Source organism: Riemerella columbina DSM 16469 (assembly GCF_000374405.1).
In the GTDB taxonomy this organism is placed as follows: Bacteria; Bacteroidota; Bacteroidia; order Flavobacteriales; family Weeksellaceae; genus Riemerella; species Riemerella columbina.
Map to the genome: position 1 here is coordinate 1 of NZ_KB894281.1, position 57,671 is coordinate 57,671.

Below are 57,671 nucleotides of genomic sequence, written 5' to 3' on the forward strand. Positions count from 1 at the left end.
GCTATAAATATTTTGGATATTGGTTTCAATTGCCTTTAACTTTTTATTGATTTGTTTGGCTTCATTGGTTTTTCCGCACACTTGACTATTCTGCAAGTCCAACGAAGGAGATAAACTCAACTTGGTAGAAAAGGGTTCGTTCTTTCCGTTAATGGTAATTCTTGCCATAATAGGAATCGTTCCATCCGCTTTTGGATTTTTTCTTTTTAGGTAAAACAATACTGTGAANGTTGTTCTTTTTGTCTGTTTCATCACTCAATATTTTAGGTTACTAAATTAGTTTCTATTGAGTAACAATGAAAGATGAAATTTTACGCAAAGTNCTGAAATATAAACTCTTTTATAAAAAACTTCCAACACAAATCAAGTAACTAATAAGTAACTCAACTTTGTCTTTTTGGGTCTAANCTCAGTAAATCACAGTCTGCAAGTTAGAGGTAAATGAACAATTAATTTTCTATTTTATAGTTAGTTACGATTTTTTATGTAATTTTGCTTTTTGGCTAATTGTTTAATTTATAATATTCAATAAAAGATTTTAACTTTAATCCAGATTTTAAAATAAAAAATTTAATTGGGTTTTGTTTATAATACTTCTCTAAAAATAGATACATTGCCCCATAAAATCGGTCTAAATATTTTTTATCCTTCATGGTACTCTGCCCTTTGTGATGTAATATAGAATACGCACCATAATAATAGTTTTGATATCCTTTTTGGATTAAAGTATAGCATAAATCTATATCTTCTCCATACATAAAATACCGTTCATCTAAGCCTCCTACCTCATTATATACCGCTCTTTTCATTAGCAAAAAAGCTCCTGTTAAAACCTCTATTGGTGCAATTTTCCGTTCCGAAATATCATTTCTATAATAGTTTTTCCTTGAAGTTTGCGTTACAAAAAATGGTAAAAATAATTTTTCAAAAGCATTAGCATAATCTGGAATAGAGCGTTTACTTTCTGGTAAGAACGCTCCTTTTGCATCATGCATTCTCACACCTAAAGCTCCAAAATTTGGTGTGTTATCGGCAAAATCTAATATGGTTTTAATTCCATGTTCTTCAAAAGCCGTATCGGGATTTAAAAGTAAAATATATTCTCCATTTGCTTTTTCAATCGCTGTATTATTAGCCACAGCAAATCCAAAATTTTGAGGTAATTCTAAAAAATTCACCTCTGGAAATTCACACTTAAGCACCTTCCAACTGCTATCTGGTGAACAATTATCCGCCACAATGATTTCATAATCTACACCATCATGGTATTGCTGAATGGAGTTCAAACACTCTCTTAAAAAAGCTGTGACATTATAATTAACGATGATAATACTTAATTTCTTCATAGGCTCACTTAAGATTTTTCATCATAAGGAATACGATTAAGAATAGATTTACCTAATGAAATTTCGTCGGCATACTCTAATTCGTCCCCTACGGAAATTCCTCTGGCAATATTAGAGAATTTAATATCAAGCAATTTGAATTTTTTATAAATATAATATGCCGTAGTATCCCCTTCCATGGTGGCAGAAAGTGCGAAAATAACCTCCGCAATCCCATGGTGTCTCAGTTTATCCTCTAGACTTTCAATATTTAACTGACTGGGACCTATCCCCTCCATAGGTGAAATTTTGCCTCCTAAGACTAAATATTTCCCTTTGTATTTACCCGTATTTTCAATCGCCATTACATCTCTTACATCTTCTACAATACACAGTAACTCTTTGTAACGATGCTCATCGGCACAAATTTCACAAAGATCATCATCTGAGAAGTTGTGACAATCTTTACAGTAATGAATATCTGTTACCAAGTCTTTTATAGCCTCACTAAGGGCAATACCTTGAGATTTAGGCTGCTTTAAAAGGTGTAAAGCTAGTCTTAATGCTGATTTTCTACCAATACCTGGCAAACCCGATATCTCATCAACAGCTTTTTCTAAGATTTTACTTGGAAAATTCATAATAGCAAAGATACTTTTATTTTCATTGGTTTGCAACAAAAAAGCCGACGAGAATACCGCCGGCTCAAATCATAGTGAATAATTAAAATTATTTCACCATCAACTTAACATTGTGTTTAACACCTTTGTTATCAACAAGGTTAAGGATATATACACCTTTAGAGTATTGTGTAAGATTCAATTCAAACTTATTACCTTTAAATGTATTGTTTAAAATCTGCTTACCAGACATATCGTAAACACTTGCTTTAAGTGAACTTACTCCTGCTTCTGCTTCTACTACAAATTTACCAGTAGATGGATTAGGATATACTTTTAATCCAGAGTTGGCATCTACATCTTTAGTAGATAGATTCGTTATATTTACAACTACTGTTTTCTTTTCAGATTTAACTCCATCCGAATATACAGCATATACATCGTAAGTATAAGTACCATTGGCAGTCATGGTTTCATCATAGTAGCGTTTAGCCACATCATTGATATCTTTAACTACTGTACCATCTTTTACTACTTGATAACCTGTTAAGTAAGGTAGATTTGTAGCACCAAAAGTCACTTTGTTATTTGTAGTAACTGAAGGTTTTTCCAGATCATGTGATGAAACTAATTTTTCGGCATTAATATAATCAGCTTTAAAATCATTAACTTCATTACTAGTCACTTTAAGACCAACAGATGTTGCGGATTTACCTGCCGCAGAATTATCATACCCTACCTCTATATCATCTAAAGCAAGATAAAAACTGTTATCTGTTTTTTTTGTTCTGTGATGAAATGCTATAAAGAAATCTTTTTTAGCATACTCCTTGATATTCAATTTCATCTCAGTAAATTTAACTTTTCTATCTGAGGCTTCTAATGCATAAACTTTTTGACCAGCTTTTATTTCATCTACTGTAGGTACATTCCCAGAAGCAGGAGCTTCCACTACATACACATCATATCTTTCATCATAAGGATATTTTACAAAGTACTTCAAAACTTCTGCTCCTCCTCTTAATTTTGAAGTGACAAGATAGTCATCAGAATCGTATGATGTAAAATACCATGAATAATTCATTACGCCATAACTACCACTATTAGCATAGCTTTTAGTAATCGTCCAAGTTTTTTTATCATCATTAGTATCTAATATAGTTACAGTAGAAGGCATTTTACCATCTTCTTCAAAACTTTCTTTGTAAATTGCATTTAAATCTGGACGATCCCATTTCAATTTAAGCTTATCTACATTCAATTCATGTGTTAAATTATCCACACTATTGTAGATTTCAGATACTGTAATTAAATCCTGTTCTTCTTTGGTATCAGAATTATTAAGTGACGTCGCTTTCAACGATACAGTATATTTACCTTTATTATTAAATTTAACATTAGGATTCTCAGATGTATCATTAGTACCACCTACATACTCTACACCGTCAGTTGGAGTAATAGTCCACTTATAAGATTCCGGCTTAGGATTACCCGTAGAAGTATTGGTAAACACCACGGCTTCACCTTTAAATATCTCTTGTTTGTTTACAGAGAAATTAGCTTTTGTAGCTGTATTTTTAGTTGTAACATAATTGGTTTTCGTCGCAACATCTTCACCTTTATTATTAACAGCTTTTAAAGATACTGTGTATTTTCCTTCATTGTTAAATACCACTTTTGGATCTTTAGAGGTTGCATTTGTTCCATCCTGATAAGTTACTGTGGAAGGAGTAAAAGTCCATTCCCAAGAACTGATTGGTAAAGTAGAAGCCGTAACTGTAGTATTTTTAAACTCTACGGTTTCAAAAGTATTAGGAGTTGTTTTACTTGCTTTGAAATCAGCTTGAGGCTTAGATTCTGCATACTCAAACTTCACATTATCCATAGCAAATGCATAAGATTTATCCGTACCTTCTGTTTTATGGTTAAATCCTATAAATGCAACTTGATCCGTATCTACTTTAAATTCATAGAAAAACTTGTTGTATGAAATATCTTCAGTAGCTTCTACTCTAGGTGCTATTTCTTTAGTCATAGCTGTGCTTTTCGCTTCATTACCTAAAGATATACTGATAAACTCTTTTGGATCTTGGAATTTTCTTGCATAGAATACAACTCTATAAAGTACATCTTTTTTCAAGCTTAATGGATTAGAAAACAACCAATCGTTGACATCGGATTTATTACCCGGGAAATTTGTTACAAAACTACCTCCTTCATAAGCGTATTGAGGATCATCATATTTTCTCCATGTTTTACCATCGGCATCCGTATCTTCAGAAGTCCATCCATATTTATTCATATCATGTTCAAATCCAAATGAATGTGATGCATTGTCTGGTTTTAAATTCGCTAATGTTCCAAATAAACTAAGGCTAGTTTTATTATTTAACTCAACTTCATCTCCAGCATAAATAATTTCACTTTCCAGTGAAAAATTCACAAATGATTGTGATAAATCAACATTCACATTAATCTGTTGAGTAGAACCTGAAGATAAAGTTGGTATATCTACTTCTCCTTCAGAAACTAATTGATCAGCATTATCTTTGTTTATCAGTTTATATTTCAGTTTAGCTCCAGAAACATCGGCTAATCCTTTATTCTTAACTGTAAACTTAACTGGTGTACTAGCACTATAATCTTTAGCTTCAACCTCTACATTAGAACTTACTAATTCTAAATCTTTATTTACACCATTATTCACCCCAGTAACAACCAATGAATAATCTTGGGTATTTGTATTAACTAAAGTTACTTGTGATTTACCATTAGCATCAGTTGTAACAACATTGGTTTTTAATTGACCTTTATTTTTTACAATGATAGTATATGTGGCACCAGCTTCTGGGTTTTTAATCAAAACCTGCTCTACATTATCAACTGTGTTATCTCCTTTAGTTGCTGCATTATTTGGATTTTCAGGATCTAAGACCCATGGCTGTTCTTCACTTCCATTTTTAAGTACTCTTAAATCCAAATCGTTCACCAACATCTTTTTTCTGTCATTTATTACAGAGTCATCTGGCAACGAATCTGGGGCAGGATCTGTCCATGCAATAGTTACTTTAAGAGGCTCTGTTCCCGATGCTACTACATCAAGCCTAGAATCTTCACCATTTTTTAATTTTTTCTCTTTTATAAGAGTATATTTTTCATTTAGAGCAATAGCTTGTGCCGCTCCATAAGTATTTAGAAGCCCCCATCCTGAAGCATAATCAGGTCCATCATTAGCACCAGCTTCATGAGCTGTAGCAATGGCTAAAGCCTTTAAAGTGGCAGACTTCATAAAATTTCCATTATTTTTTTTGGAATATAATTCCTGTAATAAAATTAAAGAACCTGTAACATTAGGGGATGCCATTGAAGTTCCACTCATTGAAGTATATGCATCGTTTCCAGTAGAGTTTGATGAAAACAAGCCCACTCCTATACCGGATAAGTCTGGTTTAATTCTACCGTCGTTAACTGGACCAAAACCGCTAAAGGAGGCCATTTTAACATCAGAAGGACTTTTATAGTAACCATTCAATTTATGAGCAGCACCCACAACTAAAATATTTTTACCTACCGAGCCAGTATTGATGCAATCAAATCCATCTCCACCGCCATTTTTTTGTCTTACTTTTGTAGACTCTACCCAATCGCCATTACTATTTCTTACATAGTGTTTTTCTCCTGGATTTGGTCCATCTCCTCTAGGGTTCCCTGCAGCTTTTACAGGTAGGTAGTAAGGTGCATTATTAGCAATTAAATCCCAATCTTGATCCACTTCAGAATAAAATCCATATCCAAAATACTCTGTATCATCGTCAGTTCCAAACCAATGCCAACCTTCTCTACCAGACCAATCACCCCATTCAAAACCACCTAAATAACCATAAGAATGATTAGATACAAGGGCTCCCGCATCAGCAGCAGCTATCATTTCTTGCTCATCCGAATTCCAATCATAAGCATCTAATGTAGCTTTGGGAGCCATCCCTTTTGAATTTGGATTAACTCCGGACGCCACCATAGTTCCAGCAACATGCGTAGCGTGTGCACTAAAAGATAAAGGACTATCTTTTTGTACAACTCTATTATCAAATTCTTGATGTGTAGTTTTTACTTTTCCACCATCCCATTCATGAACTTTCATACCAGAACCTTCAAGGTTAAAATAAGTACCCACACCCACTTTATCCGTTTCAGTCCCTGCCGCAGCTCCTACATTGTTTGTTACATAGTACAGTGGTTTTCCCTTTTTATCAAAGCCTTGCAATTGGAATACTTTCCCTTTAGATGTTACTCCAGAAAAAGGAATATTATTTTGCTTTGCTTTTAATTGCAATTCAGATACAGTCATTGTTTTCTTATTAAACATATGCTGTAACTTTTGAAGCTGTTGTAGATTTGAGGCTTCCTTAATTTTTTTCACTTGCTCAGCATTTTGCGCATAAGCAAAACTTGGAAAAAGTAAAAAACCCGCTGCTATTGGCAACAAATTTTGTTTTTTTCCAAGTTTTTCCAAGATAGTTTTTCTCATAATGAAATTATTTTTTAATTACCCAGCAATATTAATAAATAAAAACTTATTATACAAAAATTTTTTATCCATTGATTAGTACATAAAATTAAATAAAATATAATTTAAATAATTTTTTATTAAAAATATTTAAATACAGATTTACAATTATTTAAAGTATAATCATTCAATAATAGTTTATAAAATTTATAAATACATAAATTTTATTTTATGCATAAAAATCTCCCTTTTCAATAGGGATTGCTAAACTTTAACACTTTATATTTAAATTGATATTTTGACATCATTTTACAAACAATTTTATATATCATCAAAATCACACGGATTCCAACCACTTATAACAAACTGATAATCAATATATAAAATTTTAAATGTAAATTATATAAAATTAAATTTTAAAATATGATTTTTATCAATATTTTTTTTGAAAAAATTTTTAATTGGAAATTATTCTCCAAAATTTCCTTATTTTTGTAACCTAAGTACTTTTAAATATACAAATACATTTAGTTTATGTCAATATCAAAAATTTATTACACCCTTACGGATGAAGCGCCAATGTTGGCTACACATTCTTTTTTACCAATGATTAAAGCCTTTACGAGGTCTGCCAATATCGAAATAGAAGTTCCCGATATTTCTTTATCTGGTAGAATTTTAGCAAATATGGCAGATTATCTAACAGACGACCAAAAAGTTCCCGATGCTTTGGGGCAACTTGGGGAGTTAGCAACTAAGCCAGAAGCAAATATCATTAAACTACCTAATATTTCGGCGTCTATTCCTCAACTGAATGAAGCCATTGAAGAACTTCAAGGTAAAGGATTTAATATTCCTAATTACCCTGCTGAGCCTAAAACAGACGAAGAAAAAGAAATAAAAGCGAAATATGCTAAAGTTTTAGGTAGTGCTGTAAATCCAGTTTTAAGAGAAGGCAACTCTGATAGAAGAGCCCCTAAAGCCGTTAAGAACTATGCTAAAGCCAACCCTCACAGAATGGGTGAATGGTCAGCAGATAGCAAAACTGATGTGGCTCATATGAACCACGGGGATTTCTATGGCACTGAAACTTCTACTACCGTAGATCACGATGGCAAATTTAAAATTGTCTTTATTGATAACCAAGGTACTGAAAAAACATTAAAAGATTACGCCCCACTTCAAGCAGGGGAAATTATAGATTCTTCTGTCATGAATCTTAATGCCTTAAAAGGTTTTGTAAAAGATGCCATTCAAGAAGCTAAAAGAAGAGATGTATTGCTTTCTGCTCACTTAAAGGCGACCATGATGAAAATCTCTGACCCTATCATCTTCGGAGCGATTGTGGAAACTTATTTCAAAGAAGTTTTTGAAAAATATGCTGATACTTTCAAATCTTTAGACATTAATCCAAATAATGGTTTAGCAAGTCTTTACGATAAAATAAAAGGCACACCTCAAGAAGCTGAAATTAAAAAAGATATTGAAGCAGTACTTGCCGATAGTGCACGCGTAGCTATGGTTAATTCTGATAAAGGGATTACTAATTTCCATGTACCAAGTGATGTCATTGTAGATGCTTCTATGGCGGCATTAATGAGAGGGGGCGGTAAAATGTGGAACAAAGAGGGTAAAGAGGAAGATACCCTTGCCATTATCCCAGACCGTTCTTATGCTGGTTTTTACCAAGCCGTAATTGATGATATGAAAGCCCACGGCAAACTAGACCCTACCACCATGGGTAGCGTACCTAATGTAGGGCTTATGGCTAAAAAAGCAGAAGAATATGGTTCTCACGATAAAACTTTCCAAGCTGAAAATGATGGTACCATTAAAGTTGTAAACGAAAATGGCAATACTCTATTAGAACAGAAAGTGGAAACGGGAGATATTTTTAGAATGTGCCAAACCAAAGACGCGCCTATCCAAGATTGGGTAAAACTTGCCGTTAATCGTTCTAGATTGTCTGAAACCCCTGCAATTTTCTGGCTAGACCAAGGTAGAGCTCACGATAGAGAAGTCATTAAAAAAGTTGAAAAATACCTTAAAAACCATGATACCAATGGACTAGATATCCAAATTATGGATGTAAAAGATGCAATGTCAGCTACGCTTAAAAGAGCGAGAGAAGGTAAAGACACCATTTCTGTATCTGGAAATGTATTGAGAGATTATTTAACCGACCTCTTCCCTATTCTGGAATTAGGAACTTCAGCAAAAATGCTTTCTATTGTTCCATTAATGAATGGTGGTGGTTTATTTGAAACAGGTGCTGGTGGTTCTGCACCTAAGCATATTGAACAATTTATAGAAGAGGGTTACTTGCGTTGGGATTCCCTAGGTGAGTTTTTAGCATTACAAGCGAGTTTAGAGCATGTATATCAAACTCAAAATAATTCTAAAGCCAAAGTGCTTGCCGATGCTTTAGATGAAGCCAATGCCAAATTCCTTGCGAATGATAAATCACCTGCGAGAAAATTAGGAAGTATTGACAATAGAGGTTCACATTTTTATCTTGCAATGTATTGGGCTGAAGCTTTAGCCAATCAAATAGATGACCAAGAGTTAGCAGAATACTTTAAGCCTGTGGCTAAGGCAATGAAAGATAATGAAACCAAAATCAATGAAGAACTCATAGGCGCTCAAGGTAAACCTCAGGATATTGGCGGATACTATCGTCCAAATGAAGACAAAACTTATAACGCGATGCGCCCATCTTCTACATTAAATCAGATTATTGATGGTTTAGCGTAAGATTGATGGATTAAAAAAAACTCGGTGTAGAAATTTCTACAACCGAGTTTTTTATTTGCTTATTTATGATAAATTTATTTCTTTGCTAAACGCGCTTTTATATTTTGAATATTTTGTTTAGCAGAATCTTCCAAAACAAGACTTGCACTCATCATAATTCGTTCTGGCATTACTTTATTAAAATGCTCTGTCCCTTCCCAAGTCACTTTTTTAATACAAGCTAAAGCCTCTTGACTTCTTTCTGAAAGTTGGTTAAGAAAAGTTTCGAGTTGAGTATCCATTTCTTCAATAGAATCGTATACTCGGTGGTAGATATGGTGCTTTTTTGCCCATTCTGCTGAGCGAAATTCAGCATCTATCGTCATTGCTGAAAACTCCGAAACGCCAATTTTTCGCTCTACATAAGGTCCAATCACAAAAGGTCCAATGCCTAGATTAATTTCCGTAAGTGCTATTGATGAATGCTGGGTTGCAAAACAATAATCTGCCGCACTAATAATGCCTACGCCACCACCAGTTACTTTACCTTGCACTCTTACAACGACAACTCTACCACAATTTTTCATTGCACTTAGCACTTTAGCAAAGCCACCAAAAAACTTTTTAGAGGTCTCTAAATCTTCAATTTCTAATAATTCATCAAAGCTTGCGCCTGCACAAAATGCTCTATCGCCATGAGATTTTAACAAAATAGCCTTCACTTCACTTTTAGAGCCTTCAGCAAGAATAGTTGATGCTAATTGTTCCAAGATATGTCCTGGCAAAGCATTACTTTTTGGCGTTCCAAAGGTGATTTCGGCAATATTATTTTTAATTTCTGATGTTACAAATGCTTCCATAATCATTTTGTGTTTGGTGATGTTAGTTAAAGTATTTAAACTTTAACACATAGAATTTTCTTTGAGTTTTACTTTAAGATTTTTCAACATATCTTTAGTCATTGCTGTAATATCAAAATCATAGGTTAAACCCCAATCTTTTTTGGATATGACATCGTCTATCGAAGAAGGCCAAGACTCCGCAATTTTTTGTCTAAAGTCAGGTTGATAATCAATTTTGAACTCTGGCATTTCTTTTTGAATTTCTGCCGCTAGCTCCGCAGGGGTAAAGGATAAACCGCCCAGATTATAAGAAGTCCATACCGAAAGATTTTCCGCAGGTGCTTGCATCAATTTAATAGTCGCATTAATCGCATCGTCCATATAGAGCATTGGCATGGCGGTATCGGCATCAATAAAACTTGTATAGCTGCCTTTTTTTACAGCATTATAAAAAATTTCTACGGCATAATCTGTGGTACCGCCTCCCGCAGGTGTTTTCCAAGAAATTAAACCTGGATAGCGGATACTTCTTACATCTACATTATATTTTTCGTGATAATATTCGCACCATTTTTCACCCGCCAATTTAGAAATACCATAAACGGTCGAAGGATTGAGTACTACCTCCTGCCCTACTTCTTTTTCAGGAATTCCTCTACCAAATACTGCAATAGAACTTGGCCAAAATATTTTTTTTAGATACCCTTCTTTAGCCAACTCACACAGATGTAATAAAGGCTCTAAATTGAGTTGCCAAGCATAAAGTGGATTTTTTTCTGATGTTCCAGAAAGCAAAGAAGCCAAATGATATACGGTGGTGATGCCATTCTCTTTTATAAAATTTTCTAAGTTTTCATATTGGGTTACATCTATTTTTTCATAATTTGCGACACTTACCCCTTCATTTATATCAGAAGCGATAACATTTTCTCTTCCATATATTGAAACCAATTTTGTAGTTAGCTCTGAACCAATTTGCCCTAGAGCTCCTGTAATCAATATTTTCTCACTCATAAGTCTACTCAATTTAGGTATGCAAATATAATCATTTCTACGAAAGCAATAAACATTTAAGTCTTAATATGATATACTAAAAATCAGTAATTTTCATAAAATTTTAGAATCCAATTTATTAGCAGAGGTCTAGTATTTTTATTTTAAGATTTCCTTAGGTTAAAATTTCAAATTTAGTATATTTGCTAAAAAAATTTTTAATGCGTTTATCCTTACTATTTTTAGTATCTTTATTCATCGTTAGTTCTTGCGGGAAAATAAAGCCTGAAGGACAGATTACTTCAAAAGATTTACCCATAGAAAACTTCAGCAAAATAAATCTAAAAGGGAAATACAGATTATTTTTTGTTCCTGGTGAGGAAAATTTTATCAATATAGAAACTTACCCCAACTTGACTGAGAATTTAGATATTAACATTAAAGATTCTACGCTTAATATTATTGAAGACCGTACAACGGGATTTGTAGATTTCTATACCGTAACGGTGTATTCTAAAACCCCTTTAAAACAAGTCTCAATATCCGATTCTGTGGAAATGAATGTCTCTGGAAAAATTAAAATTCCAGAATTTAAATTATCGCTTAAAGACCAAGCCAAATTCATTGGTGGACTAGAAGCCCAAAAAACCACAATTGATATGACTCAAAAATCTAGGGCCAATTTCTTGGGCAAATCTAGAGAGGCTATTTTAAATATAAAAGACACCGCCAGTATCATTTCGCCTTATTGGGATATTGATTATTTAACCATTAATTCTAAAAACGATTGCTACTCCGAATTAGTTGCCAAAGAGGAAATTAGTGGTAATATTGATGATACTTCAAAATTGCTATATTATGGCAATCCTTTGCGAAAATTAAAAATAGGACCTAAAACAAAAGTTGAAAATAAACAAAAACCTTAATAATAAATATATGAATACAATAGACAAAGCTAAAATTTGGCTTTCCGATACTTTTGACGAAGAAACAAGAAATACCGTAAAACATTTAATTGACACCAATGATGCTTCTCTCGATGATGCCTTTTACAAAAATCTAGAATTCGGTACTGGTGGTATGCGCGGTATTATGGGAGTAGGAACTAATAGACTCAATAAATACACTTTAGGACAGGCCACACAAGGTTTAGCCAATTACCTACACGAACAATTCCCAAATCAAGACATTAAAGTTGCTATTGCTTACGATGTAAGAAATAATTCTAAAGAGTTTGGAAAAATGGTAGCAGATGTTTTAACGGCTAATGGCATTAAAGTATTATTATTCAAAGAACACCGCCCAACACCAGAATTATCATTTACGGTAAGGGACAAAAAATGTCAGGCAGGTATTGTTTTAACGGCATCTCACAATCCACCAGAATATAATGGTTATAAAGTATATTGGAACGACGGCGCACAGGTTGTACCTCCAAATGATAAAGCCATTATTCAAGAGGTACTAAACACACCTTACGAGGCTATCAAATTTAATGGTAATGATGATTTAATTGAATGGATTGGTGCCGAGCAAGATAAGGTATATATCGATGCTTGTATGGAAAACTCTTTGTATCAAAAAGATAAAGTAGGCTACGATTTGCTAAATATTGTTTTTACCTCAATCCATGGCACTACTTATACCACAATTCCTAAAGCGTTGAAAAAGGCTGGATTTAAAAAAGTGGATTTGGTGGAGGAGCAAATGATTCCGAGTGGAAACTTCCCAACAGTAGAAAGTCCAAATCCTGAAGAGCCTAAAGCATTAACTATGGCAATGGATTTAGCCGAAATAACCAATGCGGATATTGTAATTGGAACTGATCCTGATGGCGACCGATTAGGTATTGCTGTGAGAAACCTTGAAGGTAAAATGCAACTTCTGAATGGTAACCAAACCAATATGATTCTTACCGATTATATTTTGAAGCAATGGAAAGCCTCAAGAAAAATTAAAGGCAACGAATTTATCGGTTCTACCATTGTAACTTCGGATGTGTTTTTTGATTTAGCTAAAAAATATGGCGTGGAGTGTAAAGCAGGACTTACGGGTTTTAAATGGATTGGAAAAATGATTCGCGAAGCCGAAGGCACTCAAAAATTCATTTGTGGTGGTGAGGAAAGTTTCGGATTTATGACAGGGGATTTTGTAAGAGATAAGGACTCTTGTGGCTCTATACTTTTAGCCTGCGAAATTGCTGCTTGGTGCAAAGCTAATGGCAGAACGATGTATCAATACATGATTGATATCTATAAAGATTTAGGACTTTATCAAGAAGGCTTAGTGAATGTTGTAAAAAAAGGAAAAGAAGGCGCGGAACAAATCAAACAAATGATGACTGATTTTAGAAATAACCCTGTAAAATCCTTGGCGGGTTCTAAAGTAGTTTTGGTGAAAGACTATCAAGAGCAAATGGCTTGGGACTTAAACAAAGATAAAAAATCGGTAATGGATGACATTCCAAAATCCAATGTATTGATTTATTATACAGAAAATGGAACTAAGGTCGCAATAAGACCTTCAGGAACAGAACCTAAAATTAAATTTTATTTCAGTCTAAAAGATACCATTACTTCTGAAGACGAATTTGAACCAAAAGTTGAACAATTAAATAAAACCATTGAAATCATTAAGCAAGATTTAGGCTTAGTTTAAAAATAAAATCAAATATTATGAAAGTATCAAAACTTGCCAATAACCTTATAGCATCAGAAATTATAAAAATTGGCAACCAAGTTAATGACTTAAAAGCAAAAGGCAGAAATATCGCTAATCTTACCATCGGGGATTTAAATGCACAAATCTACCCTATTCCTTCTAAACTCAAAGAAGAAATAAAAAAAGCATACGATGATAATCAAACCAACTACCCTCCTGCCAACGGTATTTTACAGCTAAGAGAGCAGGTTTCAAAAGATATTAAGGAACTGTACAACCTAGATTATTCTCCGGAGCAAATTCAAATTGGAGGTGGTTCTAGACCATTAATCTATGCCACTTATCTAAGTATTGTAGATGAAGGGGACAAAGTGGTATATCCCGTACCTTCTTGGAATAATAACCACTATTCATACCTTACCACCGCAAACAAGGTAGAAGTGGAAACTAAATTGAAAAACAACTTTTTACCTACTGCGGAAGATTTAAAACCTCATTTAGAGGGAGCGGTATTATTGGCTTTATGCTCACCATCTAACCCAACGGGAACTATGTTTACGGCTTCTCAGTTAAAGGAAATTTGTGAATTGGTTGTAGAAGAGAATAAGCGCAGGTCAGCAGATGAAAAACCATTGTATTTATTATATGACCAAATCTATGCAATGCTATCTTTTGGTGAAGCACATGTCAATCCAGTAAGTCTAGTTCCAGAGGTTAAAGACTATACTATTTTTATTGATGGTGGTTCAAAATGTTTTGCTGCTACTGGTGTAAGAGTTGGATGGGCATTTGGACCAACGCATTTGATGAGTAAACTTAAAGTTTTCTTAGCCCACATTGGTGCTTGGGCTCCAAAACCTGAACAACACGCGACGGCTAAATTTCTAGCAGATAAAACTGCGGTAAATACCTTCGTTAATGATTTTAAAGGTAAAATCCAACACAGTTTACAAACCCTTCACGACGGTATTACTGCAATGAAAAATAAAGGTTTTTCCGTAGATAGTATCGAGCCAATGGGAGCGTTATATCTTACTTTGAAAATCGATTATATTGGCAAATCTACCCCGAATGGTGATGTATTAAAAGACGGTATGGATTTAGTTATGTATTTGATTAATGAAGCCGATGTCGCTTTAGTCCCTTTTTCAGCTTTTGGAAATGCAAGCGATATGCCTTGGTTTAGATCCTCGGTAGGTGGATGTTCTTTAGAAGATATCAAAACAATGTTACCAAAATTAGAAGCCGCTTTAGCCCAACTAAAATAATTTTTTGTCTACCACAAATGTTAAAATTGAAAAAATTCAATGATAATATTGAAAAAATTCATATATTTGTGGTAGATAAAATTTTAAAAGATGAAAACCAAAGCCTATAAACCAAACAAAAATACTTCTGGTTCAGTAAAAGAGCCTATGGTAAGTTATGGTGCTACCGCCGTTCAGCAGTATGTAACTCAGGGAGATTATGCCTTAGTGAAAAAGGCAAGACAAGGGATGGATACGACTCTATTTTATACTTTATCACAATCTCTAAACATCCCCGAAAAAACTTTGGCATCAGTGATTAATCTTTCACCAAGAACCATTAGTAATTATCGTGAGCAGCAAAAGACTTTAGACCCAAATTACAGCGAGCATCTTTTAAAGATTGCCAACCTTTATAGTTTAGGTCAAGAAATTTTTGGTACTTTAGACGAGTTCAATCAGTGGATGGAACGCCCATTCTACAACTCTAAAGAATGCCCTAAAGATTTTCTTAATACTTATGCGGGTGTAGAGCTCATCATCCAAGAGATAGAAAAACTAGCCCAAGGTTACCCTGTATAGTATGTTGGCTTTTAGGATTGTACATCGAAAATATGCCAATACATTATTTGCCAGCGGTATGGAAGGCAGGTGGAATTTAGAAGGAAGAAAAGTACTCTATACGGCTGAAAGTGTAGCCCTTGCGTATTTGGAAACCATGTATTATCGACGAGGCTTGGGCTATGATAAAGATTTTAAAATCATGGTGATAGAAGTACCTAACAATGCCTCTATCTTACAAATTGAAGATAGTAAATTACCAAAAGATTGGCGAGATTTTAGAAACTATTCGGCATGTCAGGAGTTGGGAGAAGATTGGTTTTCAAAAGGTGAAAATTTAATCCTAAAAGTCCCTTCTGCGGTAGTCGTAAATAATTATAATTTAGTATTGAATACGCTACACCCAGATTATCAAAAAGTAAAATTGATAGACACATTAGACTTCAAACCTGATGCCCGTCTTGAAGAAATTTTAAAGAAATATGAAGCGAAATAAAACCATTGCGATAATTCCTGCCAGATATAAAGCCAGTCGATTTCCCGGTAAATTGATGCAGTTGTTAGGCGATAAAACTGTCATTACCACTACATATAATAATGTAAAAAACACCCAATTGTTTGATGAAGTGTTTGTAGCCACAGATTCTGAAATTATTTATCAAGAAATCATCAATAATGGTGGAAAAGTAGTGATGACTGGGCAACATGAAACTGGAAGTGACCGCATTGCCGAAGCCGTAGAAAATATAGATTGTGATATTGTAGTGAATGTTCAAGGCGATGAGCCTTTTCTAAAATTAGAACCTTTAGAACAATTGATTTCAGTGTTTGAAAAAGATACGGCACAAGAAATTTCTTTAGCTTCACTTAAAATTCAGCTTCATGATAAAGCAGAAATTGAAAGCCCACATAATGTAAAAGTCATTACCGATTTACAAGATTTTGCGTTATATTTCAGCCGTTCGGTTATTCCTTATCACAGAGAAAAAACGCTAGATGCAAAATATTTTAAACATATTGGCGTTTATGCATTTAGGAAATCGGCATTGTTGAAATTCGCCCAATTAGAAATGTCACCGCTAGAAAAAATAGAAAAAATAGAGTGCATTCGCTATTTGGAACACGGCATGAAAATAAAAATGATAGAAACCGATTTTGTAGGCGTAGGTATAGATGTTCCCGAAGACTTGGAACGCGCCAAGCAATTATTAAAACTTAAATAATCCACATGAAAAAGATATTTTTAATTTTGTTTTTTGGAGTTGCCACTATGGCGTATCCTCAAACAGCAAAAGATATAATCAACCAAAATATAGAAGCTACGGGCGGACTTACCAAATGGAAATTGCTCAACTCTATTCTGTTGCAAGGCAAGGTAACCCTAGGTATTTCCGAAGCTTATCCTATTAAAATTTATCAGCAACGCCCCAACCTTACAAAAACCACGATTTTTATTAATAATAAAGAAAATATTATCGAGGCATACGATGGCAAAAAAGGCTATGCGATGAACTATGCGAACAATAAACTTCAAGAGTTTGCAGACTATCAACCTCAAAGTTTTGATACCGACTTTATAGATTTTGAAGCTAAGGGCTTTTCCGCTACTATTCTAGGCAAAGATAAAATAGGAGACCAACTTTGTTATAAAGTAGAACTGACTAAAAATATAAACAAAACCCTATATTACTTCGATACCGACAGTTATATGTTACTTAAAGAAGTTAAAAATGGGGAAAGTCTAACTTATTCTGACTTTAGAAAAGTGGGAAATCTCGTGATGCCTTTTAGAATTGAATCTTCAAATCCTAAAAATGAAGGCAATTATGTAATGACTTTCACTAAAATTGAAACCAATAAAGTATTTCCAGAAAATACATTTAAAATTAAATAATTATGAAAAGAGTATTTATATTCCTATTGTCTGTATTAGCACTGGTACAATGTAATAGTAAGAAGCAATCCAATAGCGATGCACAAAAAGAGGAAGCCCAACCTCAGTTATCAAAATCCATTTACGATTATAAAGTAGAAGGTTTAGACGGCGGGGAAATTAATTTTGCAGACTTTAAGGGTAAAAAAATCCTTATTGTAAACACCGCCTCTGAGTGTGGTTTTACGCCTCAATATGAAGATTTAGAAAAGTTGTACCAAACTTATAAAGACCAATTGGTAGTAGTAGGGTTTCCTGCAAACAACTTTAAAGGGCAAGAGCCAGGAACCAATGAAGAGATAAAAGAATTTTGCCAGCGTAACTATGGGGTCACTTTCCCTATGGCGGCTAAAGTTTCCGTAAAAGGAGATGATACAGCTCCTATCTTCCAATTTTTAACAGAAAAGGAGCTGAACGGTGTTAAGAATACCACTATTCTTTGGAACTTTACGAAATTTCTTTTAGACGAAAACGGAAAATTGATTGATTCCTATGTGAGTACCACCAGCCCAACCAGTGAGAAAATCACCAAACACTTAAAATAAAATTTGACACCGCTCCACTTTAGGAGCGGTTTTCGATTAATGCCATTTAAAATTCGTAATTTTGACACTTTAATTTCAATCTATGGAAGCGAGAGAAAAAATAATCATTATAGGCGGTGGGTTTGCGGGTCTTCAATTGGCAAAAAAACTCAACAATAAAAGAAAAAAAGTATTGGTTTTAGATAAAGTCAATCATCATATGTTCCAACCCTTATTCTATCAGGTGGCGTGTGGTCGTATTGAGCCGTCTAATATTTCCTTCCCTTTTAGAAAGATATTTCAACGGTCTAAAAATATACAATACCGTATGACGGAAGTAACAAAAATACTTCCCAACGAAAAGAAAATCATCACAGAAGATACCGAATATACTTACGACAAATTAGTCATTGCTACGGGTTGCCGAACTAATTTTTTTGGTAATGACAAGATGGAATCGCTGTGCTACGGCATGAAAAACACGCAAGAAGCCATCAGCATTAGAAATCATATTTTATTAACTTTTGAAAAGCTCATCATCGAAAGAAAGCGTTCCGATGATGGCAATTGGAATATCGTCATTGTAGGCAGTGGTCCTACGGGGGTAGAATTGGCGGGAGCTTTTGCTGAAATGAAAGCCCAAATTTTGCCAAAAGATTATCCTAAAATGAGTTTCCATGATTTAAAAATCATCCTTGTAAGTGCTACCGAAAAACCTCTCGCTGTAATGAGTGAAGAGGCACAGCAAAAATCTGAGCAATACTTGAAAAATTTAGGTGTACATTTCATTAGCAATGAAAAAGTAGTTGACTACGATGGTGATAAAGTCTACCTCGATAGTGGTAGAGAAATCCCTTCCAATAATGTAATTTGGGCAGCGGGTGTCACGGGGAATATTATTGATGGCATCCAAAAAGAGCAAATCAATAGAAACCGATACATCGTAGACCGATACAATAGGATAAAAGGATATAAAGATATTTTCGCTATTGGAGATATCGCTTATATGGAAACGCCTAAATATCCTCATGGACATCCTCAGGTGGCGAATGTTGCCATTAACCAAGGGAAAAATTTAGGTGAAAACATTTGCAAATCATCAGAACAAGATTGGACAGAATACGAGTATCACGACAAAGGTTCTATGGCAACCATTGGAAAATACCGCGCCGTAGTGGATTTACCATTCATTAAATTTCAAGGGATTTTCGCTTGGTATTTTTGGATGTTCTTACATTTGATGTTAATTTTATCCGTACGAAATAAAATCGCGATATTTTTTAATTGGATGTGGAGCTATATCAATGGTGATTCTTCACTACGCCTCATCATCCTTCCTAATCGAAAAAATAATACCATACAATAATGAGAATAGATATCATTAGCGTATTGCCAGAGTTGATGGAAAGCCCTTTTAAGGCATCCATTTTAAAAAGAGCAATGGAAAAAGGAGCGGCAGAAGTTCATTTTCATCATTTAAGAGAGTGGGGCATTGGAAAACATCGTCAGGTAGATGATGAACCTTATGGTGGCGGTGCAGGTATGGTAATGATGGTAGAGCCCATAGACCAATGCATCTCAAAACTAAAATCCGAACGCCAGTATGATGAAGTCATCTACCTCACTCCCGATGGTGAAACCCTAAACCAAAAGATGGCAAATACCTTATCTTTAAAGGACAATATCATCCTGCTATGTGGACATTACAAAGGGATTGACCAGCGGGTAAGAGATTTACATATTACCAAAGAAGTTTCTATCGGGGATTTTGTATTAACGGGTGGCGAATTGGCAGCCTGTGTGCTTGCAGATGCTGTTATTCGTTTACTTCCAGGAGTTCTTAATGATGAGCAATCGGCATTAACGGATAGCTTTCAAGATGATTTATTAGCCCCTCCTATCTATACCAGACCCGAAGTGTACCAAGGCTTAGAAGTCCCTAAAGTTTTGCTAAGTGGCAATTTTGGAAAGATTGAAGATTGGCGCTACGAGCAAGCCTTAGAAATTACAAAACAAAAAAGACCAGATTTACTAAAAGATTAATTCAATACATTTTGACTTATATTGCTTTTTATAATACCGAAAATTTCTTCCCCCCAGAGTCGCCCTTTTTACCAGCGTCTTGGGATAATAAAAAATACCTTCATAAAAGACAAAATCTGGTGAAGGTTTTTGAGTTAATGAAACATCAATATGGCAGTCTTCCCGCCCTAATCGGTTTGGCTGAAATAGGGAATAAAAAAGTAGTAAAAGAGCTATTGGATTTTCCTATTTTTGAAAAAAACTATGGCTATATCCACTATGAATCACCAGATGAAAGAGGCATAGATGTAGCCCTTACTTATGATAAAACCAGAATCCATATTCTACATTCCGAACCTATTCGCTACGAATTTGAAATGAACAATGGCAGAGAGTTTTATATGGATACCACGCGAGATGTTCTCTATGTTCAGCTTGAAATTTTAGGTCAGAAATTACATTATTTTTTGGTTCATTTGCCTTCTAAACGAGATAAAGACATCAATTTAGACAAACGCAATCATATTTTATCAAGCATTAAAGAAAAGATTGAGTCTATCATTTTAAATCAAAAAGAAGCCGTAATTGTAGCGGGTGATTTTAACGAAAATCCTAACGAGGCTAATCTTCAAGAATTTAGATACCACGAAGGCATCAGTGAAATTTTAGAGAATCCTTTTTTAAAACATTTTTATCAGCACCACTACTCTACTTTTCATCATAAACAAGGGCTTTTGTTCGACCAAATCATGTGTTCGCAACATTTTTTTAATGCCCAGTTTCCATTACAATATAAAACATCAGTAGTGTTTGCAAGAAAGGAGCTGTCCAGAAAAGATGACTTAAAACTTTTAAGACCTAACCGAACCTACTCAGGCACAAGATATATCGGTGGATATAGCGACCATTTTCCAGTCTTATTATGCTTCGATGAAAGCAAAAATCAGGCATAAACTAAAGGAAAAAATATTTAACTTTAGTATCTTTGACAAAAATTTTAAAATCTTTTTATACAATGAACATTAAACAATATTTAGATTCTACTTATCTTAAAACCCCAGAACAATCAGGACTTTCTCTTGAAGAAACCAAAAACAAAGTAAGAGCTCTAACCGACGAAGCTATAGATAATGACTTATTTGCGGTAATGATTCGTCCCGATTTTGTAAAAGAAACCAAAGACTATTTAAAAAGTAAAAAATCTTCCGTAGTACTAGGAACGGTTATCGGTTTCCACGAAGGTAAAGCTAGTGTAGAAGAAAAGTTAAAAGAAGCACAGAAAGCCATTGATGAGGGTGCGGATGAGCTAGACTTTGTCATCAATTATTCTGCATATAAAAATGACGACTACCAACTCATCCACGATGAATTTGTGCGTTGTACCAAACTTTGCCTTAGTCATGGTAAAATTGCAAAATGGATTATTGAAATTGCGGCATTAAGCAATGAGCAAATCGCAGATTTAACCCAACACATTTCCGATTGGGCAGTAGAAAACTTTAAAGAAGAAGATTTAAAAAATATCTTTGTAAAATCTTCTACAGGCTTCTATAAAACCGAAGATGGCAAACCTAATGGGGCTACTTTTGAAGGGATTCAAATTATGCTAAACCACGCCGGTAAATTGCCTGTAAAAGCGGCAGGCGGTGTAAGAACCCCAGAAGATGCAGAAAAAATGATTGCCATGGGGGTCAAAAGAATTGGCACTTCATCAGCCATGGGCTTAGTAAGAGGTGAAAGTACCGAAGGTTACTAAACGGAGGCTTTAGCAGTATAGGCAGCAAATGCCTCTTCTAAGCTTGAAAACTTATTTTTAAACGCTTCTATTGGCGCATCTTGTAATATTTGCCCTTTGTGGATGAGTACCACTCGACTGCAAAGGGCTTCTACTTCTTGCATGATATGGGTAGATAACAACACCATTTTCCCTCTACCCACTTTTTTTATCACTTCTCGAATTTCAATAATTTGGTTAGGGTCTAGCCCATTGGTTGGCTCATCTAAAATCAATAAATCGGGCTGATGGATAATAGCTTGAGCTAGTCCAACACGCTGCTTATAACCTTTAGATAATTGACCGATTTTCTTAGACTGTTCTGGCGTTAATCCCACCAAACCTATCACTTCTTCTACTTTAGACGAAGGCACTTTTCTTAATTGTGCCACAAAGTTGAGGTATTCTTTTACATACATATGGGCATAGAGCGGATTATCTTCTGGTAAGTAGCCGATATTCCTTTTAGTGTCGATGCTATTATCCTCTACGGAATGATGATTAAGCGTAACCTGACCTTTTTCTATATTTAAAACCCCAGCAATAGTTTTCATAAGCGTAGATTTCCCCGCACCATTTGGACCTAGTAATCCCACAATTTCATTTTCGTTAATTGATAAATTAACCGTATCTAATGCCAATTGGTCTTTAAAATGCTTACTCAGGTTGGTAACTGCTAATCCCATAAGTTTGTAAAATTATTTATGACAAAAGTAACAAATAAATCTGAGTTGTACATATATTTTATGACTCTACCTTTTAGTTTAATATGTCTTAATCTCGGCTTAATTTTAAAGGTTATAGGTTGATTTTCGTAAATCCTTCGTATTTTTGTCATTCATATAAACAATATCATCCATTATGAAAAAAATTATTTCAATTGTAACTTTTATCTTCTGTACCATTAGTGTACAAGCACAGAGAAATAACGCTACAGCACCTTATGAGCGTCCAAAATTAGTTGTGGGTATTGTAGTAGACCAAATGCGCTACGAATATCTTAACAGATTCTGGAACCAATATGGTAATGGTGGGTTTAAAAGACTCATCGCCCAAGGGTTTAGTTGTAAAAACAACCACTTTAACTATATACCAACTTACACGGGACCTGGACACACTTCTGTCTATACGGGGACTACACCTCGTGTACATGGCATCATCGCCAACGATTGGTATGATAAAGATATTGATAAAATGGTGTATTGTGCCCAAGATGACCATGTGCAGTCTACAGGTACCATCAATAAAGAAGATAAAGACGGAAAAATGTCGCCCAACAGAATGAAAACATCTACCATGGGGGACGCCTTAAAATTATCTACTCAGCAAAGAAGTAAGGTCATTGGTATTGCTTTAAAAGATAGAGGCGCCATTTTACCAGCAGGACACTCTGCTAATGCCGCTTATTGGTTTAAAGGGGATAATGAAGGCAACTGGATTACCAGTTCTTATTATATGAACGACTTGCCACAATGGGTTAAAACCTTCAACCAATCTCGTGTGGTAGACCAATACAAAAAGGATTGGAATACTTTAAGGGATATTAGCACTTATAAAGAAAGTAGAACGGACATCAACAATTTTGAAGGCTTATTTAAAGGGGAAAGCAATAGCGGTTTTCCACACCAATTAGAAAAAATTTGGAACGACAATAAACAATACAGCATCCTAAAAGCCACGCCTTATGGCAACAGTTTAACTGCTGATTTTGCAATGGCAGCCATCGAAGGTGAACAATTAGGTCAGCATGCCGACACCGACTTTTTAGCAGTAAGTTTTTCAAGTACCGACTATGTAGGACATCAATTTGGAGTAAATTCAAAAGAAATTGAAGATACCTACATTCGTTTGGATAAAGATTTAGAACGCTTTTTAAATTTTCTAGATGCCAAGGTGGGCAAAGGGAACTATACTTTATTTTTAACGGCTGACCACGGGGCAAGCTATGTAGGAAGCTATTTAAAAAGCTTAAAAATCCCAGCGGATTATTTTGATTATAAAACCTTCAAAAAAGATTTAGACCAATATGCACAATCAAAATATGGGATTTCTAATTTAGTAAAAAACATTTCCAACAATCAAGTGTATTTCGATTATGAAGCCATCCAAAAAACAGGTAAAACTGTCGAAGAAATAGAAAATGATTTTGCCCAGTGGATTCTTAATTATAAAGATGTAGATGAAGTGTATACGTCATCTCAAATGCGTACCAATAACTACACACACGATATTCCTTATCTTTTACAAAAAGGCTTTAGCCACAGACGCTCTGGGAATCTTTTAATTGTACTGATGAACGATGTGGTAAGCTACTCTAAAACTGGTTCTACTCACGGTTCTGGGTTTAGTTATGACACACAAGTTCCTTTATTATTCTATGGTAAAGGCATTAAAAAAGGGGAAACTTATAGACGAACAGAAATTCCAGATATTGCACCTACAATTACTTCATTACTAGGGATTCCACAGCCTAATGGATGCACTGGAAACCCTATAAGTGAGGCTTATAAAAACAAATAATATCATTAATGATTAAACTAAAATGGACAGCTAAAAAGTTGTCTATTTTTATTTTTCTAAAGGTAATAAATCGCAAAACAAATTTTACCTAAAAGATTAAAGATTGGTATTACCTAACATAGGGACGAATTTATAAACCCCAAAACTTTCCTTTTCTATTTTTGTATCAGAAACTTTAGTAAATCGGTAAAGGGTTTGCTCGCCTAACTCTCCTAAAGGAATCACCATCTTCCCTCCTACTTTCAGCTGCTTTAGCAATTCATATGGCAGTTCCGAAGCACCACAAGTTACAATGATTTTATCAAAGGGGGCAAAAGCAGGAAGCCCTTTAAAACCATCGCCAAAGGCTTGGAAGTGAGGTTTCATTTGTAGTTTTTTAAACATAGATTTTGAAAAATCCACCAATTTTTTCTGGCGTTCTATGGTATAGACTTGTGCCGACATTGCCATCAACACCGCCGTTTGATAACCACTCCCCGTGCCTATTTCCAGAATCTTGTCACCTTTATTCACTTGTAATAATTCGGTTTGTTCGGCAACTGTGGAAGGATGAGAAATGGTTTGCTGAGCCACAATAGGAAATGCTCTATCTTCGTAGGCATAGTCTTCGAAAATACTCTCTAAGAAAAAATGGCGCGGCACTTTATTGATTGCTTCTAGCACGGACTCGTCTGTAATGCCTACCTTCTCTCTAAGATAATTGACTAATATTCTACGCTTGCCTTTATGTAAATAGGAATCTTCCATTACGACAAAAATACAAATTCGTAGTTTATAAAACAATTATATTAAAAAAATCGTTGGACATTACTGCATGTAATGGATAACTAGAAGAATAACATAATAAATGGTCATAATCCATTTTTCAGCGGTCATAATTGATTTCTAAGTGGTAATATATCATTCCTAAATGGTCATAATCCATTTTTCAGTGGTCATGATTGATTTCTAAGTGGTAAAATATCATTTCTAAACGGTCATAATCCATTTTTCAGTGGTAAAATATTCAATGTATTAAAAAAATAAGATAACTAGATAACATTGGCACGATTTTTATTAATACCTAACTATAAAATAACAGAATTATGAAAAAACTATTATTTGTAGGGCTGATAGGTAGCTTAGTTATAAACTCTTGCTCTACAGTTCAGCAAGGACAACAAGCGCAAAATAATCGTGCCGAATTCCTAAAACTTAAAGGCAAATGGCAAATCTCTAGTATTGACTATGATAAAAATCTAAGGATAAAACCCTTTAACGAAGGGGTAGATGCCAAATGTTTTATTGGTAGTACTTGGAATTTAGTACCTAATAATTGGACGGGGTCTTATACCACCAATAGTTCCGAAGGGTGTCCCAATATTTCACAACCGATTAAATTCGAAGTAGTCAACGGGAATCAATTTCAATTTAAGAAATTGTATGCTGGTGAAAAAGCCAAAACCAATACGGCTGGCTATATTTTAGGTTTTCAAAATCAAACAGATAATAACTTTACATTGGTTCAAGAAGTACCATTTGAAGGTAAATATGTGAAAATCTATTACAACTTTATAAAAATTAATTAAAATAAAAACATATGAAAATTTTTAACAAAACAAATATCGCGGCCTTATTTCTATCAGGAAGTTTAATGCTTACTAGTTGTGAGGCTGTACAAAATTCCAACAACCAACAAAGAGGTACGGCTATTGGTACGGCTGCGGGTGCAGTAATTGGGGGTATTCTTGGGAACAATGTAGGTAAAGGTGGTAATACTGCGGCTGGTGCTGTTCTAGGTGGTATCATCGGTGGTGTAGCTGGAAATGTTATTGGTAGAAAAATGGATAAGCAAGCCAAAGACATTAAAGAAGCACTTCCAGGTGCAGAAGTAGAAAGAGTAAATGAAGGAATTAAGTTAGTTTTAGGCGAAAATACCGTAAACTTCGGTTTTGATTCTGCTAACCTAACCCCTACGGCTAAAAATAATTTAGATAGATTGGTAAAAGTATTTAAGGAAAATCCAGATACTAACATCAGCATCTATGGTTATACCGACAGCAAAGGTTCGGACAGTTACAACCTTGCATTATCTGAGAGAAGAGCTAATGCAGTAGTAGCCTATTTATCCGCTAATGGTATTAAGAGAAGTAGATTAACAGCTAAAGGCATGGGAGAAGCAGAACCTATTGCTAGCAACGATACTGATGCTGGAAGAGCACAAAATAGACGCGTAGAATTTGCCATTACAGCCAATGAAAAAATGGTAGAAGACGCTAAAAAAGGTCAATAATAAATCACTATTTAGTATGAAAAAAATCCGATTAGAATTGCCTAATCGGATTTTTTTTGGGAGAGGGTAATATCACCTCTTATCTTTTTTGTAACTGTTCCCTAATTTGAGACTCTAGTTCTTCTGCTAACTCTGGATTGTCTTTGATGAGTTCTTTTACGGTTTCTCTACCTTGTCCCAGTTTAGTATCTTGGTAACTGAACCATGAACCACTTTTTTGAATGATGCCCAATTCGGTGGCTACATCTAAAATTTCGCCAACTTTAGAAACGCCTTCACCATACATCACATCAAATTCTGCGTGTTTAAATGGAGGCGCTACTTTATTTTTAACCACTTTTACCTTGGTTCTATTTCCTATCACTTCTCCATTTTTATCCTTAATTTTTCCTGTATCACTCAGTGAACGGCGAATATCAATTCTTACAGAAGCATAGAATTTTAGGGCATTACCACCCGTTGTCGTCTCAGGATTTCCAAACATCACTCCAATTTTATCTCTTAATTGGTTGATGAAAATGACTGTACATTTTGTTTTAGAAATAGAAGAAGTCAGTTTTCTTAAGGCTTGAGACATGAGTCTGGCATGAAGCCCCATTTTAGAATCTCCCATATCGCCATCAATTTCTGCTTTAGGCGTTAGAGCCGCCACAGAGTCGATTACTACAATATCTACTCCTCCAGAACGAATCAAACTATCAGTAATTTCTAATGCTTGTTCGCCATTATCAGGTTGAGAAACAATTAATTCTTTAACATCAATGCCTAGTTTCTCTGCATAATATCTATCGAATGCATGCTCCGCATCAATAAATGCCGCTACACCACCCGCTTTCTGAGCCTCTGCAATTGCATGAAGGGTAAGCGTGGTTTTACCTGAAGATTCTGGTCCATAGATTTCCACAATTCTCCCTTTAGGGTAGCCACCTACACCCAACGCCAAATCTAAACCTAAAGACCCCGATGGAATCACTTCGATATTATGGTCGATATTATCATCGCCTAATTTCATTACGGTACCTTTTCCGTAGTTTTTGTCTAACTTTTCTAGTACAGCAGCTAATGCTTTTTTCTTATCTTCTGCTGGATCTGATTTACTATCTGTTTTCGCCATTTCTTAAATAAAATTATCCTCAAAAATACAAAAATTAAATGGTACTACAAATTTCAATAAACTAAAAATGAAAAGATTTAAATTTGAGTTTCTTTTAAAAACCATTAACCATAAATCAATAAGGCAAACTATTATCGCTAATCTAAAAAACATAAAAACCGCATCAAAAAGAGACGGTTTCATAATATTAAATCAATGATTATTATTCAGGCTTATAAGAGTCTTTAAGCGTTACGGTTCTATTGAACACCATAGAGTCTTCCGTAGAATCTTCATCTTTAGTAAAATAACCAATGCGTTGGAATTGTAATGGCTCTCCTACTTTTGCTTCTTTTAAGGAAGGCTCTGCAAAACCTTGTATCACTTTTAAAGAATCAGGGTTAAGATAATCAATAAAATCCACTTCCTTATCTGCATCTGGTTGAGTTTCGGTAAAAAGTCTATCATATACCCTTACCTCAATAGGTAGCGCGTGTTTAGAAGAAACCCAATGTAAGGTTCCTTTTACTTTTCTAAGGCTTTCCTCCGTGCCACTACCCGATTTAGATTTTGGGTCATAAGTAGCATAGATGGTGGTAATTTCTCCATTTTCATCTTTATCTACACGCTCTGCCTTGATGATATATGCCGATTTTAAGCGTACTTCGCCACCCAATTTCAGACGGAAAAATTTACGGTTGGCTTCTTCTTTAAAATCTTCTCTCTCAATATAAAGTTCTCTAGAGAAAGGAATTGTTCTAGTCCCTGCCGTTTCATCTTCAGGGTTATTTTCGGTTTCTAGCCATTCTTCCTCACCTTCGGGATAGTTTTCAATAACTAATTTTACTGGGTCTACCACTGCCATTACCCGCTTGGCAATTTTATTCAAATCTTCTCTTACGAAAAATTCTAATAATTGAATATCGATTAGATTTTCTCTTTTTGCTACCCCTACTCTATCAATAAAGTTTCGCATGGCCTTTGGCGTGTAACCCAATCTTCTCATTCCAGAGATGGTAGGCATTCTAGGGTCGTCCCATCCCGTCACATGCTTTTCTGCTACCAAACGCTGCAACTTTCTTTTGGAAGTCACCATATAAGTTACATTCATTCTGGCAAATTCGCGTTGTTTAGGTTTTTGCTTATCCTCTTCAGAAACATTAGAAAGATACCATTCATATAATGGACGGTGGTTTTCAAATTCTAAAGAACATAATGAATGCGAAATTTGCTCTATATAATCACTCTCACCGTGTGCCCAGTCGTACATCGGATAGATTTTCCATTGTTCGCCAGTTCTATGGTGCGGTTTTTTCAAAATACGGTACATCACAGGGTCGCGCATATTCATATTAGGTGATGCCATATCAATTTTAGCTCTAAGGCTCATTCGCCCTTCTTCAAACTCCCCATTTTTCATACGCTCGAACAAGTCTAAAGACTCCTCTATTGGTCGATTTCTATAGGGCGACTCTTCCCCTTCCTCAAATGGCGTTTTTCTTTGTGCTGTAATTTCTTCGGAAGATTGTTCATCTACATAGGCTTTCCCTTGTTTTATCATTTCTACCGCCCAATGATATAACTGCTCAAAATAATCCGAAGTATACAATTCTTTGTCCCATTGATAGCCTAGCCACTCTATATCTTTTTTTATAGAATCTACAAATTCCTGCTCTTCTTTTTCGGGATTGGTATCATCAAACCTAAGGTTAACAGGCGCATTGTACTTTTCACCTAAACCAAAGTTAATACAAATGGCTTTGGTATGTCCTATGTGCAAATAACCATTCGGTTCGGGTGGAAAACGAAATTTAAGTTGCTCTTTAGAGAGTCCGTTTTCAAGGTCATTTTCTATAATTTGCTCAATAAAATTGAGTGATTTTTTCTCTTCCATAAATCTTCAATCGTGGGTTTTATAACAAGATACAAAGTTAAGGTTTTTTTTTGGAATTAATTGGAGGGAAAAATGTTGCAATGTACTATTGTATTATGTATTGAGGTAAAAATGTTGCAATGTATCGATGTAGTAATGTATAATGATGTATTTAAATTGTTGTTACTTTACACTACCCTATTCAGAATCTACAATGTTTCATTTATAATTACTTTAAAAACTTTTGGCTTAAGCTAAAAACTTCTATCTTTGCTCTATGAGTGAAATAACCGACAAAAGACTATATTTAATTGATGCCTATGCGATGATTTTTAGAGGTTACTATGCCTTTATCAGAAATCCTAGGCTTACCACATCGGGGTTTAATACTTCTGCTATCTATGGCTTCACCAATTCTTTAATAGAATTAATTAAAAGGGAAAGACCATCCCACCTTGCTGTAGTATTTGATGTGGGCAGGCAAAATGTAAGACACGAAGATTTTTCAGATTATAAAGCCAACCGCTCCGATACACCAGAACCTATTTTACAAGCTGTTCCTTATATCCACAAGATTTTAAATGCCATGCATATTCCTTACCTAGGCGTAGAAGGCTACGAGGCTGATGATGTAATAGGAACTATCGCAAGGAAAGCCGAAAAAGATGGTTATCAAGTCTTTATGGTTACGCCTGATAAAGATTTTGCTCAATTAGTGACGGAAAATATCAAAATGTACAAACCTGGGTTAAAAGGTAGTGAGGTTGAAATTCTTGGTGTTCCTGAGGTGCTAGAAAAATACGAAATAGACGACCCTAAACAAATCATCGACTATCTTGGGATGATGGGTGATAGCGTAGATAATATCCCAGGATTGGAAGGCGTGGGCGAAAAAACAGCAAAAAAATTCATCAAACAATTCGGCTCTATGGAAAACCTCCTTGCCAATACCCACCAATTAAAAGGTAAGTTAAAGGAAAAAGTAGAGGCTTCTGCCGAACGCGGTTTAATGTCAAAAAAACTGGCGACTATTTTATGCGATGTACCTATCGCCTTTAAAGAAGAGGAATACAATCTCGAAACTCCAGATTTTGAGCAGGTAAAAGCCATTTTTGATGAAATAGAGTTTCGCCGACTTTATGAAAATTTATATAAAGCCTTTGCTTCAAATGATGAAATTGAAGAAACAACTATCAATAATTCTGACGCTAATTCTAATAGTGTTCAATTAGATTTATTCTCAGATTTTGAGGCTTTAGAACAAGCAACTACAACTAAGAAAAATATTGAAGAAACAGATCATCTGTATCAATATATCGATACAGAAAAAGGGCATCAGCTCTTGCTTAAAAACCTATTGGCACAGTCAGCGGTTTGCTTTGATACGGAAACCACTTCTTTAGACGAATTAGAAGCCGAGTTGATTGGACTGAGCTTTTCCTATAAAAAAGGTCTCGCCTATTATGTACCAATTCCTAATCAAAAGGACGAAGCACAGATTATTGTAGAGCGTTTTAGACCATTTTTTGAAAAAGAAAATCTACTGAAAATTGCCCACAATCTAAAATACGATTATAAAGTCCTTAAAAATTATGATATTGATATCAAAGGGGATTGCTTTGATACTATGATAGCGCACTACCTCCTCAATCCAGATGGTAGACACGGTATGGATTATCTTTCGGAAATGTATTTGGATTATAAACCCATCGCTATTGAAAGTCTTATTGGTAAAAAAGGTAAAAATCAAAAAGACCTCCGCAGTGTGGATTTAGATACCCAAACTCAATATGCTGCCGAAGATGCCGACATTACCTATCAGTTGTATGAATTATTTGCCCCACAATTGAAAAAGGAAGGTGTAGAGGATGTATTCAATCAAATTGAGATGCCTTTAGTGAAGGTACTTGCCGATATGGAATTAGCTGGTGTAGCACTAGATACAGATTGGCTGGCTAAAGAAAGTTTAGACCTAGAAAAGGATTTAAAGGATTTAGAAATTCAGATTTTTGAGTATTCTGGTCGAGAATTTAATCTTAATTCCCCAAAACAACTTGGTGAGGTTTTATTTGATGAATTAAAATTAGACCCTAAGGCTAAAAAAACCAAGACAGGGCAATATTCTACCTCCGAAGATGTATTGCAAAAACTATCTGATAAACATGAAATTATTCAGCTCATTTTAAATTATCGACAACTTCAAAAGTTAAAATCTACTTATGTAGACGCTTTGCCACAGCAAATTAGCCCAGTAGATGGCAGAGTGCATACAAGTTTTGCACAAACAGTGGCGACAACGGGACGATTGGCAAGTAACAATCCGAACCTTCAAAATATACCTATCCGTACCGAGCGCGGTCAGCAAGTGCGAGGGGCTTTCGTAGCAGATAAAGGCTATAAAATTATATCTGCCGATTATTCCCAAATAGAACTTCGATTGATTGCTGAAATTTCTGGCGAAGACACCATGATTAAAGCCTTTCAAGATGGTGAAGACATCCACGCATCAACCGCTTCTAAATTGTTTAACATCCCTATTGAAGCAGTGTCCAAACTACAAAGAAATCAAGCAAAAACTGTAAACTTCGGTATTATTTATGGACAAAGTGCCTTTGCTCTAGCCGACCAAACTGGACTCTCAAGAAAAGAAGCCAAGCAACTAATAGACTCTTATTATGAAACTTATCCTAAGCTAAAAGCCTTTATGTCTGACCAAGTAAAAAATGCAAGAGCGCAAGGCTATGTAGAAACTATCATGGGAAGAAAACGCCATTTAAAAGATATTAATTCTAATAATTTTGTTGTGCGTGGACACGCCGAAAGAAATGCCGTAAATGCACCCATCCAAGGCAGTGCTGCAGATATTATAAAACTGGCAATGATTAATATTCAAAATGCTTTAGAACAGCAAAATCTTAAAACCAAAATGCTACTACAAGTGCATGATGAACTAATTTTTGAAGCCCCAGATACCGAAGTAGAGCAAGCCAAAAATCTTATTAAAACCTTGATGGAAAACGCTTATGAAACTAAAGTTCCCCTCCTTACAGAAGTAGGCGTAGGCGATAACTGGTTGCAGGCGCATTAAAATAAAAAAAGACATTGGGAAAATTTCTCAATGTCTTTTTAGAATAGAGTAATGTAAATTTCATTTCGGACAAATTTCGGACAAATTCCAAACATAAGCCGTCTCAACCACGATGAATTCTACATTCTTAGCAGAAAGGAAGGGATTCGAACCCTCGAAGCGGTTACCCGCTTACTACCTTTCCAGGGTAGCCTCTTCAACCACTCGAGCACCTTTCTATTGGATTGCAAAGATACACATTTTATTCAATTCTGCCATAAATCTTTGCAATTTTTATCCTTCTGTACTGACTTCCCCGCATAGATTTTTAGAAAATAAAGTTCTAAAAGCCTCTTGGTACTTTGGATTTTCTATACAATGCATAGCTTTGGTTAGCGCCGCCTCTGCCGTCATATCGCCACCGCTTATTGCCTCTATGGTTTTAAAAATATTACTATTTTCATATTTCCCAAAGGAAATTTTACCCGAAATACATTGACTGATAACCACAATTTCAGTTCCATTATCTCTAATTTTTTGAAGTGCCATTTCAGTAGCTTTAGAATTAAAAATTGTTCCTGAACCAAAAACTTGTAATATCAACACTTTAATTTTGGACAAATCTGGTAGTGTATTCCAATTCATACCTGGGAAAATCCTTAGTAAAAAAACAGTCTCGGAAAGGTGCGTATCAATTCTAAATGTAGCCTCTTCAGGAACACGCAATAACACTTCTTTATCGTAATTCAAATGGACTCCAGACTGTCCTAATATCGGATAGTTAGGACTTTGATAGGCATCAAAAAACTCCGCAGAATACTTTAATGTACGGTTGCCACGAAGCAGTTTGTATTCAAAATAAATTGCGACTTCTTGGATAATGGCTTCTTCATTTTCGTATAAACTGGCGTAGTATAGGCTCGTCAAAAGATTTTCTTTCGCATCGGTGCGTAAATCCCCAATAGGCAATTGAGAACCTGTAAGAATAACAGGTTTTCTCAAATTTTTAAGCATAAAACTAAGTGCAGATGCCGTGTAGGACATCGTATCCGTACCGTGTAAAATAAGGAATCCATCAAAGTCATTATAGTTGGCTTCTATCCTTTGGGCAAGATCTTTCCATTCTTTAGGTCCTACATCCGAAGAGTCTATGGGGTCATCAAATGAAGAAACCACTACTTCGCATTCTAAAAGATTGATTTCTGGAATTTTATCAAAAATATTTTGAAAATCAAACGGTTGTAGGCTCCCCGTAGTATAGTTTTTTTCCATACCAATAGTACCGCCCGTATAGATTACTAAAACCTTTCTTTTCATAGGTGTATTTCAGTCAATAATTATTTTTTAAGTAAGTTCCACGCCTCGGCAATTTTCATTTTTTCTAATAATGCTTTAGCAGATTGATGCACCGCTTCGTCTTCGGAAAATTTACCTTCTGGCAATACCTCAATATTAGCTAGCATACCCAAATCATTTCCCGTAAACACATTGCTGAGTTTAATCTCGTCGGGAAGTTCATCAAAACCAATCCCTTTGGTTGCTAATGGTTTAGGTACTTGGAACAAATTATGTTCATTATTTCTAGAATACCAGTTGCCGCCTAATCTCGCGACTAAATCCAATTTGGATTGCTCTAAATTGCCGTCAGTGTTAAGAAATTCTTCACGGATATGGATATTTACCACTTCTGCCATTACCAAATTCCCCGCACCACCTTCGCTTCCTAGAGGTTTTACTTCTATGACTTTGCATTCTAAGTTTACGGGACTTTCTTCAATCAACATTGGGCGAATCATGGTTGCTTTTTTCATAGTCAGCCCAGATTTTGTAAACTCATTAATCCCTCTATCGTATTCCGTAGAAGATAACGACACTTGCTGCACCATATCATAATTAACCACGCCAATTACCACTTCTGGCACGGATTGAATATTTTCAAGCGTATGTTTGGTAGTATTGTCCCGAACCCTACGCGCAGGGGAAAAAATCACCACGGGTGGATTGGAGCTGAATAAATTAAAAAAACTAAACGGCGAAAGGTTTGGATTGCCATCTTCATCAATGGTAGAAGCTAACGCAATGGGTCTAGGAGCAATTGCCGTTTGTAATATGGTTTGTAATTCAAAGGTTGAAATATCTTTTGGATTAACCGTTTTCATATTTTGCCTATTTAAAAAACACTTAAACCTCCATTAATAATAAAGAATTTAAGTGTTTTTAAAGTTAAATTAAAATTTTATTTCTCTGGTAATACGGTGGCTTTTACTTCACCAAAACCTACACGAATACCGTCTTTTTCAGCATAGCCTTTCATGGTAATAGTATCACCATTTTCCACGAATTTTCTTTCGCTACCATCAGATAGTTTTAAAGGATTTTGTCCTCGCCAAGTCAGTTCTAGCATAGAGCCATAGCTGCTTTCGTCCTTACCCGAAATGGTTCCCGAAGCGTACATATCGCCTACTTCTACATTACAACCATTTACCGTGTGGTGTGCCAACTGCTGCGCCATATTCCAATACATATATTTGTAGTTGGACTCACAAATTAAGTTATCCTTACCACCTTCTGGCTTTAAATACACTTGAAGATTAATATCAAAGTTTTTATCGCCATCAAATTTTAAATAAGGCAATACCTCTGGTTCTTGTTTAGGGGAACTCGTACGGAAAGGTTCTAGAGCCTCTAGCGTAACTATCCACGGCGATACCGTAGAACAGAAATTTTTACCTAAAAATGGTCCTAAAGGCACATATTCCCAACTTTGGATATCTCTAGCCGACCAGTCGTTAAACAATACCATTCCAAAAATTGCATCTTCGGCTTCGGCAGTAGAAATGCTTTCGCCCATTTCTGTATTTTTATTAACGATAAATGCCATTTCTAATTCAAAATCCAATTGTTTAGAAGGTCCAAATATAGGTTGGTCGGCATCTTTGGGCTTGGTTTGTCCCTTTGGACGATGGAAATTATTTCCCGATACCACAATTGAAGAGGCTCTACCGTGGTATCCTACGGGAATGTGTTTCCAATTAGGCAATAGCGCATTTTCTGGGTCTCTAAACATTTTTCCTACATTAGTGGCGTGTTCTATACTGCTGTAGAAGTCGGTATAGTTCTGAACATGAACGGGCATCAACATTTCTACTTTGTCTAGGTCATAGAAGCATTCTTCTTTTACCTTTTCATCATTTGCCAATTTAGAATCTTCTAAAAACAACTGCTGAAGTCGCTCTCTCACAGCCTTAGTTACGGGTTTGCCCAATTCTATAAATTCGTTGAGGGTATAAGCCTCAAATACATTATCGTCAAGCCCTTTAATATCATTAAGGTAGTCATAGTCGTATAGCGAGGCTAAATCCACCACTAAATCGCCAATTCTTGTAGCACAAGCGATATATTCTTTATTAAAAATGGCTACACCAAAAGGGATATTATGGATTGAAAAATCTGATTGGTCATTATAGGTTACAAATGATTTCATTATTTTTTATTCTTTATTGATTTATTTTTTAATGCTGAAGCGTCTATCCAGCGCTCTTTGGTATTGATATCTATCAGATAGAGAATCCCTTTTTGTTTATTAAGAACTAAAGTTTTGGTCAAAGGTAAAGGAATCTTTTTACCTTCGAGTTGGTCTGCTCTTATAGAAATGATATTTTGACCATTTTTTACCCTTACCATATCGCCATCAAAGATGTTGGAACTTGATGTTTGGTTGGATTTATCATCAAAAACTTCGATATAGTTTACCTTATCTTTTTTAAAGGTAATAATCTGACGCTCGGTGTGGTCATCAAAATTCTTTATCAAAATAAAGGTCTTGCCATCTATCGCAACATCATCAAGGTTTTGATTAAGCCCTCTGCGCTCTTCTAAACGGTCTAGCATTGCATTTATTTTACCAAAATTTTGGGCTTTAACGCCTAATAACGAACTTGCAATACAGAGTACGGCTATTATTTTTTTCATAGCTATTTTTTTATTATAAATTCCCTCTTCGGGCTTGTTCTCTTTCTAAGGCTTCAAATAAGGCTTTAAAGTTTCCTGCTCCAAAACTCTGTGCCCCGTGTCTTTCAATAATTTCAAAAAATAAAGTTGGGCGGTCTTCTACAGGTTTAGTGAAGATTTGTAATAAATAGCCTTCTTCATCATGGTCAATCAGGATACCTAATTCTTGTAGTTTTTTAAGGTCTTCATCGATATGTCCTACACGCTCTGGAACCATTTCGTAATAGGCTTCTGGTGGTGCAGAAAGAAATTCAACCCCTCTGGCTTTTAGGTCTGTTACAGTTTTAATGATATCTTTAGTTGCTACGGCAATATGCTGAACGCCTTCTCCTTCATAAAAATCTAGGTATTCTTCTACTTGAGATTTTTTCTTTCCTTTTGCTGGTTCATTAATAGGGAATTTTGCATATCCATTACCATTAGACATTACTTTAGACATTAGTGCTGAGTACTCTGTATTGATTTGTTTATCATCAAAACTTAAAATATTTACAAAGCCTAGTACATCTTCATACCATTTTACAACAGGAAGCATTCTATTCCAGTCTACATTCCCTACACAGTGGTCTACATAGAGTAGCCCGCAGTCAGAAGGATTATAATCACTTTCCCATTTTTCGTAACCTGGCATAAAGGCACCATTGTAGTTTTTGCGCTCTACAAACATATGCACCGTTTCCCCATAAGTATAGATCCCACTCATCCTTACCTCGCCATATTCATCGGTTAAGGTGGTAGGTTCTAGGTACGGCTTCCCTCCTCTTTTTGTAGTTTCTTCAAAGGCAGCGTAAGCATCGTCTACCCAAAGGGCTAAAACTTTTACACCATCACCATGTTTCTTTTGATGTTCACAAATCGGCGAATCTGATTTAAGTCCAGAAGTTAAGACCAAACGGATTTTTCCTTGCTGAAGTACATAAGACGCTCTATCCCTCACCCCAGTCTCTAGTCCTGCATAGGCTACACTCTGGAAACCAAATGCCGTTTTATAAAAGTGAGCGGCTTGTTTAGCATTACCTACATAAAATTCAATATAATCGGTTCCGTTAATGGGTAAAAAGTTTTGTGCTTTTGCAATTTTTTCTGCGAAGGTTAACTCTTTCATTTTACAAATATTTTTAGATTTCAGTTTGCTAATTTACGATTTTTTATCGATATAGACTTCTTAAGTTCAATTAGTAAATGTACCCCACTTTCATTTTCTCTCTTAATCATTAAATGTTCAATCTTTGTTTTTGACAAAAAAAATAAGAAGCTATCATCCCCAACTTGCCAATGAAAGAAAAAAACGACTTAGCCATAATCTTACCTTCTCTGCCGAGAAACAACGGTTTATCACGAAATAATTTATCAATACATAAGAGAAGATAAAGGAAGTCTGCTTTACAAGCATACACGCATAGGCTTAAACATATAAAATAACATCTATCGGACAAGCGTCAGATGATTAAAAATAGGGGTTCCATTCCAAATAACAACAGAACTGAGACCTAACAAAGTGGTTCGGCGTAGCCAATTTGTAGAGCATAAAAAAATAGCAAACAAATTAAATACTGATTTTTATTTTGCCCACTCCTATGCCTCTTGGGAAAGGATACTGAATGAATATTCCAATAAATTAGTTAGACAATACCCTAAACCATCTGATTTTAATGAATATATAAAGCAAGTACAATATAAAATTAACAGAAGATTAAGAAAAAATGTAATATTTAAGAAACCCCAATATTTTTTTTATAATTGTGTCGCATTTTGGGGGAATAGGTGAATGTGCCATTAGATAAAAAATCGTGCATAATTTGCCCAATACAAAAACATTTTCTATTTTTGCCCTCAATGAAACCAACTGAAAATATAACACTTACTGCAAACCAAAACTTTTTAGGTAAAAACTTGCCGAAAAATTTGGTAGTTTCAGAAAATTGTGTACACACACACACACACACACACACACACACACACACACACACACACACACACACACACACACACAGGTTAATTCCTGCGTAGCGTGCGTAGTATCTAATATTTTTTTTAAATATACAAGTTTTGCTGTTTTTTATTTTGTAGAAAACACGCTTAAACTATACGCTAAATTTAGCTTTACATACGATTATTTATTGCCTCTTTCGAAAAGTTTCGGAAGGGGCTTTTTGTATTTTTTAGTGAGCAATTATAAACTTTTTAAATTTAAATTTTATGAAAAAAAGTATTTTACTTTTATCGGTTTTAGCAATGGGCAGCAGTCTTTATGCTCAAAAACAAGGCAGAGTGGGGATAAATACGGACTCCCCAAAAGCCACTTTAGAGATTGGAGTAATCAATACCAATCAAAACGCCATGACTAACGAGGGACTTATGATCCCCAACCTTAGCAAGGATAGGGTAGCGAAGATGCCCAGCCCTGAGGTTTCTACTTTAATTTATGTAAAGGGGACAAGCTACAGCGGTACTGACCAAAGAGTCTCAGAAGTTACAGCCGATGGCTATTACTATTTCAATGGCACTAAGTGGGTAGCCTTAAAAGGTTTACCAGGCGCAACTGGTGCCACAGGCGCGAGAGGTCCACAGGGTGTTGCTGGTCCAGTGGGTCCAGCAGGACCAAAGGGTGATAAAGGAGAAAAAGGTGATACGGGGACTAGAGGACCAGAAGGACCATCAGGGGTGATAAATGCTACTAGAGGGGTTACCTACGACTCCCAAAGCAAAACCGTATCCTTGCCAGCTGGAACGAGTACAAGCCAAGTCTTAAAGTGGAATGGCTCTGCATGGGCTCCGGCTACAGATAGTAATACTACTTATAGAGGCTCTACTTCTATAGCTTTAAGTGGTAATTCATTTCAAAGAGAAGCACTTACAGGCGATGTGAATGCGGCAAAGAATAATAACAGCGTAACGGTTACAAAAATTCAAGGAAAATCGGTAGCAAGTACGGCTCCTAGCAATGGGCAAGTGCTCAAATGGAACGGAACCCAATGGGCACCAGCTACAGATGCGAATACCATTGTAGGAGCTGCGAATGGTTTAACCAAAAGTGGAAACAATATAGAGCTAGGCGGTTCGCTAAGTAAAACCACTAGCATAAATCTCAACAATAATACGCTTACTTTTAACGGCACCAACGCCCAAATAAAAGTACCCCAAATGCAAGAACGCCCAGCAAATGAAAAAGTATCTGGAGTAGTGATGTTTGTAGATGGCACGCTTAAAAAAGACACTGGCTGGTGGCGATTGGGGGATGGAGCAGCCCCTAAAGCTTTTACTGGAGAAACAAAAGCAACTATATACTATACAAGTGGGCGTATTGATTTTAAAGAAAAGAAAATAATAGGAGATTTTTATGCTGATAATGGCGAACTTTTAAGGTGTAAGGATGGTAGAATAGTGAAAGAAATTGGATTAGATGGTTTGGGGGAGGGTTTCCGAAATAGATTAATAGAAGGGTTAAATTATTTACTATTCAGTCATAAAAATGCAGATTTAACCCTTACAGACCACTCAGTCTTCTTAACATCTGATAAATCTAAATTAACTCAATTGGGTACACTACCATTCGATAATTTGAATAATTATGGTAAATTACCAGGCAATCTGCTAAGAATGGGTTATTCTAGTGTTAAATGTGAAATTGTGCCTGAAAATTCTAGCTATTTTGTATATTTAGGTAACGCAATCGCTATTAAATATAATGATTAAAAGCCTATAAAAAAATGCCAGTAAAATACACCATAGTACAGCGGGGCAACCCGAGCAATCCCAGTGAGCCTAAGAAGTTTTATGCCTCGCCCAAGGCAGATGGCGAGGTGAGTTTTGAGGATTTAAGTGCCGAGATTGCGGAGCAATCTACCACCGTGAGCGACACCGATGTTTTGGCGGTGCTACATAGCTTAAACAAAATCCTGTCGCGCCACTTGGAGGGCGGCAAGATTGTCCGTTTTGGGGAGTTTGGATCGTTTCAGGTGAGTTTTTCGTCTTCGGGCGTAAGTAAAGAGGAGGAGGTAAACCCTTCGCAAATACGCAGTGCCAAAATCAATTTTAGACCAGGGGCTAAACTCAAAAAGACACTTTTAGGCTTAAAGTATGAAAAGTACAAGTCTAAGTAATTGTAAATAAGAGATTTCATACTTTTTTACTATAAACTCACAAAAAGACGGCGAGGAATTTTGCAATTCCTCGCCATGTTTTTTATAATTCTCCGCCATCTTTTCAGAAACTCCTCGCCGTGTTTTTTTTAATTGTGGGTATTCAAATCATGTTTTTAAGAAATTTTATCCAACCAATACCTATCTGAACCAATTAATAGAATTTGCGAAAAAACTAAAACAACCTAAAGCTGCTCAAGAGTTTGAAGCGATGAAGCATTAATAACGCTTTTATCTTCATCCCATTTTAAAATACGACATAAAAACTTTGACTTTCTGTTTTTATGTCGTATTTTTGTAGAATAAGTAATAATAATTAAAAACTAATTGAATATGTCGAAAGCAATTTCACAAGTCCCTTTTGCGACCAACGAGCCTGTAAGAGCTTATGAACCCAACTCACCAGAGGTAAAATCTCTTATTGATACTTACAAAAAAATGTGGTCCGAAAAAGTGGAAGTTCCAATGGTTATCAACGGAAAACCAGTAACCACTAACGAAAAAGTAGAAATTAATTCCCCACAAGATCATCAGCACAACTTAGGTTTCTATTACAAAGGTGATATGAAGCATGTAGATGATGCTATTGAAGCGGCACTTGCAGCTAAAGCTAAATGGAATGCATTAGGCTGGGAACAAAGAGCCTCTATCTTCTTAAAAGCAGCAGATCTTATCGCTGGACCTTATAGAGATAAATTGAACGCGGCAACAATGATTGGACAGTCTAAAAATGTGCACCAAGCAGAAATTGATGCGGCATGTGAATTTATTGATTTCTTAAGATTCAATGTGGAGTTCATGACGGAAATGTATTCCGAGCAACCTGTTTCTGATAATGGCATTTGGAACCGCTCAGAATATCGTCCATTAGAAGGATTCTGTTTTGCAGTAACACCATTCAACTTTACAGCGATTTCTGGTAACCTGCCAACTTGTATGGCGATGCTAGGTAATGTAGTGGTTTGGAAGCCTTCTGATAAGCAAGTCTACTCTGCAAAAGTGATTATGGAAATTCTTCAAGAAGCAGGATTGCCAGATGGCGTAATCAATATGGTATTTACCGATGGTAAAGAAACGGCTGAAAAAGTTTTAGCTCATCCAGAGTTTGCTGGTCTTCACTTCACAGGCTCTACTAAAGTATTCCAAGGAATGTGGAAAATGATAGGAGATAATATCCATAACTACAGATCTTACCCAAGAATTGTTGGTGAAACAGGTGGTAAAGACTTTGTAATGGTACACCCTTCTGCAAATACCGATGCCGTGGCTACAGCTTTAGTAAGAGGTGCATTTGAATATCAAGGCCAAAAATGCTCTGCCGCTTCTAGAGCTTATATCCCTCAATCGCTTTGGAATGAAGTGAAATCTAAAATGGAAGCACAACTTAAAACTGTAAAAGTAGGTTCACCAGAAGATCCATCTAACTTTGTAAATGCAGTTATTGATAAAAATTCATTCGAGAAATGTAAAGGCTATATCGAAAGAGCGGAAAAAGCATCAGATGCTGAAGTAATTATCGGTGGAAAAACCGATGATTCTAAAGGATGGTTTGTATACCCAACGGTAATTAAAACCACCAATCCTAAATACGAAAGTATGGTAGAAGAAATCTTCGGCCCAATATTAACGGTTTATGTCTATGAAGATGCCAAATGGGAGGAAACTCTAAAATTAGTAGATAGTACATCACCATATTCATTAACGGGTTCTATCTTTGCACAATGTCGCTACGCCATTGATGAAGCTTACAAAGCGTTAGAAAATGCATCTGGTAACTTCTATATTAATGACAAACCAACTGGTGCCGTAGTAGGTCAACAGCCATTTGGTGGTTCTAGAGCTTCTGGAACCAACGATAAAGCAGGTTCTAAAATGAATCTTCTGCGTTGGGTATCTGTAAGAAGTATCAAAGAAACTTTTGTATCCCCTAAAGATTATAAATATCCTTATTTAGGCTAATAAACATCTTTTTACTTAATTTTTTTTTATGATGATTAATCCGTATACTATGGGTTAATCATCTTTTTTTATTTATTTTTGTAAGTATTAAGATTAAAAATATGAAAAAGGCATTCGCTATATTAAGTTTAGGTTTATTATCCAACTTTTACGCTCAGGAAACCATTAATTTTGATGACTATTTTACTGATGGTAGTCTTAGAATCGATATGCTTCTTAATGGTTCACATCAGCAGCAAGAAGTTTCTATTTATCAGCTCAAAAAAGAACCTTTTTATGGGGCTGGAAGTAGAGCTCAATTGATTTATCCAAACTACGGAAATTACAGGCTACAAGTAAAAGATGCCCAATCTGGGAAATTAATATTTTCTAAAGGCTTTAGCCCTATTTTTAGCGAATGGCAAGGCACTCCAGAAGCTAAAGAACGAAAACGCAGTTTTGAAAACACCCTACAAATTCCTTATCCCAAAAAAGAAGTTTTGGTAGATGTTCAGCATAGAACTAAAAATGGAACTTTTGAAACCCTATTGGAACAGAAAATTTCTCCAGAAGATTATCATATCATTAAAGAAACACCCTACCACTACCCTACCAAAAGAATTTATGGCAATAAACCATCATCCAAAGCCGTAGATATTGCAGTATTAGCCGATGGCTACACCAAAGAGGAAATGGCAAAGTTTGAAAAAGACACTCGAAAGTTTATCGACTATATGTTTACCATTCCGCCATTCAGCAAGCATCGGGAAGATTTTAATGTATATTTAGTGAGAACGCCTTCACAAGAATCGGGAACGGATATTCCAGGAGAAAATGTATATAAAAACACCATTCTTAACTCCAAATTCTATACTTTTGATACGCCACGCTATCTTACAACTTTATCGATGTTTAAGTTAGCAGATTTAGCCGCTAATGTACCCTATGACCAATTATTTGTAATTGTAAATACCGACAGATACGGGGGCGGTGGCTTTTATAATGTAATTAATTTAGTTTCTGCCGACGATGCTCTTTCGGATAAGGTTTTTGTTCATGAATTCGGACATGGTTTTGTAGGCTTAGGCGATGAATATTACGACGCTAATGGCGGTGCAGAAAGTCTTTATAATTTCAACATCGAACCTTGGGAACCTAACTTAACCACAATGGTCGATTTTAAAACCAAATGGCAGTCAATGATTAAAAAAAATACACCTATTCCAACCCCTAGAATCTCTACTTATGAAAATACCGTTGGTGTGTTTGAAGGGGGCGGCTACAGTCCAAAAGATATCTACAGTCCTGTGATGGATTGCCGAATGAAATCCAACAGACCAGATGGCTTTTGTCCTGTCTGTTCTGATGCCATAGAAAAAACGATACAATTTTATACCAAATAATTATGAAAAAGCAACTCGTCGTACTATCAGGTGCAGGAATCTCTGCCGAAAGTGGTATCAATACTTTTAGAGATGCGAATGGATTGTGGGAAAATCACCGAATAGAAGAGGTTGCCAGCCCCGAAGGGTTTAATAAAAATCCAGAATTAGTCCTCGAGTTTTATAATCTGAGAAGACGCCAGTTAGCAGAAGTGGAACCTAACGAAGCGCATCATATTTTAGCCGAATTGGAAGGTTATTATGATGTCCAAATCATTACCCAAAATGTAGACGATTTGCACGAAAGAGCTGGTTCTAGCCAAGTGATTCATCTCCATGGCGAGTTAAAAAAAGCCAGACCTATTAATGATGATACTAAAATTATTCCGTGGGAACACGACTTAAATCTCGGCGATACCGATGAATTAGGCAATCAACTACGACCACATATTGTTTGGTTTGGCGAAATGGTTCCCAAAATGGAACGCGCAGCAGCCATAGTTTCTACTGCGGATATATTATTGGTAATTGGTACTTCCTTGCAAGTGTATCCAGCGGCATCGTTAATTGATTTTATTCCACCACATGGTGAACTTTTCGTAATTGACCCTCACTTACCCGTACAATTTTCGGTATCTAAAAACTGCTTACAGACTTCCGCAACAGAAGGGATGAAAATTCTAAAAGAACGATGGATTAACCAAAGATAGTACAAAAGCAAAAGCCACCTCAAGAGAGATGGCTCTTTTTAGTTATCTATATAAAGAATGCTTTATGCTTTTGCCGTTCTTTCAGCACGCTTTCTATCTTCTTCAGAAAGTATTTTCTTTCTCATACGGATAAAGTTGGGCGTTACCTCTATTGCCTCATCTGCTTGGATATATTCCATACATTCTTCTAAAGTTAATAGCACTTTAGGGGCAATACTTCCGTCTTTATCTTTACCAGCTGCGCGCATATTGTTAAGTTGTTTTCCTTCCACAATATTCACTACTAAGTCACCTGGCTTATTTTGTTCTCCTACAATCATTCCTACATATACTTCCTCACCTGGGTCTACAAAAAACCGACCTCTATCTTGAAGTTTTTCAATAGAATATGCTGTGGCAGACCCTTGGTTTTTAGAAATCAATACGCCATTATTACGACCTGGAATCTGACCTTTAAATGGTTTATAATCTAAGAAACGGTGTGCCATAATAGCCTCTCCTGCCGTAGCTGTTAGCATTTGAGAACGCAAACCGATTAATCCACGAGATGGAATTTCAAATTCTAAATGCTGCATCTCGCCTTTGGTTTCCATAATGTGTAAGTCCCCTTTTCTCTGTGTAGCAAGGTCAATCACTCTAGAAGCATATTCTTCTGGTACATCCACCACTAGAGATTCGTATGGCTCACATTGCTCGCCATCTACTTCTTTTAATATGACTTGTGGCTGACCAATCGTCATTTCATAGCCTTCTCTACGCATAGTTTCAATCAATACAGAAAGGTGAAGAATCCCTCTACCAAATACTAAAAAGGTATTAGCATCTTCAGTTTGTTCTACTCTTAAGGCTAAGTTTTTTTCTAATTCTTTTTCTAATCTATCTTTTAAATGGTTAGAAGTCACATATTTACCATCTTTACCAAAGAATGGCGAATTGTTGATAGAGAAAGTCATATTCAGGGTAGGCTCGTCAATAGACAATCTTGGCAATGCTTCTGGAGTTTCTAAGTCTACAAAAGTATCTCCAATTTGGAATTGATCAAATCCTACGATAGCACAAATATCACCAGCAAAAACTTCGCTTACTTTCTTTTTACCTAAACCTTCAAATACATAAAGCTCTTTTACTTTCCCTTTGATGATTTTTCCATCTTCCTGAGAAAGACCAATCCATTGAGATTCCTTAACCGAACCTCTAGTCACTTTTCCTACGGCAATTCTACCTAAAAACGAAGAATAGTCTAAAGAAGTCACTTGCATTTGTAGCGAACCTTCAGATACTTTTGGCTCAGGAACATATTGTAAAATACCATCTAATAATGGTAGAATATTATCGGTAGGCTCTAAACTTGTGTTGAACCACCCTTGTTTAGAAGATCCATAAAATGTTGGAAAGTCTAATTGCGCTTCGGTAGCATCTAAGTTGAAGAATAAATCGAATACTTGGTCATGTACCTCATCTGGACGACAGTTCGGCTTATCTACTTTGTTGATCACCACGATAGGTTTTAATCCTAATTCCAAAGCTTTTTGAAGTACAAATCTCGTTTGTGGCATCGGCCCTTCAAAGGCATCTACAAGAAGTAATACCCCATCTGCCATTTTAAGAACACGCTCTACCTCACCACCAAAATCGGCGTGACCAGGCGTATCAATAACATTAATTTTAGTATCTTTATAAGTGACAGAGATATTTTTAGAAAGAATGGTAATTCCTCTTTCTCTTTCTAAGTCATTATTATCCATTATAAGTTCCCCACTCTCTTGGTTTTCTCTAAAGATATGAGTGGCGTGAATAATTTTATCTACCAAAGTAGTTTTTCCATGGTCAACATGGGCGATAATCGCGATGTTTCTAATATTTTGCATAAAAATTTTTTACGCCACAAAAATAACGAAAAAAAATGGATTAGCACCATTAAAAAAGCAAGACTACAAAATAAACCTTGTAACCTTGCTTTAGGGGTAATGAAAATTTACAATTATTTACTTTTCAGATAATTATAAATTTCATCTTTTAGGTGAAGTCTTTCTTTTCTAAGTTCCGTTAAGAACTCGTCCGTAGTGTGACTTTGCTCCCCTGCTTCATAATGTGCTATTTTCCCATTGACTTCATCATAGTCTGAAAATAGTTTTTTAAAGTGGTTGTCCGAGACTTTCAGTTCCGTCATCAATTCCTTAAATTCTGGGAATTCGTTGGCTAACATGTGATTTTCCATTGTTTATAAGTTTTAATTTTTTACACCATAAAGGTCGCAATTTAATCCGAATTTTCAAATGATATTTGTTAGGATTTATAAAAAAGTGGGATTCTAAAAATTAAAGGCTTACAAATCACTTAAACTTAATCTTCACCAAAAAATAATGTGGAATATTAAAATGAGTCCCGAGTTGTTCTGGAGCAACATCAGATTGAACTACGGCACAATAAGAACCAGAGCCATCAGCGTATTTTGTAGGGGTAATAATCGCCAAAATCGCGTTGGGTTTCTTTAAATCTATCATTAACTCTTTCTTTGCTCCAAAAAAATCTTTTAATACATACTCATCCGCTTTTCCTTTAAGGTCATTATAGAATTTTTTAGTACCAAATCTTTCTCCTCTAATATGAGTTTTTAACTTGCCATCGCTTGGTTTAAAGAAAAACTCTAGGGTCAACTTATCCGAATCAACTTTAAAATAATCTACTTCTGAGGTATCTAAAAGTATCGTGTTTGAAACTAATTGACCATTATCAAATTCCTGAAGGTCTACTTGATAATGTTTTCCTTTTAAATCTTTGCTCTCAAAGGTAAGTTCCTCGGTGTAAATATTTTCAAAATCTAAAATCTTTTGGAGTTCTGTATTTTCACTTCCATAGTTATAAGTCATTTTCACACTGTTTTGAGCCCAAGCTGATGTACTCACCATTCCTAACAGAGCTAGGCTAAGCATTATTCTTTTCATAACTGATTGTTTTTTATTTCTACAAATATAGTTATTAAAATTAATTATGCAACTATAATTTGTTTTTTTGTAAAAAAAAGTTACATTTGCAATATGAAATTAGAAAACACAAATCCATGGTGGTGGCTTCAAACTCTTTGCTGGGTCTGAAACTATTGTGGTATTGTATTTTTAAACTAAAGATTAAACTATAACCTTATACTAAAGACTTCAGCCATTTTCGTTGAAGTCTTTTTTAATATATCATTTTATGACATCGATTAAAACAAAATCCAAAGCACTCATGGGCGATTTGCATACGCCGATGGAAATTTATTTAAAACTAAGAGATGAATTTCGAGATACCATTCTTCTCGAAAGTGCCGACCATAACGCTGCAGATGGCAGTTATTCTTTTATTGCCATCAATGCCATTGCGGGAATAGAAATTAATGATTATCAAACCTACGAAATCAAATACCCTAATGAACATCCTAAAAAACTTAAATTTTATGAAAAAGTGAGTCTAACGGATTTGCTCAACGAGTTTTCCAATCATTATCAATGTGAACCCGTTAATCATCCCATTGAAGCTATGGCACAAGGGTTATTCGGCTATACGAGCTATGAAGCTATTCCTTTTTTTGAAACGATAACATTTAAACCGCAGAGCAAAGAAACCGAAATTCCTATCCTACGCTACCGACTTTATCAATATGTGATTGCTTTCAACCATAAAAACGATGAAATGCGCATCATAGAAAATAAAATTGAAGGTTTAAAATCTGAAATGAGCCGTATTGAAGATATTATTAAGCATAAAATCATTGCAGTTTACCCTTTTGAAACTGAAGATTTTGAGACTTCAAACCTCGAAGATCAAGAGTATCTAGAATTGGTTAAAAAAGCACAGCAACACACCATGCGTGGCGATGTATTCCAATTGGTACTCAGCCGAAGATTTCAACAGAAATATAAAGGCGATGAATTTCAAGTATATCGTGCGTTAAGGAATATCAATCCGTCGCCTTACCTATTTTTCTTTGATTATGGCGATTATAAATTGATGGGATCTAGCCCAGAAAGTCAATTGATTATCAAAGACCACACTGCCATCATCCACCCTATTGCGGGAACTTTTAAAAGAACAGGCGACCTACAAAAAGATTTAGAAGCTGCCGAAGCCTTAAAAAACGACCCTAAAGAAAATGCCGAACATACTATGTTGATAGATTTAGCCAGAAATGATTTAAGCAAATTGGGTAAAGAAGTAAAGGTATCTAAATTAAAGGAAATTCAATTTTTCTCAGCCGTAATTCATATGGTAAGCGAAGTAAAAGCAAAACTTTCCCAAGACATCAACCCTTATGAAATGATTGCCACTACTTTTCCACAAGGGACTTTAAGCGGTGCCCCAAAATATAAAGCAATGGAACTCATTGACCAATACGAACCAACTTCCAGAGGCTATTATGGTGGTTGTTTGGGTTTTGTAGGCTTTGATGGTTCTTGCAATCAAGCCATTATGATTAGAACATTTTTAAGCAAAAATAACACCTTATTTTATCAGGCTGGTGCGGGCATCGTAGCAAAATCTACCCCCGAAATGGAACTTCAAGAAGTGAATAATAAACTCAATGCCTTGAAAAACGCCATTAAAAAAGCCAAAGATTTATAACTTTAACTCTATTAAAATGAAAATATTAGTATTTGATAACTACGATAGTTTTACCTACAACTTGGTGCAGATGATAGAACAGATTGTAGGCGAACCCGTAGATGTCTTTAGAAACGATAAAATTTCCTTAGCAGCCATTGACCAATACGATAAAATTATTTTGTCACCTGGTCCAGGTATTCCTGAGGAAGCTGGATTATTATTAGAAGTCATTAAAACTTATGCTCCTAAAAAGTCGATATTGGGCGTATGTTTGGGACAACAAGCCATTGCGGAAGCCTTTGGAGGGAGTTTAATCAACTTAACGGAAATTTACCACGGGGTAGCAACCACGGCTAAAATTATCCAACCCAATGCGTTATTATTTAAAAATTTGCCCGATGAAATAGAAGTCGGCAGATACCATTCTTGGGCAGTGAATCCAGAGGATTTTCCAGAAGAATTAGAAATTACAGCCATAGATGAAGATGGGATGATTATGGCGGTACAACACAGAGATTATGATGCTCACGCGGTACAATTTCACCCTGAAAGTATTTTAACACCACAAGGCAGAGCCATACTCCAAAACTTTTTAAAACATTAATGAATGTTTAAACCATTTAAAAACTTATGAAACAGATACTCAATTATTTATTTAACCACCAAACCCTTTCCAAAGCAGAGGCGAAAGCCATTATGATAGAATTGGCACAAGGGAAGTTCAACGAAACGGAAGCCACCGCTTTTGTAACGGTATTTTTGATGCGTCCCATTACGCTAGAGGAACTTACAGGCTTTAGAGAAGCACTTCTCAGCTTGGCCAATCCTGTGGATTTAGGTACTACAGATCTAGTAGATATTGTAGGCACAGGTGGCGATGGAAAAGATACATTTAACATTTCTACTTTAGCGTGTTTTGTAGTGGCTGGATCGGGACAAAAAGTAGCAAAACATGGGAACTATGGTGTATCTTCGGTTAGTGGTTCGTCTAATGTATTGGAGCAATTAGGCTATCAGTTTAAAACCACTTCCGAGGCCTTGAAATCGGATTTAGAAAAAGGAAATATTTGTTTTCTTCACGCCCCACTCTTCCACCCTGCGCTTAAATCCGTTGCGGCGTTGAGGAAAGGTTTAGGATTGAGAACTTTTTTTAATCTTTTAGGACCATTAGTCAATCCTGCTCAACCACAGCACAGTATGATTGGGGTTTATAGTTTAGAAATTGCAAGGTTGTATCAATATTTACTCCAGCACGAGGATGCCAACTATATGCTAGTCCACGCTTTAGACGGCTATGATGAAATTAGTCTAACCCAAGATACTAAGATAGTCGATAAATCTGGCGAAGCGGTGTATTCAGCCGAAGAATTAGGATTTAGCAATCTATCCCCAGAATCGTTATATGGTGGCGAAACAAAAGAACAAGCAGCAGAAATTTTTAAAACCATTTTAGAAGGTAAAGGCACACCAGAACAGAACGCCGTAGTTTTAGCCAATGCCGCTATGGCACTTTATAATACGCACCAGTACGGCGATTACAATACTTGTTTAGCCTTAGCAAAAGATAGTCTATATGAAGGTAAAGCCTTAGCTTGTCTAAATTCTGTAACGGCATAAAAGCATTAAATTATGAGTATTTTAGATAAAATTGTAGCGTCTAAACGAGAAGAAATTATCGTCCATCAAAGACAAGAGCCTTTAGAGTTTCTAAAGGATAGAGCGTTATATCATCAACCAAGACGAGAGTTTATAGAAGCATTAAAAACATCGCCTTATGGCATCATTGCAGAGTTTAAAAGAAAATCGCCTTCAAAGCAAAATATTAATATTGAGGCGAGAGTGGAAACTATTGTACCGCAATACCAGTCGGAAGGTGCGGCGTGTGTTTCTGTGCTTACGGATACCCCTTTTTTTGGTGGAGGTTTAAAAGATTTAGAAACCGCTCATCAGTATGGTATTCCTTTGCTAAGAAAAGATTTTATTATTGATGACTATCAAATAGAACAAGCCAAAGCCTATGGCGCAGATTGTATTTTACTCATTGCTAATATTTTAAGTAAAAATCAGGTGCAAGAATTAACAGCTAAAGCCCACGAACTAGGGTTAGCGGTATTGTTAGAATTTTATGGTGGCGAAGATTTTTCTAAGCATGATGAAAACATTCAGTTAGTAGGTATTAATAATAGAAACCTAAATACTTTTGAAGTCGATTACGAACACGCCATCAGGATGAGAAATGAACTTCCTAAAGACACCATTAGCGTTGCCGAAAGTGCTATCTATAGTGCGGATATTTATAAACAACTTAAAGCCAATGGGTTTGACGCCTTTCTAATGGGAGAATATTTTATGAAACAGCAAGACGCAGGTGCTGGGCTAAAAGCGTTTATTAACGATATTAAAGCCTAACCTATGAAGTCACCAAAAGTAAAAGTCTGCGGTTTAACCGATTTAAACCAAATTGAATCATTAATGGCGTTAAAAATAGACTATTTAGGATTTATTTTTTATCCAAAGTCGCCTCGGTATGTGTTGAATCATTTAAGTTTAGAAGCTATTGCTGGGGTTTCGCATCAAGGGAAAGTTGGGGTTTTTGTTAATGAAATTCCACAGAATATCAATGATATTTGTAGAGCATCAAAATTAAATTTAATCCAACTTCACGGCGATGAATCTATGGAAACCATCAAAGAATTGAGGGCTTTATTACCTGATGAAGTTAAAATTATTAAAGTTATTCGTGTGGGAAAATACTTACCTTCGATTCACCCATACCAAAATGAATGGGTGGACTATCTATTATTTGATACGGATAGCAAAGACTTTGGCGGTACAGGAAAAAGTTTTGATTGGCAGTTATTGAATAAAATCACTCTCCAAAAACCTTATGTTTTAAGTGGTGGCATCTGCGAAGATAATATTCATCAGGCTAAGGCTTTGACACCTCTGCCCTACGCGCTGGATATCAATTCCAAATTTGAACACGAACCTGGCATTAAAAACCTTCAAAAAATTGAGGCATTTATCACTCAATTAAACCATAAATTTTAGTATTTTTGAACCTAAACCATCTTTATAATATATGAATTTTCAAAACCCAGATATTAACGGCTACTATGGCGACTTCGGTGGGGCTTTTATCCCCGAAATGCTTTATCCTAATGTGGCGGAACTCCAAAAAGAATACCTTAACATCATTAATGATAAGGCATTCCAAAACGAATTTAGAGCCTTGCTAAAGGACTATGTAGGCAGAGCGACACCGCTATATTTTGCCCCTAATTTAAGCCAACAGTATGGCACAAACATTTATCTAAAACGAGAAGACCTTAACCATACAGGAGCACATAAAATCAACAATGCCCTAGGACAAGCCTTATTGGCTAAGAGATTAGGGAAACAACGCATCATTGCCGAAACGGGCGCGGGTCAGCATGGTGTGGCTACAGCTACGGCGTGTGCATTACTCGGGTTAGAATGTATCGTCTATATGGGCGAAGTGGATATTGCCAGACAAGCTCCAAATGTAGCGCGTATGAAAATGCTGGGCGCCACAGTAGTACCTGCAACATCAGGGTCAAAAACACTAAAAGACGCGGTAAATGAAGCCTTAAGAGATTGGATTAATAATGCCACCACCACGCATTACATCATTGGGAGTGTAGTTGGACCTCATCCGTTTCCCGATATGGTAGCGAGATTTCAAAGTATCATTTCCGAAGAAATACAATGGCAACTAAAAGAAGCCATCGGTAGAGATTATCCCGATTATCTTATCGCTTGTGTAGGCGGAGGAAGTAATGCGGCGGGAACTTTTTATCATTTTGCCAATAACGATAAAGTCAAAATCATCGCGGCAGAAGCAGGCGGTTTAGGTATAAACTCTGGGGAAACGGCAGCCACCACAGCGTTGGGAACAATTGGTGTTCTACACGGCAGCCAAAGTCTGGTTATCCAAACCAAAGACGGTCAGGTCATAGAGCCTTATTCCATATCGGCGGGGCTGGATTACCCAGGCATTGGACCGATGCACGCCCATTTATTTAAAGAAAAAAGAGCCGATTTTTTTAGCATTAATGACGATGAGGCTTTGAAAGCTGCATTTAATTTAACCAAAATCGAAGGCATCATTCCCGCATTAGAAAGTGCGCATGCTTTGGCAGTTTTGGATAAAAAATCATTTAATAAAGATGAGGTGGTCGTGCTTTGCCTAAGCGGTAGAGGCGATAAGGATATGGAAACTTATTTGAAATACCTCTAATTTCTAACCTCTAATTTCTAATTACTCAATGAAAAAACTCAATATATATTTTACAGCAGGTGTCCCAAATTTAGAGGATACCACTAAAGTGGCTCTATTCATACAAGATTCAGGGGCAGATATGATGGAAATTGGCATCCCTTATTCTGACCCCGTAGCCGATGGTCCCGTAATCCAAGAAGCCCATACTTTAGCCTTAAAAAATGGAATGACTATCGCCACTTTATTTGAGCAGTTAAAGTCTATAAAAGATAGCGTTAATATTCCTAAAATTTTGATGGGTTATTTTAATCCCGTACTCCAATTTGGATTTGAAAATTTTTGTAAACAATGCGCTGAGGTTGGTGTTAATGGATTGATTATTCCAGATCTGCCACCAATAGAGTTTGAGCAGAAGTATCGGAACATCCTTCAGGAGTATGGCTTAAATTTCTCATTTTTGGTAACGCCAGAAACTTCAGACGAAAGAATCCAATACCTTGACCAACTAAGTTCTGGATTCCTCTATGCGGTTAGTTCTTCGGCAACAACGGGGAACACCAATAAAAGTATAAATAATGAAGCCTATTTGGAACGCCTATCTGCTCTACAACTTAAAAATCCTGTGATGATTGGTTTTGGAATTAAAAATAAATCGGACTTCGAAACCGTAACTCAATATTCCGATGGCGGCATTATTGGGACGGCTTTTGTAAGAATTTTACTTGAAAATAAAAACTGGAAAGATAAAGCCCAAGAATTTATTCATTCAGTTAAGGGGTAAGCTCAAATTATCATTATATTCACCATTTAATTTTAATATTATGAAGAAAACTAGTTATATCGTTCTTTTTATCTCAGGGATAATCTCTGCACAGTTTACGGATTATAACATCGTAAAAAATGTACAAACGCAAAACAAATCTGTAGTAGTTTCTGCACATCCTTTGGCTAGTGCAGCGGGAATAAAAGTTATAAAAGAAGGTGGAAATGCCTTTGATGCCGCCATTGCTACACAATATGCCTTAGCAGTGGTTTATCCTCAAGCGGGAAATATCGGTGGTGGTGGTTTCTTAGTAGCGGTAAAAGCCAATGGAGAAAAATTAGCCATTGATTTTAGAGAAACTGCACCGCAAAAGGCACACAGAGATATGTACCTAGATAAAAATGGAAATGCCGATACTGATCTTTCTCAAAACGGGCGTTTGGCAGTAGGCGTTCCAGGTTCCGTAGCAGGATTTTTTGAAATGCTGAAACATGCCAATCTGTCTATGTCTCAACTGATACAGCCCGCTATTGACCTTGCCGAACAAGGCTTTGCCATTACGGATAAAGAAGCAAAATTACTCAATGAAGAGCAAGAGGCTTTTTTAAAACATAATAAAAATGCCATCGTATTTGTAAAAGATAAGCCTTGGAAAGCGGGCGATATTTTGGTGCAAAACGATTTAGCCAATACGCTAAAACGCATTCAGAAATTGGGGTTAAAAGGATTTTATGAAGGGAAAACGGCTCAATTAATCGTAGATGAAATGAAACGCGGTAATGGCATCATAACCCTTGATGATTTAAAGCATTATCAAGTGAAAGTTCGTACCCCACTTAGTTTTGACTACAAAGGCTACGAAGTGGTTTCGATGCCTTTGCCCTCAAGCGGTGGACCTCTATTGGCACAAATGCTAACGATGGCAGGTTTTGAAAACTTAGCACAATATCAACCCAACTCCCCAGAAGCGGTACAAATTATGGTAGAAGCCGAGCGCCGTGCCTACGCAGATAGAGCCGAATATATGGGCGACCCCGACTTTATAAAAGACCAAACACCACGCCTCATCAGCAAAGATTATTTAAAATCCAGATGGCAGTCTTTTAGTTTTGATAAAGCCACACCAAGTGCAGCGGTTGGGAAAATCATCAATCCTAATCCAGAAAGTACCCAGACTACGCATATTTCTATTTTGGATAAGGAAGGCAATGCGGTATCGGTTACCACCACGCTCAATGGCTATTACGGTAGTAAAGTTGTGGTATCAGGGGCTGGATTTTTCTTAAATAATGAAATGGACGATTTTTCTATAAAGCCCGGTGTGCCTAATATGTTTGGTGCTGTGGGTGGCGAAGCGAATGCTGTAAAAGCAGGGAAACGCATGCTGTCCTCTATGGCACCTACGGTGGTTTTGAAAGACAATAAAGCCTTTATGGTGGTCGGTACACCGGGTGGCACTACCATTCCAACTTCGGTATTTCAGTCAATAGTAGATGTGGTTGATTTTAAAATGAGTCCCAACCGCTCTGTTAACCTTCCAAAATTCCATAATCAATGGTTACCAGAATCTATTTCTGTAGAAAAAGATTTCCCGAAAACCACTATTGAAGCATTAGAGAAAAAAGGCTATCAGTTTGAAGTAAGAGGCCCTATTGGAAAAACAGAAATGATAGTTTCAGAGCCTGAAGGGAATATCACCGCGATTGCAGACGACCGTGGCGATGATGCTGTGGCAGTGGAGTAAATAATGATGAGATGAGGGAAGTTAAAGAGTTTAAATAAACTATGAAATTTGTTTTAATTTTAATAACTTTATTTTCAAGCTATCTACAAGCACAAAGCAATAGTTATAAAGTTATATATCATATCAATTTTATAAAAGATTCCACGGAACAAAATAATAGATATGAAGAATTAGCATATTTACTTTTTAATGATAAAGTTTCTTACTTTTTATCTGAAAATAAATACAAGTCGGATTCTACATTGCTTGAAATTCAAAACAGTGCTAATTCCTCCATTACTAGTATTTTAGATAGACCTAAATTTAGAAGTGATTTTAAGTTTTCAGTTCAGAAGCAAAAAGATTCATTAAATTTTAGAGAAAAAATAAGTGGTTTAGGGAATTTTATTTATTATGAAAAAAATACATTTTTAAATCAATGGAACATACTATCTGATACTGAAAAAATCTTAGGCTACGATTGTAAAAAAGCTTCAATCCAATATGGTGGTCGTCTTTGGTACGCTTGGTTTACAGAACAAATACCTATCAATGAAGGTCCTTATAAATTTAATGGTTTGCCTGGACTAATATTAAAAGTTGAAGATGCTAAAAAGCAATATATTTTTACAGCAGTTGAAATTTCAAAAACGACAATTCCCAAACAAGTTGTATATCCATATTCAGGAAAAGAAGTGGTTACAAATAGAGAAGATTTTAACAGAATAAAGCAAAACTTTTACTATAATCCTATACAAGCCACCAATGGTAGATTAAACTATACCGATAAAGCAAAAGAAAAGGCGTTTATTGAAAGAATGAGAAGAAATAATAACTTTATCGAATTAAAGTAGGACTTCCCTTCTACACCTCCTCCTCTATATGGTAGTTTTTGTGTTCTCTATGGGTACGGATAATCATTTCGCCTAAAAACCCTGCGATAAATAGCATGGTTCCCATCAACATCATCGTAAGGGCAATATAAAACCATGGATTGTTGGCAATGAGATGACCATAAATGCCTTTGGATACCTCTATTAATTTAGAAATTCCTAGCCATAGCGCCGATAAAAATCCAATGATAAACATCAGCGTACCGACTGCCCCAAAAAAGTGCATCGGGCGACCGCCAAAACGACTCACAAACCATAGCGTCACCAAATCTAAAAATCCTCTAATAAAGCGTTCGGTACCAAATTTAGAACTGCCGTACGGGCGGGCTTGGTGTTGTACGGACTTTTCTGTAATTTTTCTAAACCCTGCATTGGCTGCCAAAACGGGGATATAGCGGTGCATATCGCCATAAACATCAATGGACTTTACCACTTGTTTTTTATAAGCCTTTAGTCCACAATTAAAATCGTGGAGTGATACACCAGACACTTTCCTTGCTGCTGCATTAAAAAGTTTAGACGGAATATTTTTCGTCATGACATTATCATAACGCTTTTTCTTCCAACCACTTACAATATCGTAATGTTCAATCAGTACTTTATAATAGAGTTCTGGAATTTCCTCTGGAAAGTCCTGTAAATCGGCATCCATCGTAATCACCACATCGCCATTAACTCTTGCAAAAGCCGCGTGCAATGCCTGAGATTTACCATA

Annotated in this window: 50 protein-coding genes and 1 tRNA gene (1 of these 51 running past the window's edge); 31 read left to right on the plus strand and 20 right to left on the minus strand. The window is 35.9% G+C overall.

Annotation, left to right across the window (positions count from 1 at the left end):
* The 4 genes from C237_RS13460 to C237_RS0111095 form a co-directional block, all read right to left on the minus strand.
* The coding region (locus C237_RS13460; protein ID WP_033399026.1) for an Arm DNA-binding domain-containing protein at positions 1-252 on the minus strand (252 nt) is incomplete at its 3' end.
* 251 nt (positions 253-503) lie between these two features.
* Entirely contained in the window at positions 504-1,346 is an 843-nt protein-coding gene (locus C237_RS0111085; protein WP_018676530.1) for a glycosyltransferase family 2 protein, read from the minus strand.
* 8 nt (positions 1,347-1,354) lie between these two features.
* Positions 1,355-1,966 (minus strand): recombination mediator RecR, encoded by a 612-nt coding sequence (gene recR, locus C237_RS0111090; RefSeq protein WP_026315654.1) that lies wholly within the window; start codon positions 1,964-1,966, stop codon positions 1,355-1,357.
* Between the two features lie 88 nt (positions 1,967-2,054).
* Positions 2,055-6,473: a S8 family serine peptidase gene (locus C237_RS0111095; RefSeq protein WP_018676532.1), complete on the minus strand. Its 4,419-nt coding sequence runs from the start codon at positions 6,471-6,473 to the stop codon at positions 2,055-2,057.
* Positions 6,474-6,986: 513 nt separating this feature from the next.
* Between C237_RS0111095 and C237_RS0111100 the strand changes: the two genes are divergently transcribed.
* Positions 6,987-9,206, plus strand: a complete 2,220-nt coding sequence (locus C237_RS0111100; protein WP_018676533.1) for an NADP-dependent isocitrate dehydrogenase — start codon at positions 6,987-6,989, stop codon at positions 9,204-9,206.
* A 74-nt stretch (positions 9,207-9,280) separates the two neighbouring features.
* On the opposite strand, the gene C237_RS0111105 is transcribed toward C237_RS0111100, so the two are convergent.
* Entirely contained in the window at positions 9,281-10,045 is a 765-nt protein-coding gene (locus C237_RS0111105; protein ID WP_026315655.1) for an enoyl-CoA hydratase/isomerase family protein, read from the minus strand.
* A 42-nt stretch (positions 10,046-10,087) separates the two neighbouring features.
* Complete coding sequence (locus C237_RS0111110) at positions 10,088-11,041, minus strand: NAD-dependent epimerase/dehydratase family protein (RefSeq protein ID WP_018676535.1); 954 nt, start codon at positions 11,039-11,041, stop codon at positions 10,088-10,090.
* Positions 11,042-11,241: 200 nt separating this feature from the next.
* Between C237_RS0111110 and C237_RS0111115 the strand changes: the two genes are divergently transcribed.
* The 12 genes from C237_RS0111115 to deoC all read left to right on the plus strand — a co-directional run bounded on the left by C237_RS0111115 (position 11,242) and on the right by deoC (position 21,724).
* Positions 11,242-11,946 (plus strand): GIN domain-containing protein, encoded by a 705-nt coding sequence (locus C237_RS0111115; protein ID WP_018676536.1) that lies wholly within the window; start codon positions 11,242-11,244, stop codon positions 11,944-11,946.
* 10 nt (positions 11,947-11,956) lie between these two features.
* Positions 11,957-13,678: a phospho-sugar mutase gene (locus C237_RS0111120; protein ID WP_026315656.1), complete on the plus strand. Its 1,722-nt coding sequence runs from the start codon at positions 11,957-11,959 to the stop codon at positions 13,676-13,678.
* A 17-nt stretch (positions 13,679-13,695) separates the two neighbouring features.
* Complete coding sequence (locus C237_RS0111125) at positions 13,696-14,949, plus strand: pyridoxal phosphate-dependent aminotransferase (RefSeq protein WP_018676538.1); 1,254 nt, start codon at positions 13,696-13,698, stop codon at positions 14,947-14,949.
* Between the two features lie 90 nt (positions 14,950-15,039).
* Positions 15,040-15,510 (plus strand): type II RES/Xre toxin-antitoxin system antitoxin, encoded by a 471-nt coding sequence (parS, locus tag C237_RS0111135; protein WP_018676540.1) that lies wholly within the window; start codon positions 15,040-15,042, stop codon positions 15,508-15,510.
* A 1-nt stretch (position 15,511) separates the two neighbouring features.
* Positions 15,512-15,985 (plus strand): RES family NAD+ phosphorylase, encoded by a 474-nt coding sequence (locus C237_RS0111140; RefSeq protein ID WP_026315657.1) that lies wholly within the window; start codon positions 15,512-15,514, stop codon positions 15,983-15,985.
* Entirely contained in the window at positions 15,972-16,712 is a 741-nt protein-coding gene (gene kdsB / locus C237_RS0111145) for a 3-deoxy-manno-octulosonate cytidylyltransferase (RefSeq protein WP_018676542.1), read from the plus strand. The genes C237_RS0111140 and kdsB overlap by 14 nt, the downstream gene beginning before the upstream one ends.
* Before the next feature lie 5 nt (positions 16,713-16,717).
* Positions 16,718-17,383 (plus strand): LolA-like protein, encoded by a 666-nt coding sequence (locus C237_RS0111150; RefSeq protein WP_026315658.1) that lies wholly within the window; start codon positions 16,718-16,720, stop codon positions 17,381-17,383.
* Positions 17,384-17,385: 2 nt separating this feature from the next.
* On the plus strand, positions 17,386-17,967 hold the full coding sequence (locus C237_RS0111155) for a glutathione peroxidase (RefSeq protein WP_018676544.1): 582 nt from the start codon (positions 17,386-17,388) through the stop codon (positions 17,965-17,967).
* 82 nt (positions 17,968-18,049) lie between these two features.
* Positions 18,050-19,312, plus strand: a complete 1,263-nt coding sequence (locus tag C237_RS0111160; RefSeq protein ID WP_018676545.1) for an NAD(P)/FAD-dependent oxidoreductase — start codon at positions 18,050-18,052, stop codon at positions 19,310-19,312.
* Positions 19,312-19,989 (plus strand): tRNA (guanosine(37)-N1)-methyltransferase TrmD, encoded by a 678-nt coding sequence (gene trmD, locus C237_RS0111165; protein ID WP_026315659.1) that lies wholly within the window; start codon positions 19,312-19,314, stop codon positions 19,987-19,989. The genes C237_RS0111160 and trmD overlap by 1 nt, the downstream gene beginning before the upstream one ends.
* 11 nt (positions 19,990-20,000) lie before the next feature.
* A complete protein-coding gene (locus C237_RS0111170) occupies positions 20,001-20,921 on the plus strand; it encodes an endonuclease/exonuclease/phosphatase family protein (protein ID WP_018676547.1) in 921 nt (306 codons plus the stop codon).
* A gap of 62 nt (positions 20,922-20,983) precedes the next feature.
* Entirely contained in the window at positions 20,984-21,724 is a 741-nt protein-coding gene (deoC, locus tag C237_RS0111175) for a deoxyribose-phosphate aldolase (protein WP_018676548.1), read from the plus strand.
* On the opposite strand, the gene C237_RS0111180 is transcribed toward deoC, so the two are convergent.
* Complete coding sequence (locus tag C237_RS0111180) at positions 21,721-22,428, minus strand: ABC transporter ATP-binding protein (RefSeq protein ID WP_018676549.1); 708 nt, start codon at positions 22,426-22,428, stop codon at positions 21,721-21,723. The genes deoC and C237_RS0111180 overlap by 4 nt on opposite strands.
* A 175-nt stretch (positions 22,429-22,603) precedes the next feature.
* Between C237_RS0111180 and pafA the strand changes: the two genes are divergently transcribed.
* Positions 22,604-24,262, plus strand: a complete 1,659-nt coding sequence (pafA, locus tag C237_RS0111190; RefSeq protein WP_018676550.1) for an alkaline phosphatase PafA — start codon at positions 22,604-22,606, stop codon at positions 24,260-24,262.
* Between the two features lie 96 nt (positions 24,263-24,358).
* On the opposite strand, the gene C237_RS0111195 is transcribed toward pafA, so the two are convergent.
* The gene (locus tag C237_RS0111195; protein WP_018676551.1) at positions 24,359-25,009 is read right to left on the minus strand and encodes a protein-L-isoaspartate(D-aspartate) O-methyltransferase; all 651 of its coding nucleotides are present in this window, start codon (positions 25,007-25,009) and stop codon (positions 24,359-24,361) included.
* A 338-nt stretch (positions 25,010-25,347) separates the two neighbouring features.
* Between C237_RS0111195 and C237_RS0111200 the strand changes: the two genes are divergently transcribed.
* On the plus strand, positions 25,348-25,830 hold the full coding sequence (locus tag C237_RS0111200) for a lipocalin family protein (protein ID WP_018676552.1): 483 nt from the start codon (positions 25,348-25,350) through the stop codon (positions 25,828-25,830).
* An 11-nt stretch (positions 25,831-25,841) separates the two neighbouring features.
* Positions 25,842-26,534, plus strand: coding sequence for a YiaD family glycine zipper/OmpA-like lipoprotein (locus C237_RS0111205; protein WP_018676553.1), 693 nt, complete (start codon positions 25,842-25,844; stop codon positions 26,532-26,534).
* Positions 26,535-26,613: 79 nt separating this feature from the next.
* Here the strand turns inward: C237_RS0111205 and recA are convergent, their stop codons facing one another.
* Positions 26,614-27,648, minus strand: coding sequence for a recombinase RecA (gene recA / locus C237_RS0111210; protein ID WP_018676554.1), 1,035 nt, complete (start codon positions 27,646-27,648; stop codon positions 26,614-26,616).
* 202 nt (positions 27,649-27,850) lie between these two features.
* On the minus strand, positions 27,851-29,521 hold the full coding sequence (locus tag C237_RS0111215; RefSeq protein ID WP_018676555.1) for a glutamine--tRNA ligase/YqeY domain fusion protein: 1,671 nt from the start codon (positions 29,519-29,521) through the stop codon (positions 27,851-27,853).
* 256 nt (positions 29,522-29,777) lie between these two features.
* On the opposite strand from C237_RS0111215, the gene polA reads away from it, so the two are divergent.
* Positions 29,778-32,588, plus strand: a complete 2,811-nt coding sequence (polA, locus tag C237_RS0111220; RefSeq protein WP_018676556.1) for a DNA polymerase I — start codon at positions 29,778-29,780, stop codon at positions 32,586-32,588.
* 131 nt (positions 32,589-32,719) lie between these two features.
* Here polA and C237_RS0111225 read toward each other — a convergent pair.
* From C237_RS0111225 to hppD, 6 genes are all read right to left on the minus strand, one after another.
* Positions 32,720-32,806 (minus strand) — tRNA-Ser (locus C237_RS0111225).
* Positions 32,807-32,861: 55 nt separating this feature from the next.
* The gene (locus C237_RS0111230) at positions 32,862-33,884 is read right to left on the minus strand and encodes an asparaginase (protein ID WP_018676557.1); all 1,023 of its coding nucleotides are present in this window, start codon (positions 33,882-33,884) and stop codon (positions 32,862-32,864) included.
* Between the two features lie 20 nt (positions 33,885-33,904).
* Complete coding sequence (locus C237_RS0111235) at positions 33,905-34,726, minus strand: flavin reductase family protein (protein ID WP_018676558.1); 822 nt, start codon at positions 34,724-34,726, stop codon at positions 33,905-33,907.
* Between the two features lie 77 nt (positions 34,727-34,803).
* Positions 34,804-36,051: a fumarylacetoacetase gene (gene fahA, locus C237_RS0111240; protein ID WP_018676559.1), complete on the minus strand. Its 1,248-nt coding sequence runs from the start codon at positions 36,049-36,051 to the stop codon at positions 34,804-34,806.
* Positions 36,051-36,539 carry a hypothetical protein gene (locus C237_RS0111245; RefSeq protein ID WP_018676560.1) on the minus strand — a complete coding sequence of 163 codons (489 nt, stop codon included), beginning with the start codon at positions 36,537-36,539 and terminating at the stop codon, positions 36,051-36,053. The genes fahA and C237_RS0111245 overlap by 1 nt, the downstream gene beginning before the upstream one ends.
* A gap of 13 nt (positions 36,540-36,552) precedes the next feature.
* Complete coding sequence (gene hppD / locus C237_RS0111250) at positions 36,553-37,683, minus strand: 4-hydroxyphenylpyruvate dioxygenase (RefSeq protein ID WP_018676561.1); 1,131 nt, start codon at positions 37,681-37,683, stop codon at positions 36,553-36,555.
* Positions 37,684-38,777: 1,094 nt separating this feature from the next.
* Here hppD and C237_RS15120 point away from each other — a divergent pair.
* The 5 genes from C237_RS15120 to C237_RS0111280 all read left to right on the plus strand — a co-directional run bounded on the left by C237_RS15120 (position 38,778) and on the right by C237_RS0111280 (position 44,750).
* Positions 38,778-40,274, plus strand: a complete 1,497-nt coding sequence (locus C237_RS15120) for a collagen-like triple helix repeat-containing protein (RefSeq protein WP_018676562.1) — start codon at positions 38,778-38,780, stop codon at positions 40,272-40,274.
* Between the two features lie 14 nt (positions 40,275-40,288).
* Positions 40,289-40,681 carry an HU family DNA-binding protein gene (locus C237_RS0111265; protein WP_018676563.1) on the plus strand — a complete coding sequence of 131 codons (393 nt, stop codon included), beginning with the start codon at positions 40,289-40,291 and terminating at the stop codon, positions 40,679-40,681.
* A 372-nt stretch (positions 40,682-41,053) separates the two neighbouring features.
* Positions 41,054-42,679: an L-glutamate gamma-semialdehyde dehydrogenase gene (gene pruA / locus C237_RS0111270; protein WP_018676564.1), complete on the plus strand. Its 1,626-nt coding sequence runs from the start codon at positions 41,054-41,056 to the stop codon at positions 42,677-42,679.
* Positions 42,680-42,780: 101 nt separating this feature from the next.
* Entirely contained in the window at positions 42,781-44,061 is a 1,281-nt protein-coding gene (locus tag C237_RS0111275; protein ID WP_018676565.1) for a M64 family metallopeptidase, read from the plus strand.
* A 2-nt stretch (positions 44,062-44,063) separates the two neighbouring features.
* Complete coding sequence (locus C237_RS0111280) at positions 44,064-44,750, plus strand: SIR2 family NAD-dependent protein deacylase (RefSeq protein WP_018676566.1); 687 nt, start codon at positions 44,064-44,066, stop codon at positions 44,748-44,750.
* A 62-nt stretch (positions 44,751-44,812) separates the two neighbouring features.
* On the opposite strand, the gene typA is transcribed toward C237_RS0111280, so the two are convergent.
* From typA to C237_RS0111300, 3 genes are all read right to left on the minus strand, one after another.
* Positions 44,813-46,618, minus strand: a complete 1,806-nt coding sequence (gene typA / locus C237_RS0111285) for a translational GTPase TypA (RefSeq protein ID WP_018676567.1) — start codon at positions 46,616-46,618, stop codon at positions 44,813-44,815.
* Positions 46,619-46,731: 113 nt separating this feature from the next.
* Complete coding sequence (locus C237_RS0111295) at positions 46,732-46,968, minus strand: HP1242/YdcH family protein (protein WP_018676569.1); 237 nt, start codon at positions 46,966-46,968, stop codon at positions 46,732-46,734.
* 115 nt (positions 46,969-47,083) lie between these two features.
* Positions 47,084-47,695 carry a hypothetical protein gene (locus tag C237_RS0111300; RefSeq protein ID WP_018676570.1) on the minus strand — a complete coding sequence of 204 codons (612 nt, stop codon included), beginning with the start codon at positions 47,693-47,695 and terminating at the stop codon, positions 47,084-47,086.
* Positions 47,696-47,945: 250 nt separating this feature from the next.
* On the opposite strand from C237_RS0111300, the gene C237_RS0111305 reads away from it, so the two are divergent.
* The 9 genes from C237_RS0111305 to C237_RS14050 are packed head-to-tail and all read left to right on the plus strand — an operon-like array spanning position 47,946 to position 56,917.
* A complete protein-coding gene (locus tag C237_RS0111305) occupies positions 47,946-49,352 on the plus strand; it encodes an anthranilate synthase component I family protein (protein WP_018676571.1) in 1,407 nt (468 codons plus the stop codon).
* A 16-nt stretch (positions 49,353-49,368) separates the two neighbouring features.
* The gene (locus C237_RS0111310) at positions 49,369-49,938 is read left to right on the plus strand and encodes an anthranilate synthase component II (protein ID WP_018676572.1); all 570 of its coding nucleotides are present in this window, start codon (positions 49,369-49,371) and stop codon (positions 49,936-49,938) included.
* 26 nt (positions 49,939-49,964) lie between these two features.
* Positions 49,965-50,951, plus strand: a complete 987-nt coding sequence (gene trpD, locus C237_RS0111315) for an anthranilate phosphoribosyltransferase (protein ID WP_018676573.1) — start codon at positions 49,965-49,967, stop codon at positions 50,949-50,951.
* 12 nt (positions 50,952-50,963) lie between these two features.
* Entirely contained in the window at positions 50,964-51,743 is a 780-nt protein-coding gene (gene trpC, locus C237_RS0111320) for an indole-3-glycerol phosphate synthase TrpC (RefSeq protein WP_018676574.1), read from the plus strand.
* 3 nt (positions 51,744-51,746) lie between these two features.
* Positions 51,747-52,385, plus strand: coding sequence for a phosphoribosylanthranilate isomerase (locus C237_RS0111325; protein WP_018676575.1), 639 nt, complete (start codon positions 51,747-51,749; stop codon positions 52,383-52,385).
* 31 nt (positions 52,386-52,416) lie between these two features.
* Entirely contained in the window at positions 52,417-53,595 is a 1,179-nt protein-coding gene (gene trpB / locus C237_RS0111330; RefSeq protein ID WP_018676576.1) for a tryptophan synthase subunit beta, read from the plus strand.
* 28 nt (positions 53,596-53,623) lie between these two features.
* On the plus strand, positions 53,624-54,358 hold the full coding sequence (gene trpA / locus C237_RS0111335; RefSeq protein ID WP_018676577.1) for a tryptophan synthase subunit alpha: 735 nt from the start codon (positions 53,624-53,626) through the stop codon (positions 54,356-54,358).
* Positions 54,359-54,398: 40 nt separating this feature from the next.
* Complete coding sequence (ggt, locus tag C237_RS0111340) at positions 54,399-56,084, plus strand: gamma-glutamyltransferase (RefSeq protein ID WP_018676578.1); 1,686 nt, start codon at positions 54,399-54,401, stop codon at positions 56,082-56,084.
* Positions 56,085-56,125: 41 nt separating this feature from the next.
* Positions 56,126-56,917 carry a GLPGLI family protein gene (locus C237_RS14050; protein WP_018676579.1) on the plus strand — a complete coding sequence of 264 codons (792 nt, stop codon included), beginning with the start codon at positions 56,126-56,128 and terminating at the stop codon, positions 56,915-56,917.
* Between the two features lie 10 nt (positions 56,918-56,927).
* On the opposite strand, the gene C237_RS0111350 is transcribed toward C237_RS14050, so the two are convergent.
* On the minus strand, positions 56,928-57,671 hold the 3' portion of the coding sequence (locus C237_RS0111350; RefSeq protein ID WP_018676580.1) for a glycosyltransferase family 2 protein. The gene runs 207 nt beyond the window's last position; only the last 744 of its 951 coding nucleotides appear in the window; its start codon lies off the right edge, out of view — the gene reads right to left on this strand; the stop codon is at positions 56,928-56,930.

Coding starts and splice junctions, on each gene's coding strand:
- trmD (WP_026315659.1), top strand. CDS start 19,312: ATGAGAATAGATATCATTAGCGTATTGCCAGAGTTGATGGAAAGCCCT.
- C237_RS0111215 (WP_018676555.1), bottom strand. CDS start 29,521: ATGGAAGAGAAAAAATCACTCAATTTTATTGAGCAAATTATAGAAAAT.
- C237_RS0111245 (WP_018676560.1), bottom strand. CDS start 36,539: ATGAAAAAAATAATAGCCGTACTCTGTATTGCAAGTTCGTTATTAGGC.
- recR (WP_026315654.1), bottom strand. CDS start 1,966: ATGAATTTTCCAAGTAAAATCTTAGAAAAAGCTGTTGATGAGATATCG.
- parS (WP_018676540.1), top strand. CDS start 15,040: ATGAAAACCAAAGCCTATAAACCAAACAAAAATACTTCTGGTTCAGTA.
- C237_RS0111105 (WP_026315655.1), bottom strand. CDS start 10,045: ATGGAAGCATTTGTAACATCAGAAATTAAAAATAATATTGCCGAAATC.
- C237_RS0111305 (WP_018676571.1), top strand. CDS start 47,946: ATGACATCGATTAAAACAAAATCCAAAGCACTCATGGGCGATTTGCAT.
- pafA (WP_018676550.1), top strand. CDS start 22,604: ATGAAAAAAATTATTTCAATTGTAACTTTTATCTTCTGTACCATTAGT.
- trpD (WP_018676573.1), top strand. CDS start 49,965: ATGAAACAGATACTCAATTATTTATTTAACCACCAAACCCTTTCCAAA.
- trpB (WP_018676576.1), top strand. CDS start 52,417: ATGAATTTTCAAAACCCAGATATTAACGGCTACTATGGCGACTTCGGT.
- C237_RS0111160 (WP_018676545.1), top strand. CDS start 18,050: ATGGAAGCGAGAGAAAAAATAATCATTATAGGCGGTGGGTTTGCGGGT.
- C237_RS0111205 (WP_018676553.1), top strand. CDS start 25,842: ATGAAAATTTTTAACAAAACAAATATCGCGGCCTTATTTCTATCAGGA.
- polA (WP_018676556.1), top strand. CDS start 29,778: ATGAGTGAAATAACCGACAAAAGACTATATTTAATTGATGCCTATGCG.
- C237_RS0111280 (WP_018676566.1), top strand. CDS start 44,064: ATGAAAAAGCAACTCGTCGTACTATCAGGTGCAGGAATCTCTGCCGAA.
- C237_RS0111115 (WP_018676536.1), top strand. CDS start 11,242: ATGCGTTTATCCTTACTATTTTTAGTATCTTTATTCATCGTTAGTTCT.
- C237_RS0111140 (WP_026315657.1), top strand. CDS start 15,512: ATGTTGGCTTTTAGGATTGTACATCGAAAATATGCCAATACATTATTT.
- C237_RS14050 (WP_018676579.1), top strand. CDS start 56,126: ATGAAATTTGTTTTAATTTTAATAACTTTATTTTCAAGCTATCTACAA.
- ggt (WP_018676578.1), top strand. CDS start 54,399: ATGAAGAAAACTAGTTATATCGTTCTTTTTATCTCAGGGATAATCTCT.
- C237_RS0111195 (WP_018676551.1), bottom strand. CDS start 25,009: ATGGAAGATTCCTATTTACATAAAGGCAAGCGTAGAATATTAGTCAAT.
- C237_RS0111265 (WP_018676563.1), top strand. CDS start 40,289: ATGCCAGTAAAATACACCATAGTACAGCGGGGCAACCCGAGCAATCCC.
- C237_RS0111235 (WP_018676558.1), bottom strand. CDS start 34,726: ATGAAAACGGTTAATCCAAAAGATATTTCAACCTTTGAATTACAAACC.
- hppD (WP_018676561.1), bottom strand. CDS start 37,683: ATGAAAGAGTTAACCTTCGCAGAAAAAATTGCAAAAGCACAAAACTTT.
- C237_RS0111230 (WP_018676557.1), bottom strand. CDS start 33,884: ATGAAAAGAAAGGTTTTAGTAATCTATACGGGCGGTACTATTGGTATG.
- kdsB (WP_018676542.1), top strand. CDS start 15,972: ATGAAGCGAAATAAAACCATTGCGATAATTCCTGCCAGATATAAAGCC.
- C237_RS0111120 (WP_026315656.1), top strand. CDS start 11,957: ATGAATACAATAGACAAAGCTAAAATTTGGCTTTCCGATACTTTTGAC.
- trpA (WP_018676577.1), top strand. CDS start 53,624: ATGAAAAAACTCAATATATATTTTACAGCAGGTGTCCCAAATTTAGAG.
- C237_RS0111110 (WP_018676535.1), bottom strand. CDS start 11,041: ATGAGTGAGAAAATATTGATTACAGGAGCTCTAGGGCAAATTGGTTCA.
- fahA (WP_018676559.1), bottom strand. CDS start 36,051: ATGAAATCATTTGTAACCTATAATGACCAATCAGATTTTTCAATCCAT.
- C237_RS0111180 (WP_018676549.1), bottom strand. CDS start 22,428: ATGGGATTAGCAGTTACCAACCTGAGTAAGCATTTTAAAGACCAATTG.
- C237_RS0111300 (WP_018676570.1), bottom strand. CDS start 47,695: ATGAAAAGAATAATGCTTAGCCTAGCTCTGTTAGGAATGGTGAGTACA.
- C237_RS0111150 (WP_026315658.1), top strand. CDS start 16,718: ATGAAAAAGATATTTTTAATTTTGTTTTTTGGAGTTGCCACTATGGCG.
- C237_RS15120 (WP_018676562.1), top strand. CDS start 38,778: ATGAAAAAAAGTATTTTACTTTTATCGGTTTTAGCAATGGGCAGCAGT.
- pruA (WP_018676564.1), top strand. CDS start 41,054: ATGTCGAAAGCAATTTCACAAGTCCCTTTTGCGACCAACGAGCCTGTA.
- C237_RS0111325 (WP_018676575.1), top strand. CDS start 51,747: ATGAAGTCACCAAAAGTAAAAGTCTGCGGTTTAACCGATTTAAACCAA.
- C237_RS0111095 (WP_018676532.1), bottom strand. CDS start 6,473: ATGAGAAAAACTATCTTGGAAAAACTTGGAAAAAAACAAAATTTGTTG.
- typA (WP_018676567.1), bottom strand. CDS start 46,618: ATGCAAAATATTAGAAACATCGCGATTATCGCCCATGTTGACCATGGA.
- C237_RS0111100 (WP_018676533.1), top strand. CDS start 6,987: ATGTCAATATCAAAAATTTATTACACCCTTACGGATGAAGCGCCAATG.
- C237_RS0111295 (WP_018676569.1), bottom strand. CDS start 46,968: ATGGAAAATCACATGTTAGCCAACGAATTCCCAGAATTTAAGGAATTG.
- trpC (WP_018676574.1), top strand. CDS start 50,964: ATGAGTATTTTAGATAAAATTGTAGCGTCTAAACGAGAAGAAATTATC.
- recA (WP_018676554.1), bottom strand. CDS start 27,648: ATGGCGAAAACAGATAGTAAATCAGATCCAGCAGAAGATAAGAAAAAA.
- C237_RS0111125 (WP_018676538.1), top strand. CDS start 13,696: ATGAAAGTATCAAAACTTGCCAATAACCTTATAGCATCAGAAATTATA.
- C237_RS0111155 (WP_018676544.1), top strand. CDS start 17,386: ATGAAAAGAGTATTTATATTCCTATTGTCTGTATTAGCACTGGTACAA.
- C237_RS0111085 (WP_018676530.1), bottom strand. CDS start 1,346: ATGAAGAAATTAAGTATTATCATCGTTAATTATAATGTCACAGCTTTT.
- C237_RS0111275 (WP_018676565.1), top strand. CDS start 42,781: ATGAAAAAGGCATTCGCTATATTAAGTTTAGGTTTATTATCCAACTTT.
- C237_RS0111310 (WP_018676572.1), top strand. CDS start 49,369: ATGAAAATATTAGTATTTGATAACTACGATAGTTTTACCTACAACTTG.
- deoC (WP_018676548.1), top strand. CDS start 20,984: ATGAACATTAAACAATATTTAGATTCTACTTATCTTAAAACCCCAGAA.
- C237_RS0111200 (WP_018676552.1), top strand. CDS start 25,348: ATGAAAAAACTATTATTTGTAGGGCTGATAGGTAGCTTAGTTATAAAC.